The 55,843-nt window shown below is 68.6% G+C and carries 53 protein-coding genes, 1 tRNA gene and 1 pseudogene (1 of these 55 cut by a window edge); 30 read left to right on the top strand and 25 right to left on the bottom strand.

Features of this window, described 5'->3' with window-relative positions; translation table 11 throughout:
* Positions 1-178 carry the 5' portion of a hypothetical protein gene (locus CA236_RS16165; RefSeq protein ID WP_046407016.1) on the bottom strand. The gene continues 20 nt to the left of window position 1, outside the view, so the window shows 178 of its 198 coding nt (coding positions 1-178); it begins with the start codon at positions 176-178; its stop codon lies beyond the left edge, outside the window.
* 105 nt (positions 179-283) lie between these two features.
* On the opposite strand from CA236_RS16165, the gene CA236_RS16160 reads away from it, so the two are divergent.
* The gene (locus CA236_RS16160; protein ID WP_125946384.1) at positions 284-1,108 is read left to right on the top strand and encodes a MaoC family dehydratase N-terminal domain-containing protein; all 825 of its coding nucleotides are present in this window, start codon (positions 284-286) and stop codon (positions 1,106-1,108) included.
* 10 nt (positions 1,109-1,118) lie between these two features.
* Here CA236_RS16160 and CA236_RS16155 read toward each other — a convergent pair whose 3' ends face one another.
* From CA236_RS16155 to xseA, 3 genes are read right to left on the bottom strand one after another with little or no spacing between them, the layout of a single operon-like run.
* Positions 1,119-2,039 carry a M23 family metallopeptidase gene (locus CA236_RS16155; RefSeq protein ID WP_125946383.1) on the bottom strand — a complete coding sequence of 307 codons (921 nt, stop codon included), beginning with the start codon at positions 2,037-2,039 and terminating at the stop codon, positions 1,119-1,121.
* Complete coding sequence (locus CA236_RS16150) at positions 2,036-2,236, bottom strand: DUF2093 domain-containing protein (RefSeq protein ID WP_046407020.1); 201 nt, start codon at positions 2,234-2,236, stop codon at positions 2,036-2,038. The genes CA236_RS16155 and CA236_RS16150 overlap by 4 nt, the downstream gene beginning before the upstream one ends.
* Positions 2,237-2,246: 10 nt before the next feature.
* Positions 2,247-3,614 carry an exodeoxyribonuclease VII large subunit gene (xseA, locus tag CA236_RS16145; RefSeq protein ID WP_125946382.1) on the bottom strand — a complete coding sequence of 456 codons (1,368 nt, stop codon included), beginning with the start codon at positions 3,612-3,614 and terminating at the stop codon, positions 2,247-2,249.
* Between xseA and purD the strand changes: the two genes are divergently transcribed.
* The 5 genes from purD to CA236_RS16120 all read left to right on the top strand — a co-directional run bounded on the left by purD (position 3,613) and on the right by CA236_RS16120 (position 10,670).
* Positions 3,613-4,875 carry a phosphoribosylamine--glycine ligase gene (gene purD / locus CA236_RS16140; RefSeq protein WP_125946381.1) on the top strand — a complete coding sequence of 421 codons (1,263 nt, stop codon included), beginning with the start codon at positions 3,613-3,615 and terminating at the stop codon, positions 4,873-4,875. The two genes, xseA and purD, sit on opposite strands and share 2 nt — an antisense overlap.
* Before the next feature lie 116 nt (positions 4,876-4,991).
* Positions 4,992-5,750, top strand: a complete 759-nt coding sequence (locus CA236_RS18970; RefSeq protein ID WP_206430606.1) for a hypothetical protein — start codon at positions 4,992-4,994, stop codon at positions 5,748-5,750.
* Positions 5,751-5,821: 71 nt separating this feature from the next.
* Positions 5,822-8,602 carry a DNA polymerase I gene (polA, locus tag CA236_RS16130; RefSeq protein WP_125946380.1) on the top strand — a complete coding sequence of 927 codons (2,781 nt, stop codon included), beginning with the start codon at positions 5,822-5,824 and terminating at the stop codon, positions 8,600-8,602.
* A gap of 46 nt (positions 8,603-8,648) precedes the next feature.
* A complete protein-coding gene (locus CA236_RS16125; RefSeq protein WP_125946379.1) occupies positions 8,649-10,166 on the top strand; it encodes an oligosaccharide flippase family protein in 1,518 nt (505 codons plus the stop codon).
* Between the two features lie 39 nt (positions 10,167-10,205).
* On the top strand, positions 10,206-10,670 hold the full coding sequence (locus CA236_RS16120) for a PaaI family thioesterase (protein WP_125946378.1): 465 nt from the start codon (positions 10,206-10,208) through the stop codon (positions 10,668-10,670).
* A gap of 26 nt (positions 10,671-10,696) precedes the next feature.
* Here the strand turns inward: CA236_RS16120 and CA236_RS16115 are convergent, their stop codons facing one another.
* The 4 genes from CA236_RS16115 to CA236_RS16100 form a co-directional block, all read right to left on the bottom strand.
* The gene (locus tag CA236_RS16115) at positions 10,697-10,999 is read right to left on the bottom strand and encodes an alkylphosphonate utilization protein (RefSeq protein ID WP_046407374.1); all 303 of its coding nucleotides are present in this window, start codon (positions 10,997-10,999) and stop codon (positions 10,697-10,699) included.
* Positions 11,000-11,084: 85 nt separating this feature from the next.
* Positions 11,085-11,675: a MarC family protein gene (locus tag CA236_RS16110; RefSeq protein WP_125946377.1), complete on the bottom strand. Its 591-nt coding sequence runs from the start codon at positions 11,673-11,675 to the stop codon at positions 11,085-11,087.
* A gap of 100 nt (positions 11,676-11,775) precedes the next feature.
* On the bottom strand, positions 11,776-12,558 hold the full coding sequence (gene hdhA, locus CA236_RS16105; RefSeq protein ID WP_206430605.1) for a 7-alpha-hydroxysteroid dehydrogenase: 783 nt from the start codon (positions 12,556-12,558) through the stop codon (positions 11,776-11,778).
* 189 nt (positions 12,559-12,747) lie between these two features.
* Positions 12,748-12,822: transfer RNA gene (locus CA236_RS16100), tRNA-Thr, on the bottom strand.
* Between the two features lie 89 nt (positions 12,823-12,911).
* Here CA236_RS16100 and CA236_RS18845 point away from each other — a divergent pair.
* Positions 12,912-13,061 carry a hypothetical protein gene (locus tag CA236_RS18845; RefSeq protein ID WP_164518966.1) on the top strand — a complete coding sequence of 50 codons (150 nt, stop codon included), beginning with the start codon at positions 12,912-12,914 and terminating at the stop codon, positions 13,059-13,061.
* Here the strand turns inward: CA236_RS18845 and CA236_RS19300 are convergent.
* Positions 13,031-13,165, bottom strand: a complete 135-nt coding sequence (locus tag CA236_RS19300) for a hypothetical protein (RefSeq protein ID WP_269430555.1) — start codon at positions 13,163-13,165, stop codon at positions 13,031-13,033. The genes CA236_RS18845 and CA236_RS19300 overlap by 31 nt on opposite strands.
* Entirely contained in the window at positions 13,126-14,928 is a 1,803-nt protein-coding gene (locus CA236_RS16095) for an aminopeptidase P family protein (RefSeq protein WP_125946375.1), read from the bottom strand. Before CA236_RS16095 ends, CA236_RS19300 begins: the two co-directional genes overlap by 40 nt.
* A 134-nt stretch (positions 14,929-15,062) precedes the next feature.
* On the opposite strand from CA236_RS16095, the gene nadB reads away from it, so the two are divergent.
* The 4 genes from nadB (at position 15,063) to CA236_RS16075 (ending at position 19,919) form a co-directional block, all read left to right on the top strand.
* Entirely contained in the window at positions 15,063-16,643 is a 1,581-nt protein-coding gene (gene nadB, locus CA236_RS16090; protein WP_125946374.1) for an L-aspartate oxidase, read from the top strand.
* Positions 16,644-16,759: 116 nt separating this feature from the next.
* Positions 16,760-17,881, top strand: coding sequence for a serine hydrolase (locus CA236_RS16085; RefSeq protein ID WP_052742397.1), 1,122 nt, complete (start codon positions 16,760-16,762; stop codon positions 17,879-17,881).
* A gap of 77 nt (positions 17,882-17,958) precedes the next feature.
* On the top strand, positions 17,959-18,963 hold the full coding sequence (locus tag CA236_RS16080) for a beta-eliminating lyase-related protein (protein WP_046407366.1): 1,005 nt from the start codon (positions 17,959-17,961) through the stop codon (positions 18,961-18,963).
* A gap of 38 nt (positions 18,964-19,001) precedes the next feature.
* Complete coding sequence (locus CA236_RS16075; protein ID WP_125946373.1) at positions 19,002-19,919, top strand: EamA family transporter; 918 nt, start codon at positions 19,002-19,004, stop codon at positions 19,917-19,919.
* On the opposite strand, the gene CA236_RS16070 is transcribed toward CA236_RS16075, so the two are convergent.
* From CA236_RS16070 to CA236_RS16060, 3 genes are read right to left on the bottom strand one after another with little or no spacing between them, the layout of a single operon-like run.
* Entirely contained in the window at positions 19,829-20,650 is an 822-nt protein-coding gene (locus tag CA236_RS16070; protein WP_125946372.1) for an NAD(P)-dependent oxidoreductase, read from the bottom strand. The two genes, CA236_RS16075 and CA236_RS16070, sit on opposite strands and share 91 nt — an antisense overlap.
* Positions 20,647-21,927 carry a M48 family metallopeptidase gene (locus CA236_RS16065; RefSeq protein WP_125946371.1) on the bottom strand — a complete coding sequence of 427 codons (1,281 nt, stop codon included), beginning with the start codon at positions 21,925-21,927 and terminating at the stop codon, positions 20,647-20,649. The genes CA236_RS16070 and CA236_RS16065 overlap by 4 nt, the downstream gene beginning before the upstream one ends.
* A 15-nt stretch (positions 21,928-21,942) precedes the next feature.
* Positions 21,943-23,610 (bottom strand): M28 family metallopeptidase, encoded by a 1,668-nt coding sequence (locus CA236_RS16060; protein ID WP_125946370.1) that lies wholly within the window; start codon positions 23,608-23,610, stop codon positions 21,943-21,945.
* A 216-nt stretch (positions 23,611-23,826) separates the two neighbouring features.
* Between CA236_RS16060 and pepN the strand changes: the two genes are divergently transcribed.
* Positions 23,827-26,421 (top strand): aminopeptidase N, encoded by a 2,595-nt coding sequence (pepN, locus tag CA236_RS16055; protein ID WP_125946369.1) that lies wholly within the window; start codon positions 23,827-23,829, stop codon positions 26,419-26,421.
* Positions 26,422-26,459: 38 nt separating this feature from the next.
* Here pepN and CA236_RS16050 read toward each other — a convergent pair whose 3' ends face one another.
* The gene (locus CA236_RS16050) at positions 26,460-26,885 is read right to left on the bottom strand and encodes a DUF1810 domain-containing protein (protein ID WP_125946368.1); all 426 of its coding nucleotides are present in this window, start codon (positions 26,883-26,885) and stop codon (positions 26,460-26,462) included.
* A 74-nt stretch (positions 26,886-26,959) separates the two neighbouring features.
* On the opposite strand from CA236_RS16050, the gene CA236_RS16045 reads away from it, so the two are divergent.
* A complete protein-coding gene (locus CA236_RS16045) occupies positions 26,960-27,592 on the top strand; it encodes a YbhB/YbcL family Raf kinase inhibitor-like protein (RefSeq protein WP_046407357.1) in 633 nt (210 codons plus the stop codon).
* Between the two features lie 377 nt (positions 27,593-27,969).
* On the opposite strand, the gene CA236_RS16040 is transcribed toward CA236_RS16045, so the two are convergent.
* Positions 27,970-29,019 carry a GGDEF domain-containing protein gene (locus CA236_RS16040; protein WP_231621837.1) on the bottom strand — a complete coding sequence of 350 codons (1,050 nt, stop codon included), beginning with the start codon at positions 29,017-29,019 and terminating at the stop codon, positions 27,970-27,972.
* 49 nt (positions 29,020-29,068) lie between these two features.
* A complete protein-coding gene (locus CA236_RS16035) occupies positions 29,069-29,608 on the bottom strand; it encodes a redoxin domain-containing protein (protein ID WP_125946367.1) in 540 nt (179 codons plus the stop codon).
* A 63-nt stretch (positions 29,609-29,671) separates the two neighbouring features.
* Here CA236_RS16035 and CA236_RS16030 point away from each other — a divergent pair, with 63 nt between their 5' ends.
* Positions 29,672-30,538, top strand: a complete 867-nt coding sequence (locus CA236_RS16030; RefSeq protein WP_125946366.1) for an inositol monophosphatase family protein — start codon at positions 29,672-29,674, stop codon at positions 30,536-30,538.
* Positions 30,539-30,581: 43 nt separating this feature from the next.
* On the opposite strand, the gene clpB is transcribed toward CA236_RS16030, so the two are convergent.
* A complete protein-coding gene (gene clpB, locus CA236_RS16025; protein WP_125946365.1) occupies positions 30,582-33,161 on the bottom strand; it encodes an ATP-dependent chaperone ClpB in 2,580 nt (859 codons plus the stop codon).
* A 243-nt stretch (positions 33,162-33,404) separates the two neighbouring features.
* Between clpB and CA236_RS16020 the strand changes: the two genes are divergently transcribed.
* Together CA236_RS16020 and CA236_RS16015 are read left to right on the top strand one after the other, a co-directional pair.
* On the top strand, positions 33,405-34,439 hold the full coding sequence (locus CA236_RS16020; protein WP_164518965.1) for an alcohol dehydrogenase family protein: 1,035 nt from the start codon (positions 33,405-33,407) through the stop codon (positions 34,437-34,439).
* 40 nt (positions 34,440-34,479) lie between these two features.
* Positions 34,480-35,253, top strand: a complete 774-nt coding sequence (locus CA236_RS16015; RefSeq protein WP_125946363.1) for a class II aldolase/adducin family protein — start codon at positions 34,480-34,482, stop codon at positions 35,251-35,253.
* Positions 35,254-35,303: 50 nt separating this feature from the next.
* Here CA236_RS16015 and ubiG read toward each other — a convergent pair whose 3' ends face one another.
* On the bottom strand, positions 35,304-36,083 hold the full coding sequence (ubiG, locus tag CA236_RS16010) for a bifunctional 2-polyprenyl-6-hydroxyphenol methylase/3-demethylubiquinol 3-O-methyltransferase UbiG (RefSeq protein ID WP_125946362.1): 780 nt from the start codon (positions 36,081-36,083) through the stop codon (positions 35,304-35,306).
* Positions 36,084-36,135: 52 nt separating this feature from the next.
* Between ubiG and CA236_RS16005 the strand changes: the two genes are divergently transcribed.
* The gene (locus CA236_RS16005) at positions 36,136-37,392 is read left to right on the top strand and encodes an aspartate kinase (protein ID WP_125946361.1); all 1,257 of its coding nucleotides are present in this window, start codon (positions 36,136-36,138) and stop codon (positions 37,390-37,392) included.
* A 4-nt stretch (positions 37,393-37,396) separates the two neighbouring features.
* Here the strand turns inward: CA236_RS16005 and CA236_RS16000 are convergent, their stop codons facing one another.
* Together CA236_RS16000 and CA236_RS15995 are read right to left on the bottom strand one after the other, a co-directional pair.
* Positions 37,397-38,878 carry an AarF/UbiB family protein gene (locus CA236_RS16000; protein ID WP_125946360.1) on the bottom strand — a complete coding sequence of 494 codons (1,482 nt, stop codon included), beginning with the start codon at positions 38,876-38,878 and terminating at the stop codon, positions 37,397-37,399.
* A gap of 4 nt (positions 38,879-38,882) precedes the next feature.
* Positions 38,883-39,299: a secondary thiamine-phosphate synthase enzyme YjbQ gene (locus CA236_RS15995; protein ID WP_125946359.1), complete on the bottom strand. Its 417-nt coding sequence runs from the start codon at positions 39,297-39,299 to the stop codon at positions 38,883-38,885.
* An 89-nt stretch (positions 39,300-39,388) separates the two neighbouring features.
* On the opposite strand from CA236_RS15995, the gene CA236_RS15990 reads away from it, so the two are divergent.
* Complete coding sequence (locus tag CA236_RS15990; protein WP_125946400.1) at positions 39,389-40,375, top strand: nitronate monooxygenase; 987 nt, start codon at positions 39,389-39,391, stop codon at positions 40,373-40,375.
* Positions 40,376-40,417: 42 nt separating this feature from the next.
* Here the strand turns inward: CA236_RS15990 and CA236_RS15985 are convergent, their stop codons facing one another.
* From CA236_RS15985 to CA236_RS15975, 3 genes are all read right to left on the bottom strand, one after another.
* Complete coding sequence (locus CA236_RS15985; protein ID WP_125946358.1) at positions 40,418-40,624, bottom strand: hypothetical protein; 207 nt, start codon at positions 40,622-40,624, stop codon at positions 40,418-40,420.
* Positions 40,625-40,708: 84 nt separating this feature from the next.
* A complete protein-coding gene (locus CA236_RS15980) occupies positions 40,709-42,802 on the bottom strand; it encodes a S9 family peptidase (protein ID WP_125946357.1) in 2,094 nt (697 codons plus the stop codon).
* Between the two features lie 143 nt (positions 42,803-42,945).
* Entirely contained in the window at positions 42,946-43,791 is an 846-nt protein-coding gene (locus CA236_RS15975; protein ID WP_125946356.1) for an enoyl-CoA hydratase-related protein, read from the bottom strand.
* A gap of 135 nt (positions 43,792-43,926) precedes the next feature.
* Between CA236_RS15975 and CA236_RS15970 the strand changes: the two genes are divergently transcribed.
* From CA236_RS15970 to CA236_RS15960, 3 genes are all read left to right on the top strand, one after another.
* Positions 43,927-44,598, top strand: coding sequence for a glutathione S-transferase family protein (locus CA236_RS15970; protein WP_046407342.1), 672 nt, complete (start codon positions 43,927-43,929; stop codon positions 44,596-44,598).
* Positions 44,598-44,969 carry a tRNA-binding protein gene (locus CA236_RS15965; RefSeq protein ID WP_046407341.1) on the top strand — a complete coding sequence of 124 codons (372 nt, stop codon included), beginning with the start codon at positions 44,598-44,600 and terminating at the stop codon, positions 44,967-44,969. The genes CA236_RS15970 and CA236_RS15965 overlap by 1 nt, the downstream gene beginning before the upstream one ends.
* A gap of 139 nt (positions 44,970-45,108) precedes the next feature.
* Entirely contained in the window at positions 45,109-45,684 is a 576-nt protein-coding gene (locus tag CA236_RS15960; RefSeq protein WP_125946355.1) for an opacity protein, read from the top strand.
* 80 nt (positions 45,685-45,764) lie between these two features.
* Here CA236_RS15960 and CA236_RS15955 read toward each other — a convergent pair whose 3' ends face one another.
* Entirely contained in the window at positions 45,765-46,997 is a 1,233-nt protein-coding gene (locus tag CA236_RS15955) for an acyl-CoA dehydrogenase family protein (protein ID WP_125946354.1), read from the bottom strand.
* A gap of 92 nt (positions 46,998-47,089) precedes the next feature.
* On the opposite strand from CA236_RS15955, the gene lpdA reads away from it, so the two are divergent.
* The gene (gene lpdA / locus CA236_RS15950) at positions 47,090-48,484 is read left to right on the top strand and encodes a dihydrolipoyl dehydrogenase (protein ID WP_125946353.1); all 1,395 of its coding nucleotides are present in this window, start codon (positions 47,090-47,092) and stop codon (positions 48,482-48,484) included.
* Between the two features lie 72 nt (positions 48,485-48,556).
* On the opposite strand, the gene CA236_RS15945 is transcribed toward lpdA, so the two are convergent.
* Positions 48,557-49,783: an FAD-dependent oxidoreductase gene (locus CA236_RS15945; RefSeq protein WP_125946352.1), complete on the bottom strand. Its 1,227-nt coding sequence runs from the start codon at positions 49,781-49,783 to the stop codon at positions 48,557-48,559.
* Between the two features lie 258 nt (positions 49,784-50,041).
* On the opposite strand from CA236_RS15945, the gene CA236_RS15940 reads away from it, so the two are divergent.
* The 8 genes and pseudogenes from CA236_RS15940 to CA236_RS15905 all read left to right on the top strand — a co-directional run.
* Complete coding sequence (locus CA236_RS15940; protein WP_125946351.1) at positions 50,042-50,791, top strand: hypothetical protein; 750 nt, start codon at positions 50,042-50,044, stop codon at positions 50,789-50,791.
* Positions 50,788-52,089 (top strand): terminase family protein, encoded by a 1,302-nt coding sequence (locus CA236_RS15935; protein ID WP_125946350.1) that lies wholly within the window; start codon positions 50,788-50,790, stop codon positions 52,087-52,089. Before CA236_RS15940 ends, CA236_RS15935 begins: the two co-directional genes overlap by 4 nt.
* Before the next feature lie 68 nt (positions 52,090-52,157).
* Positions 52,158-53,264, top strand: a complete 1,107-nt coding sequence (locus CA236_RS15930; protein ID WP_125946349.1) for a phage portal protein — start codon at positions 52,158-52,160, stop codon at positions 53,262-53,264.
* Entirely contained in the window at positions 53,261-53,569 is a 309-nt protein-coding gene (locus tag CA236_RS15925; RefSeq protein WP_125946348.1) for a DUF6127 family protein, read from the top strand. Before CA236_RS15930 ends, CA236_RS15925 begins: the two co-directional genes overlap by 4 nt.
* Positions 53,566-53,940: an HK97 family phage prohead protease gene (locus CA236_RS15920; RefSeq protein ID WP_206430604.1), complete on the top strand. Its 375-nt coding sequence runs from the start codon at positions 53,566-53,568 to the stop codon at positions 53,938-53,940. Before CA236_RS15925 ends, CA236_RS15920 begins: the two co-directional genes overlap by 4 nt.
* 82 nt (positions 53,941-54,022) lie before the next feature.
* On the top strand, positions 54,023-55,030 hold the full coding sequence (locus CA236_RS15915) for a phage major capsid protein (RefSeq protein WP_241212718.1): 1,008 nt from the start codon (positions 54,023-54,025) through the stop codon (positions 55,028-55,030).
* A gap of 58 nt (positions 55,031-55,088) precedes the next feature.
* Positions 55,089-55,649, top strand: coding sequence for a hypothetical protein (locus CA236_RS15910; RefSeq protein WP_241212716.1), 561 nt, complete (start codon positions 55,089-55,091; stop codon positions 55,647-55,649).
* Positions 55,646-55,843, top strand: a pseudogene (locus tag CA236_RS15905) (hypothetical protein); the annotation flags it as partial. The gene CA236_RS15910 and the pseudogene CA236_RS15905, both read left to right, overlap by 4 nt.

The raw sequence follows: 55,843 nt of genomic DNA, 5'->3' as shown, positions 1-55,843 counted from the left end.
CCTTGCCGCCCTCGCGCACGGCGACGCGGACCAGCACCGCGGTGGAGAGGAGGATCGCCGACACGAGCCCTCCGATCGCGAGCAGGCCGCCGCTGGTGATGTCGACGCGTGCGCCGATCCGGGCGCGCTTGCCGGCGCGAACGGTGGCGGCGGCATGGTGGGTGGGAGCTTTGGCCATGGCAGCGCAACGCCGAGGGGCGCGGGAGGGTTCAGCGCAGGGTAGCCGCGCTTGGCGGGCTCGCCGCGTGGCGCTAGGCCCCCGCTACGCGAGGGAGGGAGAGCGATGGAGCAGTTCGACGGCTGGACGCCGGTGGAAACGGTGCAGGCCGATGATCTCGTCGCGGCGCCGCTGCGCCGGCTGGCGGCGCTGTTCGATCATGACGGCGGGCATTGGCCGGCAGGTGAACTGCCGCCGCTGGCGCACTGGCTGTATTTCCTGCCCGAAGCGCCGCAATCGACGATCGGCGTCGATGGCCACCCGGCACGTGGAGCGGCGCTGCCGCCGGTCGATGCACCGCGCCGGATGTGGGCGGGCGGTCGGCTGACCTTCCATGCGCCGCTGCCGATCGGCGCGCGGGCCGAGCGGCGCAGTATCGTCACCGATGCCAAGGTGAAGGATGGCCGGTCGGGGCGGCTGACCTTTGTCACCGTGCGGCATACCGTCGTCATCGATGGTGCGACCGCGATCGTCGAGGAGCAGGACCTGGTGTTTCGCGGCGCGGGCAATGGTACGCCGCCGCCGGCACCCGCCGATCCGCGCGTCGCCGAAGCGAAGCAGCCGGTGCAGTTCGACGCAACGGCGCTGTTCCGCTTCTCCGCGCTGACGTTCAACGCGCACCGCATTCATTACGACCGGCCCTATGCGCAGGAGGAGGAACTGTACCCCGATCTGGTGGTGCATGGGCCCTATCAAGCGATGCTGCTGGCCGATCACTTGCTGCGCGAGCGGCGGGGCACGCGGCTGACGCATTTCTCGTTTCGCGGGGCGCGCCCGCTGTTCGTCGATCGGGCGGCGGCGCTGAACCTGGCGGGGGACGGCAGCGTCGCGCTGTGGACCACCGATCAGGATGGGTGCGCGTGCATGGAGGCCGAGGCGCAGACCGCCTGACGGCGCGCGCTCAGTTCGGCATCGGCCCCGCGATCAGCAACGGGTCGATCCGTGCGTCGCGCCACTTCATCGCCCAGTGGAGATGCGGACCCGAGGCGCGGCCGGTGGCGCCGATCGCGCCAACCGTCTGCCCCTGACGGACGCGTGTGCCGACCGGCACGTCGATCCGCGAGAGGTGCAGGAACGCGCTGTTCAGCCCCATGCCATGGTCGATGATGAGGAGATTGCCCTCCAGCGTGAAGGGGGAGGCGGCGGCGAGAACGACCACGCCATCGGCGGGCGCCACGACCGGCGTGCCGCTCGGCCGGGCGACGTCGACGCCGGAATGGTAGGAGCCGGGCTCGCCGCGATAGATGCGCTGCGCGCCGAACAGGCCGGAGATGCGGCCGGTGACCGGCCAGACCAGGCGCTGGCGCCAGCCCTCGACCGGAGACTCGATCGCGCGTGCGGCCTCGATCTGCGCCAGCTCGCCGGGGCGGCGGCGCTGGAAATCGGCGCTGGGCACGGGGTATTTGGCGACGCGGTCGAGCCGCTCGATCCGCCAGGCGCGGGGCGCGACGGTCAGCGTGCGGCGGGCTGTGCGCCCATCCTCCAGCCGTGCCTCGAGGGTGGCGGTGGGTGCGGCGTCACGGTCAAAGGCGATCAGGAAGCGGCGGTCGGGCGCGATCGCGACTTGCCGGCCGTCGAGGGTGAGCGACACCGTTCCTTCGGGCGCGGTGCCGCGCGCGAGGCCGCCCTGGCTGAACGGACCGTCGATGGTGATGACGGCGGGGGGCAGCGGGGCCGGTGCGGCCTGCACCGGTACCGGCGCGGGCTGTACCGGCGCCCGCACGGGCTGGGGGCGAGCCGAAATGGAGGCGGGGCCGGCGGCGGCTGGCACGCAGCCGGTGAGGGCGAGGACGATCGCGGGGCCCAGCCGCCAGTCGATCATTGCGGAGCCATCGCCTCCGAGGCGAGGGTGGCCGAGGCGAAGGCACGCTGCGACGCCACGTCCCAGTAACGCAGATCCTCGATCGCGATTCGCGCGCCGCTGACCGCGCAGGTGACATGATCGCCCGGCGTCAGGACACGGAAGCCATTGGCCATATAGTGCAGGCGGGCGGGGCGATCGGTATTCGACATCAACATCTCTTTCTCCCTAGAACAGCGTCGGCTGTTCGGGTTTCTTGGTCGGATAGGAGCGGGCGCGCGTGCCCTCAACCTTTGCGTCCATCGCAGCGTCGGCGAATTTGAGCGTCAGCTCCCCCGCGGCGCGGGCGGCGGCGGCGCTGGTCAGCGTGGCGCCGGACCGATCGGTTACGCGGGCATAGCCACGCGCGAGCGGCGCGTCGGGATCGACCGAGGCGAGCAGCCGGCCCAGATCCTCCAGCCGTTGCCGGGCGCCATCCAGCCGTTGCTGAAGCAGCGCCGGGCGCAGGATCGCGCCGGTGCGGTCGAGTTCCCCGCGGGCACGCACCACGCGGCGTTCGAGCCCGCGATCGAGCCGCGCGCCCAGATCGTCGGTGCGCTGGCGCTGGGGACCGAGCAAACGGTCGCGCGTCGGCAGCAGGCGCACCATCGCGTCGAGCCGCTCGCGCCCGCGATCGATATAGCGGCGCGCGCACCGCTCGGTCCGCTGGGCATGCGCGGCGACGGTGAGGCGCAGGTCGGCAAGCACGGGGACGGCCAGTTCCGCCGCCGCGGTGGGCGTCGGCGCGCGCAGGTCGGCGGCATAGTCGCACAGCGTCGTATCGGTCTCGTGGCCGACGGCGGAGATGATCGGGATCGAGCAGGCGGCGACGGCGCGGACCACCGATTCCTCGTTGAAGGCCCACAGATCCTCGATCGAGCCACCGCCTCGCGCGACGATGACGAGATCGGGACGCAGGTGATCGGGCAGCGAATCGAAGCCACGCACCGCCGCGGCGATCTCGTTCGCCGCGCCATCGCCCTGAACCTTCACCGGCCAGACGAGGACATGGCTGGGGCAGCGATCCTCCAGCCGGTGGATGATGTCGCGGATCACCGCGCCGGTGGGCGAGGTCACGACGCCGATGCGCTGCGGCAGATAGGGCAGCGGCCGGCGCGCCTTCGACTTGGCGAACAGCCCCTCGGCGTCGAAGCGCGCCTTGTTGCGTTCGAGCAGCGCCATCAGCGCGCCCGCGCCGGCAAGCTCCATCCGCTCGATGATGACCTGATATTTCGAGCGGCCGGGATAGGTGGTGAGGCGGCCGGTGGCGACGACCTCGATCCCGTCCTCCGGCCGAAAGGCGAGCGCGGCGGCCTGCCCCTTCCAGATCACGCCGTCGATCACCGCGGCGTCATCCTTCAGGCACAGATAGCAATGGCCGGACGCGACACGCTTGAACCCGGAAATCTCGCCGCGCAGGCGGACGTGGCCGAATTCGCCCTCCACCACGCGCTTCAGCCGGGCGGAGAGTTCGCCCACCGACATCGCGGCTGCGTTGTCCCCCGGCACCGGGTCCGCTACGAGCCGCGCGGGAACGTCAAATAAGGGGTCGGGCATGAACGTCCTGCTGATCGGATCGGGCGGGCGCGAGCACGCTCTGGCATGGAAACTCGCGCAGTCTGAGCGTCTAGATACGCTCTATGCGGCGCCCGGCAACCCCGGCATCGCCCAGCATGCGACGCTTGCCGCGCTGGACGTGACGGATCACCGCGCGGTGATCGATTTCGTCCGCCGGCACGGCATCGGCCTGGTGGTGATCGGCCCGGAACAGCCGCTGGTCGACGGGCTGGCCGACAATGTGCGCGCGATTGGCGTGCCCGTGTTCGGGCCAGGCCGCGAGGCAGCGAAGCTGGAGGGGTCGAAGGGCTTCACCAAGGATCTGTGCGCGCGCGTCGGCATCCCGACGGCGCGTTATTTCCGCGTCACCAGCCGCGATGGGGCGCTGGCCTGCCTCGACGATTTCGCGAGCGGCGACGAGTTGCGCTGCGTCATCAAGGCCGATGGTCTGGCGGCGGGCAAGGGCGTGGTCGTCGCGATGACGCGGGCTGAGGCCGAGGCGGCGATCGCCGCGCTGTTTACAGGCGGGCCGGCCGAGGCGGTGATCGAGGAATTCCTGGAAGGGGAGGAGGCGAGCCTGTTCGTCCTGTCGGACGGGACCAGCACGGCGAGCTTTGGCAGCGCGCAGGACCACAAGCGCGTTGGCGACGGCGACGTCGGTCCGAACACCGGCGGGATGGGCGCTTACTCCCCCGCCGCGGTGCTGACGCCCGAGCTGGAGGAGCAGGCACTGGGCGAGATCGTGCGCCCGACGATCGACGCGCTCGCCGCGTCGGGCACGCCCTATGTCGGGGTGCTCTATGCCGGGCTGATGCTGACCGCCGAGGGGCCGAAGCTGATCGAATATAACGTGCGCTTTGGTGATCCCGAGTGCCAGGTGCTGATGGCGCGCTTCGCCGGCGACCTGGTCGAGACGCTGCTCGCCGTGGCGGAAGGGCGGCTTGCCGATATGCCGGCGCCGGCCTTTGCCGATGACGTGGCGCTGACGGTGGTGATGGCGGCGAACGGCTATCCGGGCACGCCCGAGACCGGCGGCGCGATCCGCGGGATCGAGGCGGCGGAGGCGACCGGGGCGGTCGTGTTCCAGGCGGGAACGCGCGCCGATGGTGAGGAGATCGTGGCCGCGGGCGGGCGCGTGCTGGCCGTGACCGCCACCGGCGGCGACGTCGCCGAGGCGCAGCGCCGGGCCTATGCCGCGGTCGATATGATCGACTTTCCGACCGGTTTCTGCCGCCGCGATATCGGCTGGCGCGCGCTCTGATCGAGGAAAATCGCGCCGGAACGGTCGCGACGGGGATGACCGGTAACGTTTCGCCCCCGTTGCGGGAACCATGACGCGCCCCTAAGGCTTGGCGTTCGGCGTAGCGGAGTGTCTTCATGCAGCCCACCACGGTGGACAATACATTGATCGGCATCGTGCTCGCGATCATCGCGGTTATTGCGGTGCTGGCGATCGTCGCGATGCTGGCCGGCAATCGCAGGAAGCGGGCCCGGCAGCAGGCGGAGCGTTCCGAGCGCGACCGTCTGGCCGAAGCGTCGCAGCCGCACCAGCGTGCCGCTGCGCCCGAGAGGGTAGCGGCTCCGGCGCCGGTCCCCGTGCAGCCGCCGGTCGCCCCGCCGCCGCCGCCGCTGACCGACCTGCCCGAGACGGCACCGGTAGCGCCCGCACCGGTTACGCCAGCGCCGGTCGCGTCCGCATCCGCACCTGTCGAACCGGCGCCGGAACCTGCCGCGACCGAGCCGCCGCCGCTGGCCGACGAGCCGATTGCCGCGGCTGCCCCGCTCGATGCCTCCCCCGCGGTCGAGGCGCAGCCCGAGCCGCTGGCACCGCCCGCGCCGTCACCTGCAGCGCCGCCCGCCGCCGCCCCCGCCCCCGCCCCCGCCGCGCCGCCGCCGGGGGACGCGCCGGTGACGCGCATCAAGGGGCTGGGCCCGAAGGTCGCTGCACGGCTGGCCGAGCTGGGCATTTCGACCGTCGGGCAACTGGCCGCGCTGGACCAGCGCGCCGCCGAGGACCTCGACGCGCATCTTGGGCCGTTCACCGGCCGGATGGGGCGCGATCGCTGGCTGGAACAGGCGCAATTGCTGGCCGCCGGCGACATCAAGACGTTCGAGGAACGGTTCGGGAAACTGTGAGTCGCGGGCGGCGCGATCCGGCGCCCACCGCATTGTTTGTTCGCGGCGCGCCGATCCGCTAAGCGGCCCCCATGCCGCACCTCTATCTCGTCGATGGCTCGAGCTTCATCTTTCGCGCGTACCACGTGCTGCCGAAGCTCACGAACAAGCATGGTGAGCCGGCCGGTGCGGTTTATGGCTATACGACCATGTTGTGGAAGCTGGCCAACGACCTGCACAAGGCCGATGGTCCGACTCACCTGGCGGTCATCCTCGACAAGTCCGAGACGACGTTTCGCAACGAATTGTACGACCAGTACAAGGCGCATCGCCCGCCCGCGCCGGAGGATCTGAAACCGCAGTTTCCGATGATCCGCGATGCAACGCGCGCCTTTTCGCTGCCGTGCATCGAGGAAGCGGGCTGGGAAGCCGACGACCTGATCGCATCGTACAGCAAGGCGGCGCTGGCGCAGGGCTGGCAAGTGACGATCGTCAGTTCCGACAAGGACCTGATGCAGCTCCTCACTGAGCCGGGCATCGACATGCTCGACACGATGAAGGACAAGCGCTTCGGCCCGCCCGAGGTGGTGGAGAAGTTCGGCGTCGGGCCGGACAAATTGGGCGAAGTGCTGGCGCTGATGGGCGACAGCGTCGACAATGTGCCGGGCGTGCCGGGCGTGGGGCCCAAGACCGCGGCGAAGCTGATCCTGGAGCATGGCAGCGTCGAGGCGGTGCTGGCCGCCGCGCCCGAGATGAAGAAGGGCAAGCTGCGCGAGAATCTGATCGAGTTCGCCGATCAGGCGCGGCTGTCGCGCAAGCTGGTGGAGCTGGCGTGCGACGTGCCGCTGCCGCACCCGCTGGAGGAAATGGCGCTCGACGGGATCCCAGAGGCGCCGCTGCGCGCCTTCCTGGAGCATCACGGGTTCAAGTCGCTGCTGGCTAAGCTGAGCGCGGAGCAGAATGAGGGCGTCGATCCGGCGCCGCCCGAGCCGGTCGGCGTCCCGCAGGAGGAAGACCCGCCCTGCGACCATGACAATTACGAAACGGTGGTCGACGCGGATGCGCTCGATCGCTGGATCACCGTGGCGCGGCATCAGGGCTGGGTTGCGATCGATACCGAGACGACCGCCAAGGACCCGATGCTGGCCGAGCTGGTCGGCGTGTCAATGGCGCTGGCGCCCAATCTCGCTTGCTATGTGCCGCTGGCGCATGTCGGCGAGGGTGGCGGGGCCGATATGTTCGCCGAGAAGCCGGTGCAGCTCGACCGCGACGTAGCGCTCGCCAGGCTGAAGCCGCTGCTGGAGGATCCGGCGGTGCTGAAGATCGGGCACAACCTGAAATATGATCTGGTCGTGCTGGGGCGGCTGGGGATCGCGCTTGCGCCCTATGACGACACGATCGTGATGAGCTTCGACCTCGACGCCGGGCTGCACGGGCATGGCATGGACGAACTGGCGGCGACGCACCTGTCGCACAGCTGCATCGCGTACAAGGACGTGACGGGCACGGGGAAGAAGGCGATCGGGTTCAACCAGGTCGATCTGGCCGCCGCGACGCGGTACGCGGCCGAGGATGCCGACGTGACGCTGCGGCTGTGGCGGCGCTTCCGCCCGCGGCTGCCGATCGAGCGGGCGACGCGGGTGTATGAGATGGTCGACCGGCCGCTTGTTTCGGTCATCGCGCGGATGGAGCGGCACGGGATCAAGGTGGATCGCGAGCGGCTGGCGCAGCTTTCGACCGAGTTCGCGACGCAGATGGCGGAGCTGGAGGGCGTGATCCACGGCATCGCCGGCGCACCGTTCACGATCGGCAGCCCCAAACAGCTGGGCGACGTGCTGTTCGAGAAGATGGGCATCAAGGGCGGCCGCAAGGGCAAGAGCGGCGTCTATTCGACCGACGTCAACGAGCTGGAGCGGATCGCCGCCGATAAGGATTCACCGGGCAAGGAGATTGCCGCGCGGGTGCTCGACTGGCGCCAGCTGTCGAAGCTGAAATCGACCTACACCGACGCGCTTCAGGAGCAGATCAACCCGGCGACGGGCCGCGTCCACACCAGCTATTCGCTGACCGGCGCGCAGACCGGGCGGCTGTCATCCACCGACCCGAACCTGCAGAACATCCCGATCCGCACCGAGATCGGCCGGCAGATCCGCGACGCCTTCGTCGCCGAGCCAGGCAACGTCATTCTGGCGGCGGACTATTCGCAGATCGAGCTTCGGCTGGCGGCGCACATGGCGGACGTGCCGGCGCTGAAGGAAGCGTTCGCGCGGGGCGACGATATCCACTCGCTGACCGCGCAGGAGCTGTTCGGCGCGGTCGATCGCGACACCCGTGGGCGCGCCAAGACGATCAACTTCGCGATCCTCTACGGCATCAGCCGCTGGGGCCTTGCCGGGCGGCTGGACGTGACGGCGGACGAGGCCCAGGCGATGATCGACCGCTATTTCGAGCGGTTCCCGGGCATCAACCGCTACATCGCCGAGACGCTGCAAGCGGTGCGCGAGCAGGGGTTCACCGAGACTCTGTTCGGCCGCAAGACGCATTTCCCGCGGATCAAATCAAAGGTGCAGCACGAGCGGCAGGGCGCCGAGCGCGCGGCGATCAATGCGCCGATCCAGGGCACGAGCGCCGACATCATCAAGCGCGCGATGGCGCGGATGGAGCCGGCGCTGGCCGAGGCCGGGCTGACCGGCACGCGCATGCTGCTGCAGGTGCACGACGAACTGGTGTTCGAAGTCCCCGAAAGCGAAGTCGAGGCCGCGAAGCCGGTGATCGAGCGCGTGATGGCAACCGCAGCCGAGCCGTCGGTGAAGCTGGACGTGCCGCTGGCGGTGGAGATCGGCACCGGCGCAAGCTGGGGGGCGGCGCATTGACCGGCCCATTGACTGGCGGGCAGCGCGGGACCGGCGGGACGCCCCGGTGACCGAAACGTCGAAAAATATTGCGCAGCTCGCCAAGGGCGGGCGCACCAATGTCGCGGGGTTCATCCTGCGGCTGGCGGCGCGCATCCCGTTCCTGTTCATCGCCGGGCGGCTGTACGGACCGGAGCTCGTCGGGCGGTTCGCCATCGCGGTGGTGGTGGTGGAGCTGGCGGCGCTGCTGGCGACGCTGGGACTGAAGCGCGGGCTGGCGCAGGCGCTGAGCCGCACCGACCGGCCGCACGTCCATGTCGTCGCCGACGGGCTGGTGGTCGCGGCGCTGCTGTCGCTGCTGGCGAGCGCCGTGCTGTGGACCTTCCCCGAGGTCATGTACCCCAATACGCCCATCGTCGGCCTCGATCGATGGCTGCCGTTGATCGTGCTGGCGATCGCCTGGTCCGACGTGAGCCTGGCGGCGCTGGCCTATCGCCACAACGTGAAGGCCGCGGTGACGGCGCGCGCGGTGGTGGAGCCGTGGACGATCTCGATCGCGGCGTGGATATTCTCCTTCTTCACCACGCGCGATGGCCTGGTGCTGAGCTATGTCGCGTCGATGATCGCGGCGCTGATCGCATCGATCGTGCCGCTGGTGCGCAGTTACGGCCTGCCGCGTGGCTGGTCCCCGCATGTGCGCGGGCTGCTGGCGATGATCCGCGACAATGTGCCGCTGGCGGGCGCAGACGCGTTCGAATGGGGCACGCGCAACGTCGACCGGTTCATCCTGGGGGTGATGTTCGAGCCCAAGATCGTCGGCATCTATTATATGGCGCAGCAGGTCGCGAGCCTGCCGCAGAAGCTGAAGACATCGTTCGACCCGATCCTGGGCCCGGTGATCACGCAGAGCCTGGCGGTGAACGACCGGCTGGCGATCGCCAACCAGGTGCGGCAGGTCGCCTTCTGGATCATGGCGGCGCAGCTTGGCCTGGCGCTGATGGGATCGATCCCGGGTGAGGCGGTGATGGGGACGGTGGGGCCGCAGTTCGTGGTCGGCACGGCGGCGCTCGCCTTCCTGCTGTTCGCCGAGGTGCTCGCGTCGACCGGGGCGGTGTGCGAGACGGCGCTGGTCTATACCGCGCGGCACCGCAACCTGCTGATCTCCGCCGTGATGCTGGCGTTCCAAGTGGCGCTCAGCTTCGGCATGATCATCGCCACGCGGCGGCTCGGCTGGTCGGAAGAGGCGCAGGCGGCGGCGCCGGCGGTGGCGCTGATGGTGAGCGTCGCGCTGACCTCCGTCATCAAGGCGCGGCTGCTGCGCCACATTTTGTCGGCGCCCGTGTCGCCGCTGCGCTGGCCGCTGGTGTGGGCGATGCTGGCGGCGCTGGTCATCGGCGGATTGGTGACGTCGCTGCCACATGAATATGAATGGGCGGAGATCGTGTTCGGCATCCCGGCAATCGCCGGCGTCTACCTGTTCGTGCTGTGGCGCTGGGCGTTCACGCCGGCCGACCGGGCATTGTTCGGCAAGATGCCCAATGCCGAGGAGGCGACGCTGCCGAACGTCGGGTCGCCGGCGCGCTGAGCGGCGCGCGGATCATCCCAGGAGCCAAGAAGGAAGATTGTGGACATCACGACCGAACCCGGCATCGCGCTGACGCCGATCGAAGACGGTGAGTGGCAGGGATGGCTGCGCTGGCCGGGGACCGACCCGTTCGAGGACCATGCCGGGCCGTTCTTCGCGCGCTATGATGCCGAGGGGCAGATCGAGTGCGGTTTTCGCCCCGACGCCAAGAACCGCAACGGCGGCGGCAACGTCCATGGCGGGTCGCTGCTGACCTTTGCCGATTTCTCGCTGTTCATGGTCGCGTCGGCAGTGCTGCCCGCCTTCCACGGCGTCACCGCGACGCTGAACGCCGAGTTCGTCGGCGCGGCGGTGCCCGGCCGGTTGCTGACCGCGCGGGGCGAGGTGGTGAAAGCCGGGCGCAGCCTGATCTTCGTGCGCGGCGTGATCGATGACTCAGGCGACGCGGTGATGAGCTATTCCGGGGTGATCAAGAAGATCGCGCGGCGGCCCGCGACAGCCTGATCGGTCGCGGGGGGACGGCGCAGGCGCTATCGCTTGCGCACGAACTCCGCCCGCAGCACGAGGCCCTTGATCCCTTCGTAGCGGCAGTCGATTTCCTGCGGGTCTCCGGTCAGGCGGATCGACTTGATGAGCGTGCCGCGCTTCAGCGTCTGGCCGGCGCCCTTGACCTCCAGATCCTTGATCAGCGTGACCTGATCGCCGTCCGCCAGCAGATTGCCGACCGCGTCGCGCACCTCCACCTGATCGGCCTCGGCGCGCTTGGCGGCAAGCTCGCTCGCCGGCAGCCATTCGCCGCTTTCCTCGTCATAGACATATTCGTCGTCGGCCATCTTGCTTCCCTGTTGTGCGCAGCGCGGTGGGGTGGCTTCTATGCCGGCGGCGGCTCGGTCGCCATGGGACATGATGCCATGCCCGTCACAGCATCTTCACCGCGTTGACGATGAATTGCATCGCCAGCGCGACCTGCAGGACGCCGAACACGGCGCCCATGATTTCCAGCGGGCCGGAGCCCATCTTGCGCATCAGCCACTTGGACCGCAGCATCAGCAGCCAGTTGAGAAGGATGATGCCAAGGCCGATGGCGATGATCTCCAGTTGGGCGCCCGTATTCGGCACGGCGGCGGCGAAGATGATCGGGATCGTCACTGCGATCGGTGGGAAGAGGCCGGGAAAGACGAGCGTGGTCGGGCGCAGCTTTTGCGGATCGAGCAGCGTGGGGCTCTGCGCCGCCGGCACGAGCAGCGACTGGAGCGAGAGGGCCAGCAGCACGACGCCGGCGCTGCCGATCAGCACGGGGAGCGACACCTCCCACGACGCGAGCGTGCCGGTGCCGCCATAGACGGCAAGAACGAAGGCGAGTGCCGTGAGCAGCGCGGCGCGCGTCGCCAGCCGGCGGACGCCCGGCGCCTTGTCATCCGTCCCGACGGTCGCGAATATCGCCACGGCGCGGATCGGCCCCATGGTCATGAAGAGCAACCCGAAGAGCGTTGCCGCCGGGAATTCCATAGGAGCCTCGCTTCCGTCTCAGGCGGCCGCCCTTGCGGCGCGGTCCCCCGACGATGAGGCGGGGTGAAAGCTCACGGGCAGGAACCGCTGCGCGCAGGGATCATCCATTCAGTTCCTGGACGCCGCCGCCCGACACGGTGAGGACCTGCCCGCTGATCCAGGATGCGGCGGGCGAGCAGAGGAAGAGCGCCGCATAGGCGATGTCATCGGGGGTGCCGAGGCGTGGCAGTGGGGTGTGGCGCAGCATCGCCTTCTCGATCTCCGGCGTCAGGACGGAGGCGAGCGCATCGGTCTTGGTCGCGCCGGGCGCGATGGCGTTTACGCGGATGCCCGACGGCCCGAGGTCATAGGCGATGTTGCGTGTGAGGTGGTTCACCGCCGCCTTGGACGCGGCGTAGGACGCCATGTGGTCGTCCCGGTTCTCCCCCGCCATCGAGGAGATGTTGAGGATCGCGCCGCTGCCATGCGCCGCCATGTGCGGGGCAGCGAGCTGCGCCAGCCGGAACGAGGAGAAGACGTTCAGCTCAAAGGCGCGGCGGAAATCTTCCATGGGCATGTCGAACGGCTTGGGACCGCCGCCACCGGCATTGTTCACCAGGATCGTCAGCGCCTTGAATGTGTCGACCGTGGTACCGACCGCGTCCTGCAGCTCCGCCTCCACGGTGACGTTGCAGGTGAAGGCGCCCGCCTTTCCGCCGGCGGCGCGAATATCGTCGGCGACGGCCTCCGCCTTGTCACGCGCGAGGTCGGTGACCATCACCGCGGCGCCCGCGCCGGCGAACAAGCGCGCGATGGCACGCCCGATGCCGTTGCCGGCGCCGGTGACCAGCGCGACCTGGCCGGTGAGGCGGAATCGGTCGGGGTCGAACAGCCGGTCGTCCACACGCATTCCTTTCCCGCGAATGCGACCAGGACCGGGCAGGCGCCGTGTCGCGGATGCCAGATGAGGCGTGCGCGGAGGTCGCGGCAATCAGTAACATGCGCAGACGGCCGCGCCGGGACGTGGCGAATGGGGCGGGGGCGGGCAGCTCCGCGCCACGGCGGAGTTTCGTTCAATGACGGTCGGGGAAAATGGTGCTGCCGGTGAGGATTGAACTCACGACCTCAGCCTTACCAAGGATGCGCTCTACCACTGAGCTACGGCAGCACTCGGCCCGCGATCGGCGGGCGAGGGGGCGCTAGAGACGAGCGGCGGCCGATTGTCAAGGCGCTAAAGTCGCGCGATAGCCTGTTTCGATGGAAAGCAAGGCAGAACGGGACGCGCGGCTGGCCGCGGCGCTGCGGGCGAACCTGCGCCGGCGCAAGGAGCAGGCGCGGGCAGTGAAGGACATAGCGGCGGACGGTGAGGGCGAGGATCAGTCCGCGACGAAGCGGCCGACCGCATAGCAGAAGTCGCCCGTCAGATAGGCGATGGTCAGCGCCGCCCCGCCGACCACCGCCCAGGGAAGCGTCACCCGACAGTGATGGGCGAACACCTTGAGACGATCCATTCGCGTTCCTCCCCCTCCAGCACGGGGGCGAGCGTTGCCGCGACCCGGGCGTGATAGTCATTGAGCCATGACAATTCGCCGGGGGTCAATAGGGCCGGATCGACCAGATCGCGGTCGATCGGAGCGAGGGTGAGCGTTTCGAAGGCGAGCATCGTCGACTCCCCGCCGGGCACGTCCTGTTCATGGACGAGGAGCAGGTTCTCGATCCGGATGCCGTATTCGCCGGCCTTGTAATAGCCCGGCTCGTTGGAGAGGATCATGCCGGGCAGCAGCGGCTCCGACGGGCCGGCGCCGGGATAGCTCGGCTTGGCGATTCGCGCGGGCCCTTCGTGTACCGAGAGGTAGCTGCCGACGCCGTGGCCGGTGCCATGCGCGAAATCCAGCCCCGCCTGCCACAAGGGAAGGCGGGCGAGCGCGTCGAGCTGCGCCCCCGTCGTGCCGCGCGGGAAGACGGCGGTGGCGAGCGCGATATGCCCCTTCAGCACGCGGGTGAAGCGATCGCGCATCTCCTGTGTCGGGTGGCCGATGGGGACGACGCGAGTGACGTCGGTGGTGCCGTCGACATATTGGCCGCCCGAATCGATCAGGTAGAGCTGCCCCGGCTCGATCGGCAGGTTCGATTCTTCTGTCACATGATAATGCGGGATCGCGCCGTGCGGGCCAGTGGCGGAGATGGCGTCGAACGACAGGTCCTTCAGCACGCCCGTTTTGCGGCGGAATTCCTCCAGCTTTGCCGCCGCGGACAATTCGGTCTGGCCCCCCTTCGGCGCCTCGATCGCGATCCAGCGCAGGAAGCGTGACAAGGCGGCGCCGTCGCGGATGCTGGCGGCGCGATGGCCCGCCTGCTCGACCGCATTCTTGGTCGCGCGTGGGATGACGGTGGGGTCGCGCAGCGGCACGACGGTGCCGCCGGCGGCCTCGATCGCGAGCGGAATGGCCGCCACCGACAGCGCGGGATCAACTGCGACGCGCCGGCCGACGAACTGGCCCAGTGCCGCGGCGAAGCTGCGCCGGTCATGGACACGAACGGCGTTGCCGAGATGCGCGGCGACCGCGTCGTTCATCTTTTCCGGCGCGACATAAAGGTCGGCGGTGCCGTCGGCGTTGACGATCGTGTAGGACAAAGCGACCGGGGTGCGCGACACGTCGCCGCCGCGCACGTTGAGCAGCCATGCGGTCGATTCAAGCGACGCGAGGACCACCGAATCCGCGCCATGCGCCACCAGCCAGTCGGCAACGGCGGCGCGCTTTTCGGCCGAGGACCGGCCGGCATGGGCATCGTCCTGCACGGTGAGCGGCGCATCGGAGGGCGCAGGGCGGTCGGGCCAGACCGCGTCCACCGGATTGGTGTCGACCGGCACCAGCGTCGCGTCGATCGCGGCCAGCGCGCGGCTTGCCTCATCGACCCAGGCGCGGGTGTGGAGCCACGGATCATAGCCGATGCGCGCGCCCTGCCGGGCATGATCGGCAAGCCAGCCGGAGACGCTGGTTTCCGGCACGCCGACGAACTGCCAGTCGTCGCCCGACACCTGTTCGCGCACCTGCAGCGTGTAGCGTCCATCGGTGAAGATCGCGGCCTCCGCCGGCAGCACGACGGCGGTGCCGGCCGACCCTTGGAAACCGGTGAGCCATGACAGGCGCTGCGCATAGGCGCCGACATATTCGCTCATATGCTCATCGGTCAGCGGCACGACGAAGCCGTCGAGCTGCTGGCGCGCAAGCTGGTCGCGCAGGGCGGCGAGACGGGCGGAGTAGGTGGACATGGAGCTTCCTTGCAAACCAACCCACGGCCACCTCACCGGGTCAGGTGCCGCGCGGGAACATCATCGCCCGATATGGCAGATGCCGGCGCTTCGTGCCATGCAGCCGGGATGCTTCTTCCTCCCCAGAGCCGCGCATGACGAGCGCGGACGTGCTTATCGTCGGATCGGGTGCTGCGGGGCTGACGGCCGCGCTCAACCTCGCCAATCGATTCAAGGTGATCGTGCTGGCAAAGGGCGCGCTCAACGAAGGGTCCACCGCCTGGGCGCAGGGTGGGATCGCCGCGGTGCTGGAGCCGGGCGACACGTTCGAGAACCATGTCGAGGATACGATGGTGGCGGGCGCTGGACTCAATGACCGCGAGATCGTTGAATTCGTGGTGGAGAATGCGCCGGCGGCGATCGAGCGGCTGCAGAAGCTGGGCGTGCCGTTCGCGCAGGACGGGAATGCGCTCCACCTGACGCGCGAGGGCGGGCATTCGCATCGGCGCATCGTGCATGTCGACGACGCGACCGGCTGGGCCGTGCAGGAGGCGCTGCAGCGGGCGGCGGAGGCGCATCCAAACATCACGCTGGTTCCCGATCAGGTGGCGATCGACCTCGCCACCAGCCGACATGAGGAGCGCTATTCGGGTGCCGGCAACGTCTGGGGCGTCTATGCCGTGGATCGCAAGAGTGGGGCGGTGAACCTCTACACCGCCCGTGCGACGATCCTGGCGACGGGCGGCGCGGGGCGGACGTATCTGTTCTCCACTGCGCCGCGCGGCGCGACCGGCGACGGGATCGCCATGGCATGGCGCGCGGGCTGTCGCGTCTCCAACATGGAGATGATGCAGTTCCACCCGACCTGCCTCTACAACCTCGACGCCAAGAACTTCCTCATCACCGAGGCGGTGCGCGGGGAGGGCGGGCGGCTGATCAACCCGCTGAACGGGCACCGCTTCATGGTCGATTATGATCCCGAGCGGCTGGAGCTGGCGCCGCGCGACGTGGTGGCGCGGGCGATCGATGCCGAGATCAAGCGCTATGGCCTGGATTACGTCCACCTCGACATCAGCCATCAGCCGGCCGATTTCGTGCGCGGGCATTTTCCGAACATCTACGAGAAGCTGATCGGGCTGGGCATCGACATGACGGTGCAGCCGATCCCGGTCGTGCCCGCACAGCATTATACCTGCGGCGGGATCATCGTGGACCGCCACGGGCGCACCGACCTGCCGGGGCTGTATGCGGCGGGCGAATGCACCGAGAGCGGGTTGCACGGCGCGAACCGGCTGGCGTCAAACTCGCTGCTGGAGTGCTTCGTGTTTGGCGAGGCGGCAGCGCAGCATATCGCAGCGCATTGGGACATGCTGCCGTCGGTGCCGAAGATCCGGCCGTGGGACGAAAGCCGGGTCACCGATTCCGACGAGGAAGTGGTGATCAAGCAGAACTGGACCGAGATCCGCCGTTTCATGTGGAATTATGTCGGTATCGTGCGCACGACCAAGCGGCTGCAGCGCGCGCAGCATCGCATCAAGATGCTGACCGCGGAGGTGGAGGATTATTACGGCCATTTCCGGGTGACGCCGGACCTGATCGAGCTGCGCAACCTGCTTCAGACGGCGGAGCTGATCGTACGATCGGCACTGCACCGACACGAAAGCCGCGGCCTGCATTATACGCTGGACTGGCCGGAAACGCTGGAGGCGCCGGTCGACACGGTCCTGGTTCCGTAACTGCATCCTGTTCATCGCAGCAGAGGCGCCGTTCATCGCAAAGCGGGTAACCCACGGTTTTCAATGGCGTCTTTTCCGATAGCCTCCCGTGTCATGGCATGGGGCAGGCGAGGATCATGATCGGACGGTTGGGCGCAGGAGCTGCGTTGCTCGCGCTGGCCGGCTGTGTCGGGGAGCCACCCTCGCGGAACGCGCGCGCCGTCGCGCCGGCCCCCGCGCCCTCCTATGTCGTCGCCATCCCGGTGCCCAAGCCCAAGCCGCTGCCGGCCAGCCGCGCGCCGCGCGCGCTGGATGCGTCGATCCAGCAATTGGTGCGCGAGTTCCCGGGTATTGCCGGCGTGGCGGTGCGCGCCGTCGACGAGGATTGGACGATCGAGGCCGGGGGGCGTCGACTGCTGCCGCAGCAGAGCGTCAGCAAATTGTGGGTCGCGATGACCGTGCTCGATCAGCGCGACAATGGCCGGCTGAAGCTGGACGATCCGGTCAGCGTGACGGCCAGCGACCTGACGCTGTTCCACCAGCCGGTCGCCTATCTGGTGAAGGGCGGGACGTGGAACACGACCGTCGGCAACCTGCTGTTCCGTGCGCTGACGCAGAGCGACAATACCGCCAATGACCGGCTGCTGACGCTGGTCGGTGGGCCGAGGGCGGTGAACGCCTTTATCGAGCGCAAGCGGCTGGGCGACATTCGCTTCGGCCCGGGTGAGCGGCTGCTCCAGGCGAAGACCGCCGGGCTGACGTGGGATCAGTCGATGAGCATCGGCAACAATTTCTCGATCCAGCGGGCGAAGCTGGATCCGGCGGTGCGCGCGCGGGCGATGCAGGCCTATATCGACAATCCGCCCGATGGCGCGGCGCCGCTAGCGATTGCCGATGCGCTGTCGCGGCTGGCGCGGGGCGAATTGCTGTCCGAAACGTCGACGCGGCTGATGATCTCCACGCTGGAATCGAGCCGCACCGGGCGGGCGCGGCTGAAGGCGGGAATCGCGCCGGGATGGACGCTGGCGCACAAGACTGGGACGGGGCAGGAACTGGGCCGCCGCAACGCCGGCTTCAACGACGTCGGCCTGCTGACCGCGCCGGACGGCCGGCGTTATGCGGTGGCAGTGATGATCGGCGACACGACGCGCCCGATGCGCGAGCGCCAGCAGCTGATCCAGGCGGTGGCGGCCAGCGTCAGCGGCTATCGCGGGACGGCGACGATCGCCTCGCGCGAGCAGGACGATCCCGAAACCTGATCCGGTCACAGCGTCGGTGCCCGATCGCTTGATCCGTGTCGATTGACGGTCGCGCGGTAGCGCCGCAAGGCACCCCCATGCGCTTCTTTTCCGACAACGCCGCCCCGGTCCATCCCGCCGTGCTCGCCGCCATGGCCGAGGCCGATGTGCTCGACACCGCCTATGATGGCGATCGCTGGTCCGGGATGCTGGACGCGCGGCTGTCGGCGCTGTTCGAGACCGAGGTCGAGACCTTGTGGGTGCCGACGGGCACCGCGGCCAATTGCCTGGCGCTGGCAGCGCTCTGCCCGCCACACGGCGCGGTGCTGTGTCACCATGACGCGCATATCCAGAATGACGAATGCGGCGCGCCGGAATTCTACACCCATGGCGCCAAGCTGCTGCTGGCGGGCGGTGAGGGCGCGAAGCTGACGCCGGAAACGCTTCGAGCGCTGCTCGGCACGATTCGCAAGGACGTGCATCAGGTGCAGCCGCACGCGATCTCGATCACCAATGCGACCGAATATGGGCTGGTGTACCGTCCCGACGAGGTGGCGGCGATCGGCGCCCTGGCGGCCGAGCAGGGGCTGGCGCTGCACATGGATGGTGCGCGCTTTGCCAATGCGCTGGTTCACGCCGGCTGCTCGCCCGCCGACATGACGTGGCGCGCGGGCGTGACCGCGCTCAGCATGGGCTTCGTCAAGAATGGCGGGATGGGTGCCGAGGCGCTGGTGTTCTTCAAGCGCGGGCTGGTGGAGGCGAGCCGCTATCGCCGCAAGCGCGCTGGCCTGCTGTTTTCCAAGGGGCGCTATCTGGCGGCGCAGATCCTCGCGCTGCTGGAGGAGGACCGCTGGCTGGCCAATGCGCGCAATGCCAACGAAGGCGCGGCGCTGATCGCCGCCGCCGCGGGTGATCGGCTGGTGCATACGGTGGAGGCGAACGAGGTGTTCCTGCGCGTCTCGGCCGAGGAAGCCGCGGCGCTGCGGGCCAAGGGGTTCGACTTTTATGATTGGGGGCCGGGCGAGGCGCGGCTGGTGGTTTCGTGGAACCAGCGGGCCGAGGATATCCGCCCGCTCGCCGAGGCGATCGCGGCGCTCGGCTAACCGCTTCACCCGCCGCCCAATCCGCACTACGCGGCGGCATGACCACCGCCCCGCCGCCGCAATCGACTCGCGCCCGTGTCCTGATCCCGTTCGGGATCGTGACGCTGATCTGGGGATCGACGTGGCTGGTCATTCGCGACCAATTGGGCGTGGTGCCGCCGTCCTGGTCGGTGAGCTACCGCTTTTTGGTGGCGGGCGCGGCGCTCCTTGCCTGGGCGGTGATTCGGCGGGAGCCGGGGACGATCGATGCGCGTGGCTATGCCTTTGCCGCCGCGCTTGGCCTCGCGCAGTTCGTGCTCAATTTCAACTTCGTCTATCGCGCGGAACAGTTCATCACCTCGGGGCTGGTCGCGGTGGTGTTCGCGCTGCTGCTGATCCCCAACTCCTTGTTCGGGCGCATATTTCTCGGGCAGCGGATGGGGCGGCAGCTGATCGTCGGATCGACGGTGGCGATGGGCGGGGTGGCGCTGCTGTTCGTCCATGAGGTGCGCAGCGACCCGCATGGGCCGACGACCGCGCTGACCGGTATCGCCTTGACCTTGTGCGCTATTCTGTCCGCCTCCAGCGCGAATGTTATGCAGGGGACTGAGACCGCGCGGCGCTATCCGATGCTGCGCACCACCGCTGTGGCCATGCTGATGGGTGGGATGTTCGATGCGGCTTGGGCGTGGTTCACGGCGGGGCCGCCGGTGATGGAGTGGCGGCTGGGGTATGTGGCGGGGATCCTGTACCTGGGGCTGGCGGCGTCAGCGCTGGCGTTTCCGCTGTATTTCGGGGTGATCCGGATCATTGGCCCGGCAAAGTCGGCCTATTCCAGCGTCATCGTGCCGGTGATCGCCATGGCCCTTTCCACATTGTTCGAGGGTTACCGCTGGTCCACATTGGCCGCTTGTGGCGCAGCATTGGCCGCTTTTGGCCTGGTCATCGCGCTGACGGCGCGAAGGCCTAACCGATAGTCCGGGTAGAGCGGCGTCCAGTCGAGCACGCGCTTTGCCTTCCCGTTCGCGACGCGGCGGTTCTCGGCATAAAAGGCGCGGGCCATCGGTGAGAGGCTGTCGAGCGGGACCACGGGGGGCGGCGGCAGGCCGAGCAGGTCGGCGGCGAATTCGATCACCGCATCCTGGCTGGACGGATGGTCGTCGGCGAGATTGTAGGCGCCCGGCGGTGCGGTGAAGCCGGCGACGACGCCGCGCGCGATGTCATCGACATGGACGCGGCTGAACACCTGGCCGGGGATGGCGGTGCGGTGCGCCTTGCCGGCCGCCACCCGGTCGAGCGCGGAGCGGCCCGGGCCGTAGATGCCGGGGAGGCGGAAGACGCGCGCGCCGAGCGCCAGCCATGCCGCGTCGGCCGCATTGCGAGGCCCGCGCCGGCCGGTGATCGGCGCGCTTTCGTCCACCCAGGCGCCGCCGGCATCGCCATAGACGCCGGTCGAGGAGAGATAGCCGAGCCACTTGCCCTCCAGCAGCGCGCCGTATCGCACCAGCACCGGATCGTCCGCGCCATCCGGTGGCACGGAGGAGAGGACATGGGTCGAGGCGGCGAGCCCGGCGCGCACCGCATCTCCATCATCGAAGCGGATCGTGCCGCCGCGGCCGTCACGCGTCGTCGCCAGCACCGGGCCGCCGGCGGCATCGGCGATCGCGCTGGCGGCATAGCCAAGCCCGAAGATGAACAGCCGGCTCATTTCGCGAGCGTCGGGGTGACCATCGTGGCGCCGGGCACGTTATCCTTCTTCCACTGCATCGACATGCGAACGCGCGTCGCGCCCGAAGGATGATCGAAGAACAGGAATTCCTCGATCGGCCCGGGCTCAAGCTTGCGATATTCTGACAGGCGGATCGCCGCGGTGGCAAAGCCGTCAGGCGCGCGGGCGGCATCGAGGCCGAAGCGGTCCGCCTCGCTCTCGCTCAGGCGGGTGACCGTGCTGATATACGGCGTCGCCAGCGCCACGAGGACGCTCGTGATCGCGAGCAGCAGCGGCGCGCCGGCAGGGTCCGCCACGTCGCGCACGCCCCAGCGCGGGTGGCGCGCGATCAGCCGCGGCGCCAGCCGGGAGAGCGCGAAAAAGATGACGAGCACGGCAAGGGCGAACCACAGCAGCAGTCGCCAGATGTGGCCGAGCACATAATGGCCCATCTCATGCCCCATCACCGCTGCGACCTCGTCAGGTGAGGTGCGGTTCAGGAGATTGTCGTTCAGCGCGATTCGGATCGTGGGGCCGAGCCCGGCGACATTGGCGGAAATCCGCTTCGTCTGGCGTGAGGCATCGGCGACATAGATATGGTCGGCCGGGATGTGATGCGCCTCGGCCATCGCGACGATTCGGTCGCGCAGCGGACCGGCGGGCATTTCGGTGTAGCGGTTGAACAGCGGCTCGATGAACACCGGGCCGAGCAGCAGACCGATGGTGAGGAAGCTGATCATCACCGCCGTGCCGACCGCCCACCATGCACGGCGAAAGCGGCGAATGACGGCGTAGATCGCGGTGAACAGCAGCGCATTCACCACCAGCGAGACGCCCAGCATCTTGAGCTGGTCGATAAGCCAGGCGCCGAACGTCTGGCTCATCAGGTCATATTGCGCCTCGCGCACGAAGCCGGTGTAGATCGTCCACGGCAGGAACAGGAGGAAGCTGACGAGCGTGAACAGCACGCCGTACAGGCCGGGGACGAGCCAGGTGCGCCTGACGCGCCGTTCGGCGAGATCGCGCATCCGGGCGGAAAAGCCACTGGCGAGCAGCGCGCCATAGACCAGCACGGCGACAACTGCGTTCCACAGGATCAGCCAATAGCCGCCCTCGAAATAGGCGTCCGACTTCGCCCGTGCCGGCCCCTGCAGAAGATCGAGGTAGGCGCGGGTTGCCGCGTCGACGTCGAAACCGGGGTTTGCCCCCTGTCCTTGCGCGATGGCGGGCAACAGCGCCGCTGCCCCCAGCAGCGCTGCCCCGATGACCTTCCTCATCCCCTGTTCCCCCGGTTACGGGGCCATTGGCCCCTTGAACAACGTGCCGAAATAATCGCCCTTGTTCCACACCGGGCGCGTGGGCGCGTCGGCGATGTCGCGGGCGATGCGATAGTTCACGTCGACGAAGCGGACGCCCTGTTCCCACTCGATCGGCTGCGACAGATCATCGCTGGGCTTGTGGTAGTTGGTCGACATGAAATGTTCGACCGCGGCCTTGCCCGGTCCCTTCTGGCCCGGCCACAGGAAGACCGAGGGCACGCCCTTCTGCACGAAGCGGAAATGGTCGGAGCGAACGAAGATCCCCTCGTCCGGCATCGGATCGGGCGACAGGCTGACGCCGGCGCCCGCAACCGCGCGGCTGATGATCGGGCCGAGCGTCGAGCGATCGCCGCCGAACGCGACCATATCCTCGAACTTGTAGGTCAGGATCGGCATGTCGAGATTGACGTTGGCGATGATCGACGAGGCCGGGACGGTCGGGTGGTTGGCGAAATAATCGCTGCCGATCAGCCCCTTTTCCTCCGCCGTGACGGCGAGGAACAGGACGGTGCGCTTGGGCGCCCCTTCCTTCTGGAAGCGCTTGGCCTCCTCGATCAGGCTGGCGATGCCGATCGCATTGTCGAGCGCGCCATTGTGGATCTTGTCATCGGCCTTGCCGCTGACGCCGACGTGATCGAGGTGCGCCGAGAGGACGACGACTTCCTTCGCCAGCGCCGGATCGCTGCCGGGCAGCACGCCGACGACGTTGGACGAGCGCGCCGGGGCGAAGCTGGTCTTGGTGGTGGCGGAGAGCGTGGCGGGCAGCTCCTCGGGCGTGAAGCGCGCATCGGCCTTGTCCGATTCCTTCGCGACCTTCGCCCAGCTGGTGCGCGCGCCGGCGAACAGCTTTTCCGCGCCGGTGAGGCTCAGCGTCGCGAGCGTCGGGATGCCGCCTTCCTCGACATGGCCGGTGCCGTCGGGATTGGCCCAGGTCATGCGGGTGTGGCCGATCCCTTCGACCATCTTGGCGAAGGGGCGCTGCTTGTCGCTGCGCGGGGTGACGAGCGTGATCGTGCCGACCGCGCCGCGTTCCGCCGCGAACCGTGCCTTGGTCGTCGGCGAGCCGAGCCATGCACGCTCCTCACCCGTCATCTTGGACGGCGAGCCGCTGACGAGGGCGACGATCTTCCCCTTCACATCGACGCCGCGATAATCGTCGCGGCCATATTGCGGCGCGACGATGCCATAGCCGACGAACACCACCGGCGCGGAAAGATTGGTTTCCTTAGCGCGCGGGTTCGCGGAGGGGACGTAATCGGTGCCGTAGGTGAGCGGCAGCGTGGTGCCGCCGCGCGTGATGCCGAGCTTCCCCTCGCCCTCGGGTTTGTAGGCGACCAGCGGCACTTCCTGCAGATAGCCGCCCTTGGCCGCGCCCGGCTTCAGCCCGGCGGCAAAGAATTGCGAGGCGACATATTCGGCGGCGATATCATATTCCGGGCTGCCAGCCTCACGCCCGCGCATCGCGTCCGAGGCGAGGAACATGACGTGCGACTTGATCGCCGCAGCCTCGGGCGAGAGCGGCGTGGTGGCCGCGGCGGTTTGAGCCTTCGCAGGCGTTGCCGGAGCGGCGGGGGCAGCCTGCTGCGCGATGGCAGCGACGGGCAGGGTGGCAAAGCACAGAGCAATGGCGAAACGACGCATGGATATCCCGTGGTGATGGCGCCCGCCCCCGACCGGGACGGCGAGAAGGGCGGGGCGACGTGGCACCGGCGACGGGCGCCTGCGACACGCGGCTCGACCTCACTCGACATGAAAGACAAGGATTGGGCGGCTTGATGCCGTAAGTCGTAGCATTGGGGGAGCGCGCCGCAAGCATTACCGATGGAACCGGATCGCGCGCCGTCTATATCTCTTCCCATGCTCGACGCTCTTACCGCCACCGCGACCCCGGCCGTTCACCGCCGCGAGGATTATCGACCGCCGGCATGGCTGGTCCCCGACGTGTCGCTGGACTTCGCGCTCGACCCGTCGGCGACGCGGGTGCGCGCGCGGCTCGACGTGCGGCGCGGCGGCGAGACGGGCGAGCCGCTGCGGCTTCACGGCGACGGGCTGACGCCGATCGCGGTGCTGGTCGATGGTGTCGCAGTGAACGACTGGCGGATGGAGAATGACCAGCTGGTCATCCCGCTGTCCGGTGACGCGCACGTGATCGAGACCGAGGTGGAGATCGCGCCCGATCGCAACACGCAGCTGATGGGGCTGTATTCCTCCGGCGGAAACCTGTGCACCCAATGCGAGGCGGAGGGGTTTCGCCGCATCACCTTCTTCCCCGACCGGCCCGACGTGCTGGCGACCTATCGCGTGCGGATGAGCGCGGACAAGGCGCGCTATCCGGTGCTGCTGGCCAATGGCGATCCGATCGCGTCGGGCGACAATGGCGATGGGACGCACTGGGCCGAATGGCACGATCCGTTTCCCAAGCCATCCTATCTGTTCGCGCTGGTTGCCGGCGACCTGGCCTGCAATCGCGGCACTTTCACCACCCGGTCGGGGCGCGAGGTGGAGCTGGGCATCTGGGTGCGCGCGGCGGACCTGTCCAAGACGGATCATGCGCTCCACGCGCTGAAGCTGTCGATGGCGTGGGACGAGCGCGTCTATGGCCGCGAATATGATCTGGACGTGTTCAACATCGTCGCGGTCGATGATTTCAATTTCGGCGCGATGGAGAACAAGGGGCTGAACATTTTCAACAGCCGCTACATCCTGGCCGATCCCGATACCGCGACCGATTACGATTACGACGCGATCGCGACGGTGGTGGCGCACGAATATTTCCATAACTGGTCGGGCAACCGGGTCACCTGCCGCGACTGGTTCCAGCTGTCGCTGAAGGAAGGCTTCACCGTCTTTCGCGACCAGGGATTCTCCGCCGACCAGGGATCGGCGGCGGTCAAGCGGATCGAGGATGTGCGCGGGCTTCGCGCCAGCCAGTTCCCGGAGGATGCCGGCCCGCTGGCGCATCCGGTGCGGCCCGAAAGCTATCTTGAGATCTCTAATTTCTACACCTCGACGATCTACAACAAGGGCGCCGAGCTGATCCGAATGATGGCGACGATCCTGGGGCCGACGCGCTTCCGGGCGGCGTGCGACCTGTATTTCGACCGCTTCGACGGGACGGCGGCGACGTGCGAGGATTTCGTGGCGTGCATGGAGGAGGGCGGCGGGGTTGACCTGTCGCGCTTCCGCCTGTGGTACAGCCAGGCGGGGACGCCGCGGGTGGCCGCCAGCCTGTCGCATGATGGCGGTCGCGCGACGCTGCGGCTGGCGCAGCATGTGCCGCCGACGCCGGGACAGGCGGTGAAGGAGCCGATGGTCCTGCCGCTCAAGATCCGGCTGTTCGGCGCGGAGACCGGGCGGCCGCTGGGGCCTGAGCAACTGGTGCTGTTGGAGGATGCGAGCGAGACGATCGTGTTCGACGGCGTTGCCGAGCGGCCGGTGCTGTCGATCAACCGCGGTTTTTCAGCGCCGGTAACGATCGAGAGCGATCGTACCGCGGAGGAGCTGGCGTTTCTGGCGCGGCACGATGACGATCCCTTCGCGCGCTATGAAGCGATGCAGCAGCTGATGCTGGACACGCTGGTAGCGGGCGCGGTCGAGGGCGCGGCGGATCATCGTGCGGTGATCGACGCGGTGGCCGACACGCTCGACGATCCGACGCTAGACCGGGCGTTCGTCGCCGAGGCGGTGCTGTTGCCGTCAGAGAGCTTCATCGGCGACCAGCTGAGCGTGGTCGATCCCGATGCGATCTTTGCTGCGCGCGAGGCGCTGCGCGCGGACCTTGGCCGCGCGCTGGGGGATCGCTGGCGCGAGATCTACGACGACAATGAGAGCGACCGGCCGTATGAATATACGCCGGCGGCGAAGGCGGCGCGGCGGATTCGCAACGTGGCGCTGGGCTATATCGCGGCGTCGGGGGCCAGCGATGCGGCGGCGCTGGCGTTCCGCCAGTTCGAGCGTGCCGACAACATGACCGATCGGCAGGGTGCGCTGTCAGTGCTGGTCAATGGCGAGAGCGACCTGCGCGAGGCGGCGCTCGACATCTTCTACAACCGTTATGCGGGTAATCCGCTGGTGCTGGACAAATGGTTCCAGACGCAGGCGTTGTCGACTCGGGTCGATACGCTGGCGGCGGTGCGCGCATTGGCCGAGCATCCCGACTTCACGCTGGCCAATCCCAATCGGGCGCGCAGCCTGATCGGCGCCTTTGCGGTCAACCAGCGGGCGTTCAACCAGGCCGATGGCGCGGGCTATCGCTTCCTTGCCGACCAGCTGATCGCGCTTGACCGGCTCAACCCGCAGACGGCGGCGAAGCTGCTGCCGCCGCTGGGTCGGTGGCGGCGGTTCGACCCCGCGCGCGCGGCGCTGATGCGGGCAGAGCTGGAGCGGATCGTCGGGACCAGCGGGCTGTCCAAGGACCTGTTCGAACAGGCGTCGAAGAGCCTCGACGGCTGAGGCCCGCTGAGGACCAAAGCCCAGACGCGCGCGGCGCGTCAGGGTGCCTTGGGCAGCAGCGCGTGCGTGGCCGGGTCCGGCCCGTCGAAGAACCGGTCGATGATCGCCTGGAACGGGGCCGGATCATCGGCCGCGCGCGCGAAGAGCGTCATCGAGGACCGCAGCTTCATCGCGTCGACCGGCCCAAGGATGTCGACCGCACTGCCGCTGGCGGTAGCCAGCGCGGCGCACGCCGCATGCAGACGCGGGCCGAGCAGGGGATGCGCAAGATAGGCGCGCGCCTCATCCAGCGACGCGATTCCGAAATGCTGCGCAGTGGGGCTGTGACCCAGCCCGCGGAGCTGCGGAAAGACATACCACATCCAGTGGCTAGTCTTTCGGCCGTGGCGCAATTCCGTCAGCGCGTCGGCATAGCTGCCGTGCTGCGCGGTGACGAAGCGGTCGAGATCGAACGGGTCGTCCATGTCGCACCCAACGCGCAACACGCATCGCGGATGCGGCCTCGTGCGTTGAAATCGGCGCAAGAAAAGGAGGCGACATGCTGGAACATATCCCCGCCTGGCTTGGGCGAACGCTGGGCAATGTGCGCGCGGGTGCGGACAAGCTGGCGATCGTGCAGCCCGAACTGGGTGGAACATTCGGCGCGCTTGACCTGTCCAGCCCGGCGTTCGCGCAGGAGGCGCGTCTGCCGCCGCGATTCACCGCCGATGGCGAGGGTGTCTCACCGCCGCTGACCTGGGGCGCGGTGCCGGAAGAAACGGCGCTGCTGGCGCTGTTGGTCGAGGATGCGGACGCACCGGCGCCGCAGCCGCTGGTCCATGCCGTCATGTGGGGCCTGCCGGCGGACGCCGGGCGGCTGGAGGAGGGCGCGATCGTCGCCGATGGCAACGGGCTGGCCGAGCAAGGCGACGTGGGTCGCCATTCGTACCTGGGCGAAGGCTGGCTGCCACCCGATCCACCGACCGGTCATGGCGAGCATCGTTATGTGTTTCAGTTGTTCGCGCTGGGTGCCGGGGTGGGCGATCCCGGCGCATCGCCCGGTCGAACGGCGCTGGTGCGCGCCATGACCGGGCATGTGCTTGCTGCGGGGCTGCTTATCGGGACCTATTCGCGTGGCGAGCCGGCCGAGGCAGCGCCGGCTCAGACCGCGTTTGCGGCGGCGTCAACATAAGCGAGGAGGCCCGACATGCTGACAAAGGCAGCGAGGGCGAGGCAGGCGGAGCGGACCATCGAACAATCCTTTCCAGAACAGGGGGAGGCGTGTGGCCGGATCAGGCGATCGGGCTGACGGGAACGGCGGCGCTGATCATGAGCGCGGCGAAGATGAAGGCGCCGGCGAGGCTGGCGACATTCTGGTGAAGCTGGTTGAGGCGGACGAACATGGTGCAATTCCCTTGTGCTATCTGGCGGCCGGACCATCCGGCGCCGATGCTCAAGGCGTTTGCATGGGGCGTGCCAAGTTTGACCGCTGACGCAATATCAATCACTTAGCCGGTTCGCCGTTCAGGGTTGGGAAATATCGCCATCCGCGCGCGGCGGATCACACCATCAAACGGCGCTGAGTACCTGATTACGGCCGGCCGCCTTTGCCTGGTAGAGCGCGGCGTCCGCTCTCGCACACAGGACCTCGCGCGTTTCGCCGGCCGTGCCGGCGGCGAGCCCTGCGGAAATCGTCACCACGCCGATCGGGGCATCGGTCGCACGCGAGCGGAAGCGGCGCGCGGCAACCGCGCTGCGGGCGCGATCGACGATGCCGGTCGCAGTGTCCATGTCGACGCCGACGAGGAGCAGCGCAAATTCCTCGCCGCCATAACGCGCGACCAGCGCCGACCCGCTTTCGGCGGCGATCGTCTGGCCTACCGCGCGCAGCACCCGATCCCCGACGGCATGGCCGAACTGATCGTTCACGCGCTTGAAGTGGTCAATATCGCACAGTGCGAAGATCACCGGGGTGTGCGGGGCCAGCGCCGACAGCGCCTCGTCAAAGGCGCGGCGATTGGCCAATTCGGTCAGCGGATCCTGCCGCGCGTCGCTGCGTGCATCGGCGAGGGCGCTGCGGAGCGCCTCGCTTTCCTGTTCCGCCGCGGCCAGCCGTGCCTCCGCCTGGCGGACTCGTTCGATCATCGCGGCGGTGAGTTCGCTGATGTAGTTGCGCGTCGATGCGGGGTCCGCCTGTCGCATCGCGGCGGCGGTGGCGATCAGATCGCGGCCAAAGTCGCTGGTTTCGGCATGGATCGACCGGACGGTTTCCGAAAAGTCGCCCAATTGCATGGTGAGTTGCGCGACCAAAGCATCCTCGGCGGGGCGGGCGGGGGTGTCGTGCGGCTGCGTTCGGGCGAGCACGCCAAGTTCCGCCATATCCTGCTGCGTGAGGCGTACGCCGCCGTCGGTGCGCACGGCGACTGCCCGCGCCAGCGCGCCGTCCGGATGGCTCAATATTTCATGCGCCAGCGCATAATATGCCGGGTCGGCGCTGAGGCGGTGAATGGCGAGAAAGGCGCCAATCGCCTCATAGAGGCTGAACGCCTCCGTCTCGGCCGTGCTTACCTTCACCGTGCTGGTCCGCTTTCTTCCCCAGGCGCTGCCAGCCAGCGCCACGGGCGGTGTCCTGAGCTAGCGCGAAATCGCTAAGATAGCGTTGCGATTGTTACGACTTTGCGAGCCGGCGAACGGCGTCGAGGGTAAGGGCAACGTGACGCTCGGCGGACATGTCGTCATGCACGAAGGCGATGCGGCCGGTGCGATCGATGACGTAGCTGGTGCGGCGGGTGGCATCGCGGCCCTTCACCTGCCGGCCGAGCGCCACATCATAGCCGCTGACGACGCGCGGTCCCGCACTGGCCACTGCGAAGCGGCCGGCGCATTCGGCGGCGGAAAACTTGGTGAGATCCTCGACCGAATCGGCGGACATGCCGATCACCGTCGCGCCCGCGGCGCGGAACTTGTCGATATTCTCGGCAAAGGCGCGCGCCTCCGCATTGCAGCCGGCGGTGAAGGCCGCGGGGAAGAAGTAGAGCACGACCGGCCCGTTCTTCAGCTGGCGGGCGAGATTGACGTTCACCACCTTGCCCGCGATCGCGCCCCGGGTGGTGAAATCGGGCGCCTTGGCGCCCACGGCCAGGCTCGCCCCGGCGGGAGCGGCGAGCGTAAGGGAAAAAGCGGCTGCAAGGGCAAGGACGTGGCGCACAGGGTATCTCCCGTTGGTGCGCCGGTTCTAGCGCGGCCGTGCGGGGCGCGATAGGGCTGCGCCATGCCGATCCGCCAAGCTGACCTCGCCCTTGCCCACCGCCTCGCCGATGCCGCGGGGGAGGCGATTCGCCCCTATTTTCGCGGCGAACTGGGCACCGAGATGAAAGCCGACCATTCGCCGGTCACGCTGGCCGATCGGGCGGCGGAGGCGGCGATGCGCCGGATCCTGGATGCCGAAGCGCCGGGCGACGCGGTGCATGGCGAGGAATATGGCATCAAGGACGGCGTGACCGGTCGCACCTGGGTGCTCGACCCGATCGACGGTACGCGCAGCTTCACCGTCGGTCGGGCGATTTTCGGCACGCTGATCGCGCTGGTCGAGGATGGCTGGCCGATGATGGGGGTGATCGACCAGCCGATCCAGCGTGAGCGGTGGATCGGCGCGGCGGGGCGGCCGACCTTGTTCAACGGGGCGCCGGTGCGCACGCGCGCCTGCCGCGAAGTGGAGGGCGCGATCCTGGCGACGACCAGCCCGCACGCCTTCAACGACGATGAAGTGCCGTATTTCATGGCGCTGGTCGCGGCGGTTTCCGGCGGGCACGCGCGGCAGGGGCCGGTCTATGGCGGCGACTGCTACAATTACGGGCTGCTGGCGAGCGGGCACCTCGACATCGTGTGCGAGGCGGGGCTGGCGCTGTACGATTTCGCCGCGCTGGCGCCGATCGTCGAGGGCGCGGGCGGGCGGATGTGCGACTGGAACGGTGATCCGCTGACGCAGGCGAGCACGGGGCAGGTGCTGGCGATCGGCGACCCGGCGCGGATGGACGAGGTGCTGGAGGCGCTGCACGCGGCGCCCGGCGCGCACGACCATGGGCATGGGCATGGGCATGGGCATGGGCATGGGCATGGGCATGACCACGATCATTGAGCGGTAAAGGGGAGGGCGTGGGCGCGCCCTCCCCGGTTGCGGGTCAGACGACGGACAGCACGAGCTTCCCGTCGCCTTCGTCGACCCTGATCGTGCTGCCGTCCTTCACTTCGCCGCGCAGGATGAGATCGGCGAGCGGATCCTGCAGGTAGCGCTGCACCGCGCGCTTCAGCGGGCGGGCGCCATAGACCGGATCGTAGCCGACACGTCCGAGCCACGCGCGCGCGGCATCGGTGAGGTCGAGCGTCACCTTGCGATCGGCGAGCAGCTTGCCGACGCGCGCCACCTGGATGTCGACGATCGGCCCCATGTGCGCCTGACCCAGCCGGTGGAAGAGGATGATCTCGTCCAGCCGGTTGAGGAATTCCGGGCGGAAGTGCGCACGGACGATCTCCATCACCTGCGGCTCGACCGTTTCGACGTCCTCGCCCTCGCCGAGATTGGCGAGATACTGGCTGCCGAGGTTCGACGTCAGGATGATCAGCGTGTTCGAGAAGTCGACCGTGCGGCCCTGGCCATCGGTGAGGCGGCCATCGTCGAGCACCTGGAGGAGGACGTTGAACACGTCGCCATGCGCCTTCTCCACCTCGTCGAACAGCACGACCTGGTACGGCCGGCGCCGCACCGCTTCGGTCAGCACGCCGCCTTCCTCATAGCCGACATAGCCCGGAGGCGCGCCGATCAGCCGGGCGACGGCGTGCTTCTCCATGAACTCGCTCATGTCGATGCGGACCATGGCGTTGGGATCGTCGAACAGGAATTCGGCGAGCGCCTTGGTCAGCTCGGTCTTGCCGACGCCCGTCGGGCCGAGGAACAGGAACGAGCCCAGGGGGCGGTTCGGATCCTGTAGCCCGGCGCGGGCGCGGCGGACGGCGGTGGAGACGGCGCGCACCGCATCCTCCTGACCGATCACGCGCTTGCCGATCACTTCCTCCATCTTGAGGAGCTTGTCGCGTTCGCCCTCCATCATCCGCTCGACCGGGATGCCGGTCCAGCGGGCGACGACGGCGGCGATATCCTCCGGCGTCACTTCCTCGCGCAGCATCGCATTGGCCGCGGCGCCCTGCGCCTCGGCGAGCTGCTTTTCGAGCGCGGGGATGCGGCCGTAGGAAAGCTCGCCCGCCTTGGCGAGATCGCCCTGGCGCTGCGCCTGTTCCAGTTCGAGCCGCGCGGCGTCCAGCTGCTCCTTGAGCTTCGCCTCGCCCGCCAGCTTGTCCTTCTCGGACTGCCAGCGCTGGGTCAGTTCGGCCGACTGCTGCTCAAGATTGGCGAGTTCCTCCTCGATCTTCTCGAGCCGGTCCTGCGAGGCTTCGTCGGTTTCGCGGCGCAGGCCCTCGCGCTCGATCTTGAGGCGAAGGATGCGGCGGTCGAGCGTCTCGATCTCCTCGGGCTTCGACTCCACCTCCATGCGGATGCGCGAAGCGGCTTCGTCGATCAGGTCGATCGCCTTGTCGGGCAGGAATCGATCGGTGATGTAGCGGTTGGAGAGCGTCGCCGCGGAAACCAGCGCGCCATCGGTGATGCGCACGCCGTGGTGAAGCTCGTACTTCTCCTTCAGCCCGCGCAGGATCGAGATCGTATCCTCCACGGTCGGTTCGCCGACGAACACGGGCTGGAAGCGCCGCTGGAGCGCGGGATCCTTCTCGACATATTTGCGATATTCATCGAGCGTGGTCGCGCCGACGCAGTGCAGCTCGCCGCGCGCGAGGGCCGGCTTCAGCAGGTTGCCCGCGTCCATCGCGCCTTCGGATTTTCCGGCGCCGATCAGCTGGTGCATCTCGTCGATGAAGAGGATGATGTCGCCTTCGGCGGCCTTCACCTCGTCGATCACGCCCTTCAGCCGCTCCTCGAACTCGCCGCGATATTTCGCGCCCGCGATCAGCGCGCCCATGTCCAGCGCCATCAGCGTCTTGTTCTTGAGCGTATCGGGCACGTCGCCGTTGGCGATGCGTAGCGCCAGCCCCTCGGCGATCGCGGTCTTGCCGACGCCGGGCTCACCGATCAGCACGGGATTGTTCTTGGTACGGCGGGCGAGGACCTGGATCGTGCGGCGGATTTCCTCGTCGCGTCCGATCACCGGATCGAGCTTGCCGTCGCGTGCCGCCTCGGTCAGGTCGCGGGCGAACTTCTTCAGCGCGTCGTAGCGATCCTCCGCGGTGGCAGTGTCGGCGGTGCGCCCGCCGCGCAGATCGTTGATCGCGGTGTTGAGCGCGTCGGCGCGCACGCCGGCGGCCTGAAGCGCCTTGCCTGCGGGGGTGTTGAGCGACAGCGCGAGCGCCACCAGCAGGCGTTCGACGGTGACATAGCTGTCGCCGGATTTCTGCGCGATCTGTTCGGCAGAATCGAGCACGCGCACGGCATCGTTGTTGAGGCCCGGCGTCGATTGCGCGCCCGAACCGCTGACCGCGGGGATTTTCGCGAGCGCGGCGTCGGTCTCCGTCACCGCGCGGCGCGCGTCGCCACCGGCGGACTGGATGAGGCCCGCCGCCATGCCCTGCTCGTCCTCAAGCAGCGCCTTCAACAGATGCTCGGGGCCGATCTGCTGGTGGCTCATGCGGATCGCAACGGTCTGCGCCGACTGGAGGAAGCCCTTGGCGCGGTCGGTAAATTTCTCGAGGTTCATGGTGTCCCTGTTTCCTTCGAGCATCATGTGGTGTTGTCGATTAGCAACACAAGAGAGCGATCAAGCGAAAGATGGCGACGCGCGGCGGGCGCGTCCATAGGCGCATGTCTAGCCGGCATCTTCCCGACTTCCTTGTTGTCATCGGAGGCGAACCCCGCCGCGGGTATCCGGGATTTCCGAAGGACAGTTGACGTGCCTGGCGATTGCGCTTCCCCTGTAGGCAAAGCGACACGGGAGCGGATCATGAAGGCTTTGCGGTATTTCGGCGCGCGCGACATCCAATACGGATCGACCGAGGACGCAGCGTTGCAGGACGACCGTGATGTGCTGGTCCAGGTGAAGCATTGCGCGATCTGTGGCAGCGACCTTCACATTTATCACGGCCACGGCTTTTCCGAGGATACGGGCTTTTGCGTCGGGCATGAGGCGGTGGGCGAAGTGGTCGAGATCGGCCGCGCGGTGCGCACCCTGAAATCCGGCGACCGGGTGATGATTTCGGCCGCGGTCGGCTGCGGCGCGTGTCCCGGGTGCCTGATGGGCCGGGTGCATGAGTGCGAGAACAATGGCTCCGGCTGCTACGGGCTGTCCGCGGCGCTGCAGGGTAGCCAGGCGGAAGCGGTGCGGGTGCCGGCGGGCGACGGCAACGCGCGGCGCATTCCGGAGGGCATCACCGACGAACAGGCGCTGATGCTGACCGATGCGCTGCCGACGAGCTGGATGGCGGTGCGCAATGCCGACATCAAGCCGGGCGCGAGCGTCGCGGTGGTGGGGCTGGGCCCGATTGGACTGATGGCAGTGGAGGGCTGTTTGGCGATGGGGGCGGGGCGGGTCTATGCGATCGACCTGGTGCCCGAGCGCCGCGCGATCGCCGAGGGGCTGGGCGCGATCGGCGTCGATCCGGCCGAGGCGGTGCCGTTCATCCGCGAGGATACGAAGGGGCGGATGTGCAGCAGCGTCGTCGAGGCGGTGGGGGCGGATGCGACGATCGACCTGTCGCTCCGGCTGGTGGGGAAATGGGGCACCGTGTCGTGCCTTGGCGTCAACCAGACGCGGCGCTTCCCCTTCCCGATGGAGCGCGCCTTCGCCAGCGGGCTGACGTTCCGCACCGGCACCTGCTCCGTGCCGCACTGGTGGCAGGAACTGATCCCGATGGTGCAGAAGGGGCAGCTCAGGCCTGAACGCTACATCTCGCACCGGCTGCCGCTGTCGCAGGGCGCCGAGGCATACGCCATCCTCGACCGGCGCGAAGCGCTGAAGGTGGTGATGACGCCGGAGTGAGGCTATAGTCGTGGGTAAATCGAACGAAGGAGAGTTTGCCATGGCCACGCTGGCGCCGGTCGACAACACCAACCAATATGCCCCCGGTGAGTGGGAGGCGCGGGTTGATCTGGCCGCGGCGTACCGCCTCGTCGCGCTGTACGGCTGGGATGACCTGATCTTCACGCACCTGTCGGCGCGCGTGCCCGGGCCGGAGCATCACTTCCTGATCAACCCCTATGACATGATGTTCGAGGAGATCACCGCGTCGAGCCTCGTGAAGATCGATGTCGAGGGCAATCCGGTCGGCCATACCGATCATCCGGTGAACCCGGCGGGCTTTACGATCCACTCGGCGATCCACATGGCACGCGAGGATGCCGCCGCGGTGATGCATCTTCACACCCCGCATGGCCAGGCAGTCTCGGCGATGGAATTCGGCCTGCTGCCGCACACCCAGACGGCGATGATCGCGCAGCACAATGTCGCCTATCACGACTATGAGGGCATCGCGACCGACCTCGACGAGCGCGAGCGGCTGGTCGCGGACATTGGCGACAAGCATGCGATGATCCTGCGCAATCATGGAACGCTGGCGGTGGGCGACAGCGTCGCATCCTGCTTCCTGCGGCTCTATTTCCTAGAGCGGGCGTGCGAGGCGCAGGTGCTGATGCTGTCGGCCGGGCGCGAGAACCTCAACAACCCGCCGCAGGGCGTGGAGGAGAAGGTCGCCGGGCAGAGCGCGCCGGCGGGGATGGGCAACCTTGCCGAGAAGCTGGCGTGGCCGGCGCTGCTGCGCAAGCTCGACCGGATTGATCCCAGCTTCCGCAACTGAGGCAGCGCGGTCGTCATCCGGTACCCGCCGGGTGACGACCGCAGCGGATGTTATGTGCGGGTCGCGGTGACGAGGTAGTTCAGCGACAGCGAGTCGGAGAGGGTGAAGCCGCTGGTCGGCGAGAAGGCGATGCCGCGCGTGTCGCGCACCGTGAAGCCAACGGCGGAGAGCATCTCGCCCAGCTCCTCCGGCGTGATGAACTTGTCCCAATCGTGCGTGCCGCGCGGGATGCGGCCGGTGCCCTCCGCCAGCGTGATCATCGCGAGGCGCGACACGGGCGTGCGATTGGGGGTCGACATGATCAGCAGGCCGCCATCTGCGACCGCGCCTGCCAGCCCCGCGACGAAGGCTGCCGGATCGGCGACATGCTCGATCACCTCCATGCAGGTGACGAGATCGAACTGCTCGCCCTCCACGGCCTCCACGCCGCCGGCGCGGTAGTCGATGACCAGCCCGCTCTGCGCAGCGTGATCGCGCGCGACCGCGATATTCTCCGCCGCGGCATCGATCGCGGTGACTGCGCCGCCCAGCCGCTTGAGCGGTTCGGCGAGCAGGCCGGCGCCGCAGCCGACATCGAGCACGCTCTTGCCCGTGAGCGGCGTGAAGCTGGCGGGATCGAGATCGAAATGCCGGTCGGCCTGTTCGCGGATGTAGCGCAGGCGCACGGGATTGAGCCGGTGAAGCATCGCGGATGAGCCGCGCGGATCCCACCACTCGCTGGCCATCGCGCCGAAATGCGCCGCCTCGCGCGCGACGATGCTGGCGTGGCCGCTGCCGTCGCTTCCGAGGGGAGAGGGTACGGTATCGGTTGTTACAGTTGCGTCGGCCATGACGCTTTCCTATCAGGCGCGCCAGTTTTCCCCAAGCACCCGAGAGTATCCCGTGGCCCGCATCGTCATGAAATTCGGCGGCACCTCGATGGCGGGGATCGAGCGGATTCGCTCGGTCGCGGCGCGGGTGAAACGCGAGGCGGCGGCCGGCAACGAGGTGGCGGTGGTCGTCTCCGCGATGGCGGGCGAGACCGACCGGCTGGTCAATTTCTGCCGCGAGGCGAGCGCGCTTTACGATCCCAAGGAATATGACGTCGTCGTTTCCGCCGGCGAGCAGATCACCAGCGGGCTGCTGGCGATCGCGCTGCAGGCGATCGGCGTGCCGGCGCGTTCGTGGCTGGGCTGGCAGTTGCCGGTCAACACGTCCGGCGCGTTCGCAAAGGCGCGGATCGAAACGATCGATGCCGAGGCACTGCTCGCCAGCATGGGTGCGGGCGAAGTGGCGGTGATCCCCGGCTTCCAGGGCGTGCATGAGGGGCGCGTGACGACGCTGGGCCGTGGCGGCTCCGACACGTCGGCGGTGGCGGTGGCGGCAGCGATCAAGGCCGATCGCTGCGACATCTACACCGACGTTGATGGCGTCTATACCACCGATCCGCGCATCGTGCCGCGCGCGCGCAAGCTCGCCAAGGTGACGTATGAGGAAATGCTGGAGCTCGCCAGCGTCGGCGCCAAGGTGCTGCAGACGCGGTCGGTGGGCCTGGCGATGAAGGAGAATGTCCGCATCCAGGTGCTCTCGTCGTTCACCGGCGACGATGCCCCGATGGCGGATACACTGCCCGGCACGATGATCGTGGGCGAAGAGGAGGTTGAAGACGTGGAACGCCAGCTGATCACCGGCATCGCGCACGACAAGAACGAAGCGAAGATCACGCTGACCGCGGTTCCGGACAAGCCGGGCTCGGTCTCGGCGATCTTCGAGCCGCTCGCCGCGGCGAACATCAACGTCGACATGATCATCCAGAATATCGCCCATGGTTCGGGCTCGACCGACGTGACGTTCACGGTGCCCTCGGCGGATCTCGCGCGATCGATCGAGACGCTGAACCAGGCGCGTGCGGCGATCGGCTTCGAGGAGCTGGTGCACGACACGCGCGTGGCGAAGATCAGCGTCGTCGGCGTCGGCATGCGCAGCCATGCGGGCGTCGCGAGCACGATGTTCTCGACGCTGGGCGCGCGCGGGATCAACATCCTTGCGATCTCGACCAGCGAGATCAAGGTCAGCGTGCTGATCAACGAGGACGAGACCGAGCTGGCGGTGCGCGTGCTGCACACCGCCTACGGCCTCGACGCCGACGAGGCGGCCTGAGCCGCTAGGTCAGCATGATCGCCGCCGCGATGATCAGCGCGGCGACGATTAGGGCGGCCGCGAGGATGCGGCTGTCGAACGGCTGCGCCGGGGCAGGCGTTGGCGGGGCCTCCGCGCGGCGGACGAGCGCGCGGATCAGACGCGGGAGATCGTCGCCCAGCCGATCGACCTCCAGTGCGACGGCGGCGGCGCGGCGTGACCAGCGTTCCGGCGAGAGCCGCTCCATCACCAGCCGGCCGCTTGCCCGGCGCATCGCGGCGGCGAGATCGAAGTCGGGCTCGATCGCGCCGAGCACGCCGTCCAATGTGATCAGCGCCTTGAACAGCAGCAGAAGATCGGGCGGGAAGGCGAGCTTCTCCTCGCGCAGCGTGCCGAACAGGTCGGCGACGAGATCGGCCAGCACCAGACGGCGGCCGTGGCGGACCACCAGCCCCTCCGCGATCGGCATGAAGCGCGGGACCTGATGTTCCAGTTCGGCCCAGCGGGCGAGCGTTTCGGCGAGTAGCGCGGGATCGTCGGTGACCAGTGCCTGGACGAAGGCGATGAATTCCTCACGCCGGCGCGGGCTGACGTGGCCGATGAGGCCGAAATCGATCATGCCGATGCGGTTGCCGGGCAAGCACAGGAGGTTGCCGGGGTGCGGATCGCCGTGGAAGCGGCCGTTGATGAGCGCCATCTGAAGCACGATGTCCGCGCCCGAGGCGGCGATCACGGCGGGGTCGATCCCGGCATCCCGCAGCACTTGGGCGTTGCGCGGCGGCACGCCGGGGATGTGGTCCATCACGATCAGCGCATCGGACGTATAATCCCAGTGGATGCGCGGGATCAGCACGCGGGAGTCGCGCGCGAAATCGTCGCGTAGCAGATCGGCGTTGCGCCCCTCATTGGCGAAATCGAGCTCGCCCAGGATCGCGCCGCCGAGCTGGCGGATGAGCTTGGTCGCGCCGAAACGGCGGGCCTCCGCGTTCGAGCGCTCCATGACGCGGGCGACTTCGCCGAGCAGGCGCAAGTCCGCCTCCATCCGCGGGCGGATGCCGGGGCGGCGGATCTTGACCACCACGGCGGTGCCATCGTGCAGCGTCGCGCGGTGGACCTGCGCCATCGAGGCGGCGGCGAGCGGCTCGGGATCGAACTGGGCGAAGACCGTTTCGGGCGGCTCGCCGAGCGCGGCTTCCACCGCAGGGCGCAGGTCCTCGAACGGCAGGCGCGGAGCGGAGCTTTGCAGCTGTTCGAAGGCGGCGATCCATCCGGGCGGCAGGATATCCGCGCGGGTTGCCATGATCTGGCCGAGCTTCACCCAGGTGGGGCCGAGCGCCTCGAGCGCGCGGCGGGTGCGATCGGGGAGGTCGAACGGTTCCGGCTGCTCCTGCGCATTGCCCAGCCCGAGGCGGGCGAGCAGGACGTCGAGGCCGAAGCGCGACATGACGGCGGCGACTTCGCCCAGCCGGGCGCGATCGCGGGCGGCGACTTTCAGCGTTCCCAGCATCGCGTCACTCGCCGATCAGATGAAGCGCGACGTGCCGGCGGTGCGACGCGCGGCGATGTTCGAAGAGGTAGATGCCCTGCCACGTGCCGAGCACCGGGCGGCCGTTCGTGACCGGGATCGAGAGGCTGGTGGCGGTGAGCGCCGCGCGCAGGTGGGCGGGCATGTCGTCGGGCCCTTCGTCGTCATGTTCGTAATCGCGCGATTCGGGGGCGATGCGAGCGAGGTAGCGTTCCATGTCGCGGCGCGCGGCGGGCGCGGCATTTTCCTGGATCAGCAGCGAGGCGGAGGTGTGGCGGATGAAGAGGGTGAGCAGACCCTGTTCGATGCCGGTCGAGGCAATCCAGTTGACGACATCGCGGGTGAATTCGTGAAGGCCCTGACCGGGCGAAGTGATAATCAATTCGGTGGCGTGTTGCCGCATGTTTGTCTCCGCCGCGCGACCCGTGTAGCGGCGCGGTGATGAACGATACCACGATTGACCGTTCCGGTTCCGCCCGGCTCGCCCGCCGGATGGCGCGCGGCGCCGCATTCCTCGGCAGCGAAGTGGCCATCATGGCCGGCGCGATGAGCTGGGTGAGCGAGCGCAACCTGGTTGCCGCCATGTCCAACGCCGGCGGCTTTGGCGTGATCGCGTGCGGCGCGATGACGGTAGAGCTGCTCGACAAGGAAATCGCCGCGACCAAGGCACTGACCGACAAGCCGTTCGGCGTGAACCTGATCACCATGCACCCCGATCTGATGGCGCTGATCGAGGTGTGCGGTAAGCATCAGGTCGGCCATGTCGTGCTGGCGGGCGGGCTGCCGCCGAAGGGATCGCTGGAGGCGATCAAGGCGTCGGGCGCCAAGGTCATCTGCTTTGCGCCGACGCTGGCGCTGGCGAAGAAGCTGATCCGCTCGGGCGTCGATGCGCTGGTGATCGAGGGATCGGAAGCCGGCGGGCATATCGGCCCGGTGTCGACCAGCGTGCTGGCGCAGGAGATCCTGCCGGCGATTGCCAATGACGTGCCGGTGTTCATCGCCGGGGGCATCGGCCGCGGCGAGGCGATTGCGGGCTATCTCGACATGGGCGCGGCTGGCGTCCAGCTCGGCACGCGCTTCGTCTGCGCGACCGAATCGATCGCGCACCCGAAGTTCAAGCAGGCGTTCATCCGCGCCTCCGCGCGCGACGCGGTGGCGAGCGTCCAGATCGACCCGCGGCTGCCGGTGATCCCGGTGCGCGCGCTGAAGAATGCCGGCGGCGAGTTGTTCACCGCCAAGCAGCGCGAAGTGGCGCAGGCGCTGGACGAGGGCGGGCTGGCGATGGCCGAGGCGCAGCTTCAGATCGAACATTATTGGGCCGGTGCGCTGCGCCGCGCGGTGATCGACGGCGATGTCGAGCATGGCAGCGTGATGGCGGGTCAGTCGGTCGGCATGGTGACCAAGGAAGAGCCGCTGGCTGACATCATTGCGTCGCTGATGGCCGAGGCAGCGCAGGCGCTGGAGCAGCGCGCGGCCTGATCAGGCAAATAAGCAGGGTCATCGCCGCGGCGCGGCGGTGGCTCAGCGTGTCAGCTGGTGCGTGGTCCAGGTGACGAGGATCGAGGCGCTGGCGAGGCCGAGGTCGACCCCGGCCTGGAAACGGGCCGGCGAGGCGTCGGCGCGCTCATGCGTCAGGATGCGGATGTCCGCGCTGGGCGGGTGGATCATGGCGAGCGCGGCCAGCGACAGCGTGCCGGCGACGATCGCGATCTGGCGGCGCTTTTCCATCAGCGGATGATACGCCCGGCCGCGGAGTCGCGCCAAACGATTATGGCATGGCGGCGAACGCGCTGTTCGCCGCCATGCCGATGATCAATTGCCCGGAGTGGATGCCGCGGGCGCGGCGTTGCGGTACCGATCGAACCAGGCAAGGATTGCGCTGGCCTTCGCCGCCGATTGCGACGGGCGGCTGGTGAAGCCGCCGTGGCTGGCGCCGGGCACCTTCACCAGCGCGGTCGGGACGCCGGCGATCTGGAGCGCGGCATAATATTGCTCACTCTCGCTGACGGGGGTGCGGTAATCCTCGCTGCCGACGACGACGAGCGTCGGGGTCTTCACGTTGCCGACGAGGCTCAGGGGCGAGCGGTTCCAGTAGCTCATGGGATCTTCCCACGGCAGCTTCGAGAACCAGTAGCGCGACGTGAACAGCGTATTGTCCATCGTCAGCGCCTCGCTGATCCAGTTGATCACCGGCTTTTGCGTGGCCGCCGCCTTGAACCGGTCGGTCTTGCCGACAATCCATGAGGTGAGCACGCCGCCGCCCGAGCCGCCCGTGACGAACAGGTTGTTGGGATCGGCCACGCCCTCCGCGATCGCCGCGTCCACCGCAGCCATCAGGTCGTCATAGTCCTCGCTGGGATAATTCTTGTCGATCAGGTTCGCGAACTCGGCGCCGTAGGAGGTGGAGCCGCGTGGGTTGGTCCACAGCACGGCATAGCCGCCCGAGGCATAGAGCTGGACGTCGGTGGCGAAGCTCGGACCGTAGGCGGAATGCGGGCCGCCGTGGATCTCCAGGATCAGCGGCACGCGGGTGCCCGGCTGCCAGCCCGGCGGGGTGGCGAGCCAGGCGTCGATCGGGCGGCCGTCGGGCGCGGTCACCGCGATCTTGCGCACCGGCGCCAGCGTCTTGGAGGCGGTGAGCACGGCGTTGAGGTTGGTCAGGCGACGCGCCTTGCCGCCGCTCCACACCCACACGTCCGCCGGGGCTGAGGCGTCGCCGCCGGTGTAGGCGATGGTGCCGCCGCGCGAGACGGAGAAATCGCCGCCCGTATAGGGGCGGTCGAGCCCGCCACCGGCGAGGTTGTCGGCAAGAACCGTCGAACGCCCGTCGAGCCCGATGCGGGCGAGCTTGCGCTGCCCCTCGTCGTCATAGCTGGCGTAGAGCGCGCGGCCGTCGCCGGCCCATTGCGCGTCATCGATCGAACGATCGAGCGATGCGGTGAGCGAGCGCGGCGAAGCTGCATTGGCGTCACCGACGTACAGTTCGGCGTTGGTATAAGCGCGGCGCTTGTCGTCGAAGCCGATCCAGGCGATCCGGCTGCCATCGCTGGAGAAGCGCGGTGCGCCGTCGGGCCCATCGCGGCTGGTGAGCGTGCGCAATGCACCGGTGCGGGCATCCACCGCGATCACTTCGGAATTCATCACCTCGCGCTCGGCATCCGGACCGCGGATGGCGGAGAACAGGATGGTGCGGCCGTCCGCGCTCCACGACAGCGGGCCGCCATCGTCGAACTTGCCGAAGGTCAGCTGTTGCGCCGCACCGCCGTCCGCCGAGACGACGAAGACATGGTCGTAGCCGGGCTTGCGATAGCCGGGGCCGTCGTTGCGATAGGTGATGCGGTCGATCACCTCGAGCGGTTCGGCCCATTTCGCCCCCTCCGGTTTGGCGGGCGCCTTGCCGAGCTTGGTGGGCTCGCCGGCGACGGTCGCGATGTACGCGAGGCGCGTGCCGTCGGGCGACCAGGACAGGCTGTTGGGATCACCCGGCAGGCTGGTCACGCGCGTGCTGGCGCCGCTGCCGATCCAGCGGACGAAGAGCTGGGCGCGCTCGCCATCGGCGGCGACATAGGCGATCCGCGAGCCGTCGGGCGACCAGCGCGGGCTGGAGCCGCTGGTGGCGAAGGGCGTCTGCTTTCCGCTGGCGACATCGATCAGCCACAGTGACGATTGCATCCGGTCGGTCATGATGTCGCCGGTGCGGCGGACATAGACGATGGTGCGGCCGTCCGGGCTGATCTGCGGATCGGCCGCGATCGAGAGGCCGAACAGGTCGTTGCCAGTGAAGGTGCGGCTGGGGCCATCAACCGGCGCGGCATTCGCCTGCTGCTGCGCAAGCGCGGGGGCTGGGGCGGCGAGGACGGGGGCGGCGAGGACGGAACAGGCAAGGAGAAAAGCGAAACGGCGCATTGGGTTACTCCGGTGGATGCGCGGTTGAAGCGCAGCAGGGCGGCGGGGCGCAAGCAAGCATCGTGCGCGCGCCATTGCAGTTCGGGCATGGGTCCGCGCCGCTTCCGGCAACGGTGATGGCGGCGATGGCGGGGCGAGCGCCGTCAGCGGACCCACCAAGGGTAGCCGGGCGGCATGTCGGTGGCGATCCGCCCGGGGAAGGCGGGGGGGCGCTTTTCCAAGAAGGCGGCGACGCCCTCGCGCACGTCGGGCCCGGCGCCGAGCGTCATGGCGAATCCGCCATCGACCTTGAGCGCGGCGGCGGGCGATGGCTCGCCAGCGAGGCGCCACAGCATCTGGCGGGTCAGCGCGATCGAGACGGGAGCGGTGTTCTCGGCAATCTCGCGCGCGATTTCGTGGGCGCGGGCGAGCAGGATGTCGGCGGGGACGACCTCGCTGACCAGCCCGCCGCGAAGCGCCTCAGCCGCGTCGAACAGTGCGCCCGACAGGCACCAGCGCAGCGCCTGGGGCAGGCCGACGAGCTGCGGCAGGAACCAGGCGCTGCCCGCCTCAGGGACCAGCCCGCGGCGCGCGAAGACGAAGCCGAAGCGCGCGGTGTCGGCGGCGATGCGGATGTCGCATGGCAGGGTGAGCGTGGCGCCGACCCCGACCGCAGCGCCGTTGATCGCGGCGATGATCGGCTTGGGACTGTCGAACAGCGCGCCGACGAAGCCGCCGCCGTCCTGCCGCGGCTTGCCCTTGGCGGCGAAATTAGGCCCGCCGCTGCCGAAGCTGTCGGCGCCGCCGGAGATGTCCGCGCCCGCGCAGAAGCCGCGGCCCTCGCCAGTCAGGATGATGACGCGCACCTTCTCCTCGGTGCCCGCCTTGCGCACCGCTTCGGCCAACTCAGCCCCCATCACCGCGGTATAGGCGTTCATCTTCTCCGGGCGGGCGAGCATGATCGTCGCGATCGGGCCATCGATCGTGTAGCGGATTTGTTCAAAGGTCATCGGCCTCTCCTGATGATGCGGATCCTGCGTCCGCTTGCGGCACGGCATAACCTGCCCCGGCGTGACACGCCATGCGGTGGCGCAAGTTCGCCGAAGCGCCTTTCACTGGCCGGCTTGGCGGCCTAACGATGGGGCATGTGGCAGCTCCATCAATTTCCTTTGTGTCCCTTCACCCGCAAGGTCCGCATCCTGCTGGGCGAGAAGGACGTCGGCTATGAGCTGGTGCGGGAAATGCCGTGGTCGCGGCGGGACGAGTTCCTGCACCTGAACCCCGCCGGGCAGACGCCGGTGATGGTGGATGGCGAGCGCGGCACGGTGCTGATCGATTCGATGGCGATCTGCGAATATTTCGAGGAGACGGTCGATCGCGCGGCGATGATCAACGGATCGGCCGCCAACCGCGCCGAGATCCGCCGCCTGACAACTTGGTTCGACGCGCAATTCTTCCGCGACGTCAGCCAGCCGTTGATCGAGGAGCGGATGGTGAAGCGGCTGGTGCTGCGCCAGTCGCCCAACGCCGCCCGGCTGCGCGAGGCGATGAAATCCGCGATCGGGCATCTCGATTACATCGATTACCTGCTCGACCATCGCAAATGGATGGCGGGCGCGACGATCAGCCTCGCCGACCTTGCCGCCGCGGCGCATATCTCGGTCGCGGATTATCTCGGCGGGATTGACTGGTCAGGGCATACCCATGCCAAGGCGTGGTATTCGGCGTTCAAGAGCCGCCGCAGCTTCCGGCCCTTGCTGGCCGAGCGGATGAGCGGGATCGAGCCGCCTGATTATTACGAGAACCCGGATTTCTGATGCACGCCAATCATGATGCCGGCGCCCCTGCGGCCGAGACGATCAGTTTCGACGATTTCCTGAAGGTCGACATTCGCGTCGGCACGATCGTGTCGGCCGAGCCGTTCCCGGAAGCGCGCAAGCCGGCGCTGAAGCTGGTGATTGATTTCGGGGCGGTGATCGGGCGCAAGAAATCGTCGGCGCAGATCACCGAGAACCATGCCGCCGAGGATCTGGTCGGCAGGCAGGTGATGGCGGTGGTGAACTTCCCGCCGCGGCAGATCGGCCCGGTGATGAGCGAAGTGCTGACGCTCGGCTTTCCCGACGCGGCGGGCAAGGTGGTGCTGGCTGCGCCGACGCTGGCGGTGCCCGACGGCGGGCGGCTGTTCTAGGTCGTCCCGTTTCGGTCACAGTAGTGTTGCTGCAATGCAACACGATTTCTTTACCTCGCGGTCGCAGCAACTTGCCGGAACCCTGGCGGTTGAACAGGCGGGCCACGCATCAAGCGGCAGCCAGGTAAAAGGTATTGTGATGAAGAAGTTGCTTTCGGCGGCCGTTGCCGCCGCTTTTGTGATCCCGTCGGTTGCTGCGGCGCAGGAGACCACCACCGACGGTTCGCGTGCGTTCGGCATCGATCCCTATGTCGGCGTGCTGGGCGGCTATGAAGGGTTCGAGAGCGCGCCGGGCGGCGGCATCCCCGTGTCGCAGCCGGGCAACCGCCTGAAGGGCGGCCTGGTCGAGGGCGTGGTCGGCGTGAACGTGCCGCTCAACAGCTTCTTCGTCGGCGTCGAGGGCAATGCGGCCAAGGGCTTCACCGGCGACATCGACTGGGAATATGGCGTGCACGGCCGGGTCGGCGCGCGCGCCGGTGAGACTGGCCTCATCTACGTCAAGGCCGGCTATCGCTGGGTCAACTTCGACCGCTACGGCAACGACAGCCGCGACTATGGCCGTATCTCCTACGGCATCGGTGGCGAGTTCGGCCCGTCGGCGATCGGCCTCGACGGTCTGGTGAAGAAGGAAGGCATCCGCATCCGCGCCGAAATCGCCACCACCGGCGATTTCGAGACGGTGCGTCCGATGCTGGGCGTGATCGGGCACTTCTGATCCCCGCACCGAGCTAGGGAAAGGGGGCTCCGGCGCAGGCCGGGGCCCCTTTTTTCATGGGTTGGGGCTGGGGGCTTTGGTCAGAGCCCCAGCACTTGCTTGGCGATAATGTTGCGCTGAATCTCGTTGGAGCCGGCGTAGATCGGGCCAGCGCGCTCGTTCATGTAGCGCAGCGGCGCGAGCGCGTGCCATTCCTCGCCCGAGACATAGCCGTCCGCTGGCGGCGTGTGGCGGGGGACCGGGCCGCCGGGCATGGTGGCGTGCGGCTGATAGACGAGGCCGCGATCGCCCGCCGCCTCCATGGTCAGTTCGGTCAGCGTGCCGGCGAGTTCGGTGCCCATGATCTTCATCATCGAGGACAAGGCGCCGACGCTGCCGTCGTCGTTCGCGGCCGAGAGCAGGCGGAGTTCCATGATCTCCAGCACGTCGGCGCGGATCCGCGCGCGGGCGAGCTTGGTGGCGAATACCGGGTCGTCTAGGAGCGGCGCGCCGTCGCTGCCGATGGTTTCCGCCGCATAGCGGGCGATGGCGTCGGCGCGGGCCTTGAGCGCGGGGGCGTAGGCGTTGCCGCCGCGTTCGAATTCGAGAAGATATTTGGTGACGCTCCAGCCGCGGTCGATCTCCCCCATCACGTTCGCCTTGGGCACGCGCACGTCGGTGAAGAAGACCGCGTTCTGGATCTGCTCGCCCGAGGCCATGGTGAAGGGGCGGACCTCCACCCCGGGGGTCGTCATGTCGATCAGGATGAAGGTGATGCCCTGCTGCGGGCGGCCTTCCTTCGACGTGCGGACCAGTGCGAAGATCCAGTTCGCCTCATTGGCGTGGGTGGTCCACACTTTCTGGCCGTTGATGATGAGATCGTCGCCGTCGTCGATGGCGCTGGTCTGCAAGGACGCCAGATCGCTGCCCGAGCCGGGTTCGGAATAGCCCTGGCAGAAGAAGATCTCGCCCGAAAGGATGCGCGGCAGGAAGAAGCGTTGCTGCTCGGGCGTGCCGTATTTCATGATGACATAGGCCACCATTGAAATGCCCATCGGCGACAGGCCCGGCGCGCCGGCCGCGATCCGCTCCCGATTCCAGATGTAATGTTGTGCCACGGTCCAGTCGGTGCCGCCGTGCTCGGGCGCCCAGTGCGGTGCGGCCCAGCCCTTTTCGACCAGGATCTGCTGCCATTTCATGCTGGCTTCGTGATCGGCATAGACGCTGGTGGAGAGGCGGCCGGCGCGTTGCAGATCGGGGGTGAGGGCGGTGGCGAGAAAATCGCGCACCTCCGCCTCGAACGCCTGTTCCTCAGGGCTCCACGTCAGGTCCATCCGGCCTCTCCTAAGTCGCTCGCGGGGTTGCACCCCCGTCATGAGGGTCTATGTCGCAGCCGGTTTCCCTAATCCAGAGGCGAGTGCACCCGATGGCTGACGAATTCGACTATGACGTTCTCGTGATCGGTGCCGGTCCGGGTGGCTATGTCGCAGCGATCCGGGCGGCACAATTGGGCCTGAAGACCGCCTGCGCCGAGAGCCGCGAGACGCTGGGCGGCACCTGCCTCAACGTCGGCTGCATCCCGTCGAAGGCGATGCTGCACGCGAGCGAATTTTTCGATGCGGCGGCCAACGGCTCGATGGCGAAGATGGGCGTGAAGGTGACGCCGGAGCTGGACCTCGATGCGATGCACGGCCAGCGCCGCGAGTCGGTGAAGAGCCTGACGGGCGGCATCGAATACCTCTTCAAGAAGAACAAGGTGACGTGGCTGAAGGGCCGCGCCAGCTTCGAGGACGCGCACAGCGTCACGGTCGATGGTCAGAAGGTGACCGCGAAGAACATCGTCATCGCCACCGGCTCGTCGGTCACCCCGCTGCCGGGCGTGACGATCGACCAGAAGGTGGTGGTCGATTCGACCGGCGCGCTCGAATTGCCCAAGGTGCCGGAGCACATGGTCGTGATCGGCGGCGGCGTGATCGGGCTTGAGCTTGGCTCGGTGTGGCGGCGCCTGGGCGCGAAGGTGACCTGCGTCGAGTTCCTCGACCAGATCCTGCCCGGCTTCGACGGGGACGTGCGCAAGGAAGCCAACAAGATCTTCAAGAAGCAGGGGATCGAGTTCAAGCTGGGCACCAAGGTGACCAATGTTGCCGTGAACGGCGACAAGGCCACGCTGACCGTTGAGCCCGCCGCTGGCGGCGAGGCATCGACGATCGAGGCGGATTGCGTGCTGGTGTCGATCGGCCGCAAGCCGAACACCGACGGCCTGGGGCTGGAGAAGATCGGCCTCACCCCGAACAACCGCGGCCAGATCGAGACCGACCACGATTTCCGCACCTCGGTTTCGGGTGTCTGGGCGATCGGCGACGTCATTCCGGGGCCGATGCTGGCGCACAAGGCCGAGGACGAGGGCATCGCCGTTGCGGAGAACATCGCGGGCCAGCATGGCATCGTGAATCATGATGTGATCCCGTCGGTCGTTTATACCTGGCCGGAGATCGCGGGCGTCGGGCTGACCGAGGAAGCCGCCAGGGAGAAGGGCGAGATCAAGGTCGGCAAGTTCCCGATGATGGCGAACAGCCGCGCCAAGACCAACCATGAGCCCGATGGCTTCGTGAAGGTGATCGCCGACGCCAAGACCGATCGCGTGCTGGGCGTGTGGTGCATCGCGAGCGTCGCGGGCACAATGATCGCGCAGGCGGCGCAGGCGATGGAGTTTGGCGCGACCAGCGAGGACATCGCCTACACCTGCCACGCGCACCCGACGCATTCGGAAGCGATCAAGGAAGCCGCGATGGCGGTGCAGGGCAAGCCGATCCACATCTGATCGGGTCGCCCGGGCGACACAGGAAAAGGGGCGCTGGCGAATTTGCCGGCGCCCCTTTTTCGTTGGTGGCGGCTAGGCGGTGAGTTCCTTCAGCGGGGTCGCCGCATCCGCCAGTCGCGCGGGATCGGGCGCGGCGCGGGTTTCGATGAGCTTTCGCCCCTGGACGTAATCCTTGACCGAATTGACGCAGTCGAGCGCGATGACTCGGCCGGCCTTGAGGTAGATGATCGAGAAGCTGCGGGCGGCGGGGTCGCCGCGCAGGACAGTGGCGTCATGGCCGATCGAGAGGCCGACGGTCTGAAGCTTCAGATCGTACTGGTTGGACCAGAACCACGGCACCGCGTGATAGGCGGCGTCCTGACCGGCGATCGTCCTGGCGACGACATTGGCCTGATCGTTGGCGTTCTGCACCGATTCGAGCCGGATGTTGGCGCCTTCCGCGAAGCCGTTGGCGTGGAGCGCGCAATCGCCGATCGCGAAGATGTCGGGCAGGCTGGTGCGGCATTGCGCGTCGACCGCGACGCCATTGCCGCCGACCGCGCCGGCGGCCAGCAACGGTTCGACCGCGGGGATGATGCCGATGCCGACGATGACGAGCTGCGCGGGAATGACGCTGCCGTCGGCGAGACGAACGCCGGTAGCGCGGCCATCCTCCCCAAGGATGCAGTCGACCGCGACGCCGAGCCGAACGTCGACGCCGTGCGCGCGATGCTCCGCCTCGTAGAAGCGCGAGAGGTCCGGGCCGGCGACTCGGGCGAGGACGCGGTCGAGCGCCTCGAGCAGAACGACCTTCTTGCCGAACTTGGCGAGGACCGCGGCGGCCTCCAGCCCGATATAGCCGCCGCCGATGACGACCGCCTGAGTGACGCCGGGAAGCTCGGCCATCATGCGATCGGCATCGGCGCGGGTGCGCACGGTGTGGACGCCGGCGAGATCGTTGCCGGCGCAGGCTAGGCGGCGCGGGCTGCCGCCGGTCGCCCAGATGAGATGGCGATAGCCGATCGTCGCGCCATCGGCGGTGGTGACACGATGCGCGGCGGGATCGACGGCGGTGACTTCGCGGCCGAGCAGCATGTCGATGCCGCGTTCCTGCCAGAAGGCCGCGGGGCGGATCAGGATACGGTCGAACGCCTTGTCCCCGGCGAGATATTCCTTCGACAAAGGCGGGCGTTCATAGGGCAGTTCCGGCTCCGCGCCGATGACCGCGATCGTGCCGTCGAACTTCGCCTGGCGCAGCGCGATGGCGGCCTGAGCACCGCCATGGCCCGCACCGACGATCACCACGTCATAGCTGCTCATTCGTCCTCCCCGCAGTCGTTCGCGAGGGTTCCTGCGCGGGGGCGCGGCCAAGGGCAAGCGAAACGCGCTTGACAGCGCGACGCTGTTTGTGTACAAAACAGGAACATCGAGGAAGTGCAGGCGCGATTGGGCAGCGCCGCCAGCTCGATGCGGCGACGGGCCGGTGAGCGCAGGGATGAGCCCTGTCGCTCCCGGCCCGTCGGCGTTTGGGGGCCTGTCCGAGCGGCGGGACGTCCACGGCAGCGGGGGAGAGGCGCGATGAACAAGGGCGCAGCGGACGGGATCGTGCGCATTGGCGGCAGCGGCGCGCGGGAGCAGGTGCCGGCCGATCCGGCGCGAGCGCGGCGGGCGGTGCGAGGCACCACGGCGGGTGAGGCCGCGCAAACCACGGCGCGCAAGGCCGGTGGGGCGGCGACGGGCGTCGGGCGGGGAAGGAAGGCGGGCAGCCGCGGCGAAGCGCCGGGCGCCGTGTCGCAGGGCGGCGGCGGCTGCGTGCCTGACGCCGCGACGTTGTCGGCAGCGCCCGAGGATGAGGCTGGCGCGGCGGCGTGGCCGCAGGACGAAAAGCGCGGGGTCGAGCGGATCGCGGGGCATACCACCCGGCTGCGGCAGCTGCGCTTTGCCAAGGTGCTGGCGGAGACCTGCAATGTGGCGGCGGCGGCCGCGTCGGCGGGGCGGACGCTGGCGACGGTCCACCGCTGGCGCAGCGTGGATGCCGCCTTTGCTGCGGCCTGGGATGAGGCGCTGGCGATCGGATACGACCGGCTGGAAAATGCGCTGTTGGTCTATGCGATCGGCAAGGTCGATGCGGTGGCGGCTGGCGCGCCGGGCGCGAGCATCAGCAATGGCGACCTGCAACTGGCGGTCGGCATGTTGCAGCGGCATCGCGCCGCCGATGGCGGGCGCAGGGGGCAGGTGCTGCCGGTCCGCATGCCGACCGAGGCGGAGAGCGACGCGGCGCTGAAGCGCGCGCTCGACGGGCTGGCCAGGCGGGGGGCGGCGTCATGAACGGGCATCTGTTGATGAGGCTGGCGCTGTTGCCGCCAGACGAACGCCACCGGGTGATCGCAGAACTGTCGATGCCGATGAAGGTGGAGCTGGCGGGGCGCTGGCACACGTTCGCGCATGGGGGGCAATATTGGTCGGAGGAGGCGTGGCGCGTGTGGCTGGTCCGGGCGGGGCGCGGGTTCGGCAAGACGCGCGCCGGGGCGGAATGGGTCAATGGCGTCGCGCGGCGGGTGCCCGAGGCGCGGATTGCCTTGGTCGGGGCGACCGCGGACGAGGCGCGGCGGGTGATGGTGGAGGGGCCGAGCGGGGTGCTTGCCACCGCGCGGCTCGACATGCGGCCGGCCTGGGCGGCGAGCAAGGGCGAGGTGCGCTGGCCCGGCGGGGCGATCGCCACTGTCTATTCGGCGGATTCGCCCGAGGGGCTGCGCGGGCCGGAACATCATGCCGCCTGGTGTGACGAACTGGCGAAGTGGCGGCGCGGCGAGGCGGCGTGGGACAATCTGATGATGACGATGCGGCTGGGAAAGCAGCCGCAGGTGATGGTGACGACCACGCCGCGATCGACCGTGCTGATGCGCCGGGTGATGGCGCTGCCGGGGCTTCACCAGACGACCGGGCGGACGGGCGACAATGTTCATCTGCCGGCGGCGTTCATCGAGACGATGATGGAAAGCTATGGCGGCACCGCGCTGGGCCGGCAGGAGCTGGACGGCGAGATGATCGAGACGGTCGCGGGGGCGCTATGGTCGCGCGCGATGATCGAGGGGTGCCGGATCGTGGCGGCGCCGGTGCTGGTGCGCGTGGTGGTTGGGGTCGATCCGCCGGCGGGGGTCGGTGGCGACGCCTGCGGGATCGTCGCCGCCGGGCTGGACGCCGAGGGAGGCGGCCATGTGATCGAGGATGCCAGCGTGACCGGCGCGACGCCCGAGGGCTGGGCGCGCGCGGTGGCGGGCTGCGCCGCGCGGCATGGCGCCGACCGGGTGGTGGCGGAGGCCAACCAGGGCGGCGAGATGGTGCGATCGGTGCTTCATGCCGCGGATACGGGGCTGCCGGTCAGGCTGGTCCATGCCAGCCGCGGGAAGGTGGCGCGGGCGGAGCCGGTGGCGGCGCTGTATGAGGCGGGACGCGTGCGCCATGCGGGCGTGTTCCCGATGCTGGAGGACGAGCTGTGCGGGATGGTGGTCGGCGGCGGCTATGAGGGGCCGGGGCGATCGCCGGATCGCGCGGATGCCCTGGTCTGGGCGCTCAATGAGCTGATGCTGGGGCGGCGCGGGGCGGCGGCGGTGCGCGCGCTGTAGCGCGCCTCTGGAGCTGTTGCGGGCGCGCTTTAGCGCGCCGTCGGCTTCGACATTCGGGAGAGATGAGCATGAGATGGTTCGGCATGAGGGCCGGGCGCGAGGAATCGCGTCCGGCCTTGTCGCGGGGGGCGGGGTCGCACGGGGGGCAAAGCTTCGCACACGGGGAGTGGCCCACGGGATATGAGGCGCAGGTGCGCGCGGGGTATCTCGGCAATGCGGTGGCGCAGCGCGCCGTGCGGCTGGTGGCGGAGGCGGTGGGATCGGCGCCGCTGGACGCGAGCGATCCCGCGCTGCTGGCGCTGGTGACGGCGCGCGGCGGGGGCGGGCGGCTGGCGGAAGTGATGGCGGCGCAGGTGCTGCTGCACGGCAATGCCTTCGTCCAGGTGCTGCGCGACGAGGCCGGCAAGGTGGCGGAGCTGTATCCGCTGCGGCCCGAGCGGGTTGGCGTGGTGCTGGACGCCGGCGGCTGGGCGGCGGGCTATCGCTACACCGTGGGCGGGCGGGTGAGCGAGATTGCGCCCGACGCGGTGATCCATGTGCGCGGGTTCCACCCGCTGGACGATCATTACGGGCTGGGGTGCCTCAGCGCGGCATCGGGAGCGATCGCGGTGCACAATGCCGCTGGCCGCTGGAACAAGGCGCTGCTCGACAATGCGGCGCGGCCGTCGGGGGCGCTGGTCTATGATCCCGGGGATGGATCGGCGCTGTCGGCTGACCAGTTCCAGCGATTGCGCGAGGAGATGGAGGCGGGCTTTGCCGGCGCGGGCAATGCCGGGCGGCCGATGCTGCTGGAAGGGGGGCTGAAGTGGCAGGCGCTGAGCCTGTCGCCGGCGGACATGGATTTCGTCGGTCTGAAATCGGCGGCGGCGCGGGAGATCGCGCTGGCCTTTGGCGTGCCGCCGATGCTGCTGGGGCTGCCCGGGGATGCGACCTACGCCAATTATCGCGAGGCGAACCGGGCGCTGTGGCGGCTGACCGTGCTGCCGCTGGCGGATGCGGTGTTCGGGGCGCTGGCGGCTGGCCTGCGCGACTGGTTCGCCGAGGCGCGGATCGAGATCGATCCCGATCGCGTGCCGGCATTGGTGGAGGATCGCGAGCGGCTGTGGGCGATGGTGTCCGCGGCCGATTTCATTTCCGCCGACGAGAAGCGGCAGATGGTGGGGTGGGCGCAATGACAGGGTCTTCTGGGACTGGTTCTGTTCTGGCGCAGCTGCTGGCGCAGGGGAGCGCCGGGGGCGCGGACATGGCGACGTTGCGCGCGATTGCCGAGGAGGCGGGCGAGCTGGGCGCGACGCGGGCGATGACCCGGCTGGGGTTGGCCGATGATGCGGCGTCGCGCGACCTGGCGGAGCTGCGCGAGCTGCTGACCGCGTGGCGTGATGCCAAGCGCAGCGCGTGGAAGGCGTTCGCCGGCTGGGCGGCGGCGCTGCTGCTCGCCTTGCTGGCGGTGAAGCTGGGGTTCGGGGAGTGGGTGCGATGAGCCTGCGCATCCAGGGCTATGCCGCCTTGTTCGACCGGGTCGACCGGGCGGGCGATGTGTTTCGCAGCGGCGTCCTTGCCGATGCGGTGCCGGTGCCGCTGCTGATGCAACATCAGGGCAAGCCGGTGGGGGAGATCTGGGCGATCGGGGAGGATGCGCGCGGGCTGTGGATCGAGGCGTGCGTTGTTGATCCTGACGTGGCGCGGATGGTGCGCAGCGGGGCGCTGCGCGGGCTGTCGGTCGGGTATCGCGCGCTGGCGGCGCGGCAGGGGGCGTGGCGCGAGGTGCTGCGCGCACGCCTTGCCGAAGTGAGCCTGGTCGCCGTGCCGATGCAGGCGGCGGCGCGGGTGGAGACGATCATCGAGATCTGAAGGTGCGCGCCCGTGGTGGGTGCAGCTTCCCGGCCAAGCGCGGCCGGGGAGGGTTTTCGCGTGGGAGAAGAACATGGGTGAGATGATGGTGGCACGGCCGGTGCTGGATGGCGCGTCGGCAATTCTGGGTACTGGCCGCGACGCCGCGTTCGGCGCGTTCGTGCGCAGCGGCGCGGTGCTGGAGATGAAGGCGTTTTCGGGGGTGACCGGCGACAGCGGCGGCTATGCCGTGCCCAGGGAACTAGACGCGGTGATCGATGCGACGCTGAAAGCCGCGTCGCCGATCCGCAGCATCGCCAATGTCGTGTCGGTCGGCAGCGCCGGCTATCGCAAGCTGGTGACGACGGGCGGCACGCCGTCGGGCTGGGCGGCCGAGACGGGCGAGCGGGGTGAGACGGCAACGCCGACGATGGTGGAGATCGCGCCGCCGATGGGCGAGCTGTTCGCCAATCCGTCGGCGACTCAGGCGATGCTGGACGACGCGCATTTCGACGTCGAGGAATGGCTGGCCGGCGAGATCGCGGCGGAATTCGCCAAGGCGGAAGGCGCGGCGTTCGTCAATGGCAACGGCATCAACCGGCCCAGGGGGTTCCTGCAGCAGGCGACGGCGGCGACCGGCGATGCGACGCGGCCGTTCGGCACGCTGCAGCATATCCTGTCGGGCGCAGCGGGCGATTTCGGCAGCAATCCGCAGGAGCGGCTGATCGACCTGGTCCAGTCGCTGCGCGCGCCATACCGGCAGGGCGCGGTGTTCGTGATGAACGCGGCGACGCTGGCGCGCATCCGCAAGTTCAAGACCAGCGATGGCGCGTTCGTGTGGCAGCCGAGCCTGGCGGCGGGGCAGCCGGCGACGCTGCTCGGCTATCCGGTGGTCGAGGCGGAGGACATGCCCGACATGGCGGCTAACACGCTGTCGATCGCGTTCGGCAACTTCAAGGCGGGCTATCTGATCGCCGAGCGCAGCGAGACCGCGATCCTGCGTGATCCCTACACCAAGAAGCCGTTTGTCAGCTTCTACGCCACCAAGCGCGTCGGTGGCTGCGTGTCGAACAGCGAGGCGATCAAGGTGATGAAGTTCGCCGCGTCGTGATCCTTTCCCGCCCCTCCCGTTCGCGCGGGAGGGGCGTGTCGTTGCAGAGGGGGAGAGGATGATGACGGTTTCGGGGGTGTCGCCCGCCGCGATCACCGCGGCGGTGGAGGAGGCGCGCGGCTTTCTGCGGCTGGAGGGAGAGGCGGAACAGGCGCTGCTGGAGCGGCTGGCCGCCACCGCGATCACGCTGGCGGAGGCGTTCACCGGCACGTTGCTGGTGACGCGAACGGTGGAGGATGTGCTGCCGGCGGCGCGCGGCGGCGGGTGGCAATTGCTGGCGGCGGCGCCGGTCCGCGCGATCGGCGGCGTCATGGGACTGCCGGCGGAGGGGGCGCCGTTCGTGCTGCCGCCGGACGCCTATGCGGTGGACGTGGATGGCGCGGCGCGTGGCTGGGTGCGGGTGATCGCGCCGGGCGCGGCGGGGCGCGTGGCAGTGAGCTATACCGCGGGGCTGGCGGCGGACTGGAACGCGCTGCCGCCACCGATCGCGCAGGGCGTCGCGATGCTGATCGCGCATCTGTTCAACGATCGTGACGCGGGGCGCGCGCCGCCCGCGGCGGTGGCGGCGCTGTGGCGGCCGTATCGGCGAATGCGGCTGATGGCGGAGGCGCATCCATGAGTGGCGGCGGGAGCGATCCGGCGACGGCGTTGCAGGCGGCGCTGGTCGCCGCGGTCGGCACTGTCGTGACAACGTTCGATGCGCCGCCGGTGCGCGCGGCGCTGCCCCATGCGGTGGTCGAGGACGCCGTGCTGGCGCGCTGGGGCGGGGCGGGGATCGACGGCCGCGAGGGGCGGGTGCGGATCATGCTGCAC

The organism is Sphingomonas sp. ABOLG (genome assembly GCF_003950435.1).
GTDB classification, from domain to species: domain Bacteria; phylum Pseudomonadota; class Alphaproteobacteria; order Sphingomonadales; family Sphingomonadaceae; genus Sphingomonas; species Sphingomonas panaciterrae.
Note: the sequence above shows the minus strand (reverse complement) of the source record. Positions and strands in the feature narration are given on the sequence as shown.

Bases quoted from the DNA above. Each gene is read 5' to 3' on its own strand.
- CA236_RS16060 (WP_125946370.1), bottom strand. From the start codon at position 23,610: ATGCGTCGTTTCGCCATTGCTCTGTGCTTTGCCACCCTGCCCGTCGCT.
- nadB (WP_125946374.1), top strand. From the start codon at position 15,063: ATGACGAGCGCGGACGTGCTTATCGTCGGATCGGGTGCTGCGGGGCTG.
- CA236_RS15980 (WP_125946357.1), bottom strand. From the start codon at position 42,802: ATGCGCCGTTTCGCTTTTCTCCTTGCCTGTTCCGTCCTCGCCGCCCCC.
- CA236_RS16020 (WP_164518965.1), top strand. From the start codon at position 33,405: ATGAAGGCTTTGCGGTATTTCGGCGCGCGCGACATCCAATACGGATCG.
- CA236_RS19300 (WP_269430555.1), bottom strand. From the start codon at position 13,165: ATGGATCGTCTCAAGGTGTTCGCCCATCACTGTCGGGTGACGCTTCCC.
- CA236_RS15955 (WP_125946354.1), bottom strand. From the start codon at position 46,997: ATGGACCTGACGTGGAGCCCTGAGGAACAGGCGTTCGAGGCGGAGGTG.
- CA236_RS16065 (WP_125946371.1), bottom strand. From the start codon at position 21,927: ATGAGGAAGGTCATCGGGGCAGCGCTGCTGGGGGCAGCGGCGCTGTTG.
- CA236_RS15975 (WP_125946356.1), bottom strand. From the start codon at position 43,791: ATGACCTTTGAACAAATCCGCTACACGATCGATGGCCCGATCGCGACG.
- CA236_RS16000 (WP_125946360.1), bottom strand. From the start codon at position 38,878: ATGCTGGGAACGCTGAAAGTCGCCGCCCGCGATCGCGCCCGGCTGGGC.
- CA236_RS16085 (WP_052742397.1), top strand. From the start codon at position 16,760: ATGATCGGACGGTTGGGCGCAGGAGCTGCGTTGCTCGCGCTGGCCGGC.
- CA236_RS16050 (WP_125946368.1), bottom strand. From the start codon at position 26,885: ATGGACGACCCGTTCGATCTCGACCGCTTCGTCACCGCGCAGCACGGC.
- CA236_RS15910 (WP_241212716.1), top strand. From the start codon at position 55,089: ATGATGACGGTTTCGGGGGTGTCGCCCGCCGCGATCACCGCGGCGGTG.
- CA236_RS15970 (WP_046407342.1), top strand. From the start codon at position 43,927: ATGTGGCAGCTCCATCAATTTCCTTTGTGTCCCTTCACCCGCAAGGTC.
- CA236_RS15915 (WP_241212718.1), top strand. From the start codon at position 54,023: ATGATGGTGGCACGGCCGGTGCTGGATGGCGCGTCGGCAATTCTGGGT.
- CA236_RS15925 (WP_125946348.1), top strand. From the start codon at position 53,261: ATGACAGGGTCTTCTGGGACTGGTTCTGTTCTGGCGCAGCTGCTGGCG.
- polA (WP_125946380.1), top strand. From the start codon at position 5,822: ATGCCGCACCTCTATCTCGTCGATGGCTCGAGCTTCATCTTTCGCGCG.
- CA236_RS16110 (WP_125946377.1), bottom strand. From the start codon at position 11,675: ATGGAATTCCCGGCGGCAACGCTCTTCGGGTTGCTCTTCATGACCATG.
- CA236_RS15920 (WP_206430604.1), top strand. From the start codon at position 53,566: ATGAGCCTGCGCATCCAGGGCTATGCCGCCTTGTTCGACCGGGTCGAC.
- CA236_RS16160 (WP_125946384.1), top strand. From the start codon at position 284: ATGGAGCAGTTCGACGGCTGGACGCCGGTGGAAACGGTGCAGGCCGAT.
- CA236_RS15960 (WP_125946355.1), top strand. From the start codon at position 45,109: ATGAAGAAGTTGCTTTCGGCGGCCGTTGCCGCCGCTTTTGTGATCCCG.
- CA236_RS15985 (WP_125946358.1), bottom strand. From the start codon at position 40,624: ATGGAAAAGCGCCGCCAGATCGCGATCGTCGCCGGCACGCTGTCGCTG.
- pepN (WP_125946369.1), top strand. From the start codon at position 23,827: ATGCTCGACGCTCTTACCGCCACCGCGACCCCGGCCGTTCACCGCCGC.
- CA236_RS16045 (WP_046407357.1), top strand. From the start codon at position 26,960: ATGCTGGAACATATCCCCGCCTGGCTTGGGCGAACGCTGGGCAATGTG.
- CA236_RS16155 (WP_125946383.1), bottom strand. From the start codon at position 2,039: ATGATCGACTGGCGGCTGGGCCCCGCGATCGTCCTCGCCCTCACCGGC.
- clpB (WP_125946365.1), bottom strand. From the start codon at position 33,161: ATGAACCTCGAGAAATTTACCGACCGCGCCAAGGGCTTCCTCCAGTCG.
- CA236_RS15935 (WP_125946350.1), top strand. From the start codon at position 50,788: ATGAACGGGCATCTGTTGATGAGGCTGGCGCTGTTGCCGCCAGACGAA.
- lpdA (WP_125946353.1), top strand. From the start codon at position 47,090: ATGGCTGACGAATTCGACTATGACGTTCTCGTGATCGGTGCCGGTCCG.
- CA236_RS18970 (WP_206430606.1), top strand. From the start codon at position 4,992: ATGCAGCCCACCACGGTGGACAATACATTGATCGGCATCGTGCTCGCG.
- CA236_RS15990 (WP_125946400.1), top strand. From the start codon at position 39,389: ATGGCGCGCGGCGCCGCATTCCTCGGCAGCGAAGTGGCCATCATGGCC.
- CA236_RS15940 (WP_125946351.1), top strand. From the start codon at position 50,042: ATGAACAAGGGCGCAGCGGACGGGATCGTGCGCATTGGCGGCAGCGGC.
- CA236_RS15945 (WP_125946352.1), bottom strand. From the start codon at position 49,783: ATGAGCAGCTATGACGTGGTGATCGTCGGTGCGGGCCATGGCGGTGCT.
- purD (WP_125946381.1), top strand. From the start codon at position 3,613: ATGAACGTCCTGCTGATCGGATCGGGCGGGCGCGAGCACGCTCTGGCA.
- CA236_RS16075 (WP_125946373.1), top strand. From the start codon at position 19,002: ATGACCACCGCCCCGCCGCCGCAATCGACTCGCGCCCGTGTCCTGATC.
- CA236_RS16115 (WP_046407374.1), bottom strand. From the start codon at position 10,999: ATGGCCGACGACGAATATGTCTATGACGAGGAAAGCGGCGAATGGCTG.
- CA236_RS18845 (WP_164518966.1), top strand. From the start codon at position 12,912: ATGGAAAGCAAGGCAGAACGGGACGCGCGGCTGGCCGCGGCGCTGCGG.
- CA236_RS16030 (WP_125946366.1), top strand. From the start codon at position 29,672: ATGCCGATCCGCCAAGCTGACCTCGCCCTTGCCCACCGCCTCGCCGAT.
- CA236_RS15995 (WP_125946359.1), bottom strand. From the start codon at position 39,299: ATGCGGCAACACGCCACCGAATTGATTATCACTTCGCCCGGTCAGGGC.
- xseA (WP_125946382.1), bottom strand. From the start codon at position 3,614: ATGCCCGACCCCTTATTTGACGTTCCCGCGCGGCTCGTAGCGGACCCG.
- CA236_RS15965 (WP_046407341.1), top strand. From the start codon at position 44,598: ATGCACGCCAATCATGATGCCGGCGCCCCTGCGGCCGAGACGATCAGT.
- ubiG (WP_125946362.1), bottom strand. From the start codon at position 36,083: ATGGCCGACGCAACTGTAACAACCGATACCGTACCCTCTCCCCTCGGA.
- CA236_RS16080 (WP_046407366.1), top strand. From the start codon at position 17,959: ATGCGCTTCTTTTCCGACAACGCCGCCCCGGTCCATCCCGCCGTGCTC.
- CA236_RS16095 (WP_125946375.1), bottom strand. From the start codon at position 14,928: ATGTCCACCTACTCCGCCCGTCTCGCCGCCCTGCGCGACCAGCTTGCG.
- CA236_RS16015 (WP_125946363.1), top strand. From the start codon at position 34,480: ATGGCCACGCTGGCGCCGGTCGACAACACCAACCAATATGCCCCCGGT.
- CA236_RS15930 (WP_125946349.1), top strand. From the start codon at position 52,158: ATGAGATGGTTCGGCATGAGGGCCGGGCGCGAGGAATCGCGTCCGGCC.
- CA236_RS16150 (WP_046407020.1), bottom strand. From the start codon at position 2,236: ATGTTGATGTCGAATACCGATCGCCCCGCCCGCCTGCACTATATGGCC.
- CA236_RS16070 (WP_125946372.1), bottom strand. From the start codon at position 20,650: ATGAGCCGGCTGTTCATCTTCGGGCTTGGCTATGCCGCCAGCGCGATC.